44 protein-coding genes (2 of these 44 only partly in view) are annotated in these 57,671 nt (G+C 62.2%); 26 read left to right on the top strand and 18 right to left on the bottom strand.

Going from position 1 to position 57,671, the window contains the following annotated elements:
- On the top strand, positions 1-2,165 hold the 3' portion of the coding sequence (locus SALLO_RS17855; protein WP_051141362.1) for a TonB-dependent receptor. The gene continues 733 nt to the left of window position 1, outside the view; 2,165 of the gene's 2,898 nt are visible here — the last part of the coding sequence; the start codon falls outside the window, past its left edge; the stop codon is at positions 2,163-2,165.
- 90 nt (positions 2,166-2,255) lie between these two features.
- Here the strand turns inward: SALLO_RS17855 and SALLO_RS0110440 are convergent, their stop codons facing one another.
- Positions 2,256-3,824, bottom strand: a complete 1,569-nt coding sequence (locus SALLO_RS0110440) for a hypothetical protein (RefSeq protein WP_022836252.1) — start codon at positions 3,822-3,824, stop codon at positions 2,256-2,258.
- Between the two features lie 127 nt (positions 3,825-3,951).
- Here SALLO_RS0110440 and SALLO_RS16600 point away from each other — a divergent pair, with 127 nt between their 5' ends.
- Entirely contained in the window at positions 3,952-4,446 is a 495-nt protein-coding gene (locus tag SALLO_RS16600; RefSeq protein WP_022836251.1) for a hypothetical protein, read from the top strand.
- Positions 4,447-4,526: 80 nt separating this feature from the next.
- On the opposite strand, the gene SALLO_RS0110430 is transcribed toward SALLO_RS16600, so the two are convergent.
- Both SALLO_RS0110430 and recF read right to left on the bottom strand, forming a co-directional pair.
- On the bottom strand, positions 4,527-6,041 hold the full coding sequence (locus tag SALLO_RS0110430; protein ID WP_022836250.1) for a M48 family metalloprotease: 1,515 nt from the start codon (positions 6,039-6,041) through the stop codon (positions 4,527-4,529).
- A 78-nt stretch (positions 6,042-6,119) separates the two neighbouring features.
- The gene (gene recF / locus SALLO_RS16595) at positions 6,120-7,298 is read right to left on the bottom strand and encodes a DNA replication/repair protein RecF (protein ID WP_022836249.1); all 1,179 of its coding nucleotides are present in this window, start codon (positions 7,296-7,298) and stop codon (positions 6,120-6,122) included.
- Between the two features lie 162 nt (positions 7,299-7,460).
- Between recF and SALLO_RS16590 the strand changes: the two genes are divergently transcribed.
- The 4 genes from SALLO_RS16590 (at position 7,461) to SALLO_RS16580 (ending at position 14,464) form a co-directional block, all read left to right on the top strand.
- Positions 7,461-9,032 (top strand): lytic transglycosylase domain-containing protein, encoded by a 1,572-nt coding sequence (locus tag SALLO_RS16590; RefSeq protein WP_169577923.1) that lies wholly within the window; start codon positions 7,461-7,463, stop codon positions 9,030-9,032.
- Positions 9,033-9,064: 32 nt separating this feature from the next.
- Positions 9,065-9,787, top strand: coding sequence for an SDR family oxidoreductase (locus SALLO_RS16585; RefSeq protein ID WP_022836248.1), 723 nt, complete (start codon positions 9,065-9,067; stop codon positions 9,785-9,787).
- Between the two features lie 434 nt (positions 9,788-10,221).
- Positions 10,222-13,596 carry a transcription-repair coupling factor gene (gene mfd, locus SALLO_RS0110410; RefSeq protein WP_028567142.1) on the top strand — a complete coding sequence of 1,125 codons (3,375 nt, stop codon included), beginning with the start codon at positions 10,222-10,224 and terminating at the stop codon, positions 13,594-13,596.
- Between the two features lie 82 nt (positions 13,597-13,678).
- A complete protein-coding gene (locus SALLO_RS16580) occupies positions 13,679-14,464 on the top strand; it encodes a hypothetical protein (RefSeq protein WP_022836246.1) in 786 nt (261 codons plus the stop codon).
- Here SALLO_RS16580 and SALLO_RS16575 read toward each other — a convergent pair.
- The 3 genes from SALLO_RS16575 to SALLO_RS0110390 are packed head-to-tail and all read right to left on the bottom strand — an operon-like array spanning position 14,434 to position 17,499.
- Positions 14,434-15,132 carry an OmpA/MotB family protein gene (locus SALLO_RS16575; RefSeq protein WP_022836245.1) on the bottom strand — a complete coding sequence of 233 codons (699 nt, stop codon included), beginning with the start codon at positions 15,130-15,132 and terminating at the stop codon, positions 14,434-14,436. The two genes, SALLO_RS16580 and SALLO_RS16575, sit on opposite strands and share 31 nt — an antisense overlap.
- A gap of 4 nt (positions 15,133-15,136) precedes the next feature.
- A complete protein-coding gene (locus SALLO_RS0110395; protein ID WP_022836244.1) occupies positions 15,137-16,042 on the bottom strand; it encodes a DUF368 domain-containing protein in 906 nt (301 codons plus the stop codon).
- Between the two features lie 41 nt (positions 16,043-16,083).
- Complete coding sequence (locus SALLO_RS0110390; protein WP_022836243.1) at positions 16,084-17,499, bottom strand: tetratricopeptide repeat protein; 1,416 nt, start codon at positions 17,497-17,499, stop codon at positions 16,084-16,086.
- A 228-nt stretch (positions 17,500-17,727) separates the two neighbouring features.
- Here SALLO_RS0110390 and tmk point away from each other — a divergent pair, with 228 nt between their 5' ends.
- The 3 genes from tmk (at position 17,728) to murQ (ending at position 22,492) form a co-directional block, all read left to right on the top strand.
- Positions 17,728-18,336 carry a dTMP kinase gene (gene tmk / locus SALLO_RS0110385; protein WP_022836242.1) on the top strand — a complete coding sequence of 203 codons (609 nt, stop codon included), beginning with the start codon at positions 17,728-17,730 and terminating at the stop codon, positions 18,334-18,336.
- Between the two features lie 433 nt (positions 18,337-18,769).
- Positions 18,770-21,511, top strand: coding sequence for a CHAT domain-containing protein (locus SALLO_RS0110380; protein WP_022836240.1), 2,742 nt, complete (start codon positions 18,770-18,772; stop codon positions 21,509-21,511).
- Positions 21,512-21,568: 57 nt separating this feature from the next.
- The gene (gene murQ, locus SALLO_RS0110375) at positions 21,569-22,492 is read left to right on the top strand and encodes an N-acetylmuramic acid 6-phosphate etherase (RefSeq protein WP_022836239.1); all 924 of its coding nucleotides are present in this window, start codon (positions 21,569-21,571) and stop codon (positions 22,490-22,492) included.
- A 144-nt stretch (positions 22,493-22,636) separates the two neighbouring features.
- Here the strand turns inward: murQ and bshB1 are convergent, their stop codons facing one another.
- A complete protein-coding gene (bshB1, locus tag SALLO_RS0110370) occupies positions 22,637-23,422 on the bottom strand; it encodes a bacillithiol biosynthesis deacetylase BshB1 (protein WP_022836238.1) in 786 nt (261 codons plus the stop codon).
- A gap of 225 nt (positions 23,423-23,647) precedes the next feature.
- On the opposite strand from bshB1, the gene SALLO_RS16570 reads away from it, so the two are divergent.
- The 11 genes from SALLO_RS16570 (at position 23,648) to SALLO_RS0110315 (ending at position 34,624) form a co-directional block, all read left to right on the top strand.
- On the top strand, positions 23,648-23,881 hold the full coding sequence (locus SALLO_RS16570) for a hypothetical protein (protein WP_022836237.1): 234 nt from the start codon (positions 23,648-23,650) through the stop codon (positions 23,879-23,881).
- 252 nt (positions 23,882-24,133) lie between these two features.
- Positions 24,134-25,168, top strand: a complete 1,035-nt coding sequence (locus tag SALLO_RS0110360; RefSeq protein WP_040605762.1) for a beta-ketoacyl-ACP synthase III — start codon at positions 24,134-24,136, stop codon at positions 25,166-25,168.
- 51 nt (positions 25,169-25,219) lie between these two features.
- Entirely contained in the window at positions 25,220-26,164 is a 945-nt protein-coding gene (fabD, locus tag SALLO_RS0110355) for an ACP S-malonyltransferase (protein ID WP_022836235.1), read from the top strand.
- A 135-nt stretch (positions 26,165-26,299) separates the two neighbouring features.
- Positions 26,300-28,669, top strand: coding sequence for a heavy metal translocating P-type ATPase (locus SALLO_RS16565; protein WP_022836234.1), 2,370 nt, complete (start codon positions 26,300-26,302; stop codon positions 28,667-28,669).
- Positions 28,670-28,781: 112 nt separating this feature from the next.
- Positions 28,782-30,398 carry a hypothetical protein gene (locus SALLO_RS0110345; protein WP_022836233.1) on the top strand — a complete coding sequence of 539 codons (1,617 nt, stop codon included), beginning with the start codon at positions 28,782-28,784 and terminating at the stop codon, positions 30,396-30,398.
- A 139-nt stretch (positions 30,399-30,537) separates the two neighbouring features.
- A complete protein-coding gene (locus SALLO_RS0110340) occupies positions 30,538-30,999 on the top strand; it encodes a hypothetical protein (RefSeq protein WP_022836232.1) in 462 nt (153 codons plus the stop codon).
- A gap of 811 nt (positions 31,000-31,810) precedes the next feature.
- The gene (locus tag SALLO_RS0110335; RefSeq protein WP_157621401.1) at positions 31,811-32,233 is read left to right on the top strand and encodes a hypothetical protein; all 423 of its coding nucleotides are present in this window, start codon (positions 31,811-31,813) and stop codon (positions 32,231-32,233) included.
- Positions 32,234-32,472: 239 nt separating this feature from the next.
- Positions 32,473-32,904: a hypothetical protein gene (locus SALLO_RS0110330; RefSeq protein ID WP_022836230.1), complete on the top strand. Its 432-nt coding sequence runs from the start codon at positions 32,473-32,475 to the stop codon at positions 32,902-32,904.
- Positions 32,905-32,953: 49 nt separating this feature from the next.
- The gene (locus tag SALLO_RS16560) at positions 32,954-33,403 is read left to right on the top strand and encodes a hypothetical protein (RefSeq protein ID WP_040605760.1); all 450 of its coding nucleotides are present in this window, start codon (positions 32,954-32,956) and stop codon (positions 33,401-33,403) included.
- Between the two features lie 67 nt (positions 33,404-33,470).
- Positions 33,471-33,875 carry a hypothetical protein gene (locus SALLO_RS0110320; RefSeq protein WP_022836228.1) on the top strand — a complete coding sequence of 135 codons (405 nt, stop codon included), beginning with the start codon at positions 33,471-33,473 and terminating at the stop codon, positions 33,873-33,875.
- Between the two features lie 308 nt (positions 33,876-34,183).
- A complete protein-coding gene (locus SALLO_RS0110315) occupies positions 34,184-34,624 on the top strand; it encodes a hypothetical protein (protein ID WP_157621399.1) in 441 nt (146 codons plus the stop codon).
- 207 nt (positions 34,625-34,831) lie between these two features.
- Here the strand turns inward: SALLO_RS0110315 and SALLO_RS0110310 are convergent, their stop codons facing one another.
- The 4 genes from SALLO_RS0110310 to SALLO_RS0110295 form a co-directional block, all read right to left on the bottom strand.
- Positions 34,832-37,954 carry an efflux RND transporter permease subunit gene (locus SALLO_RS0110310; protein ID WP_022836227.1) on the bottom strand — a complete coding sequence of 1,041 codons (3,123 nt, stop codon included), beginning with the start codon at positions 37,952-37,954 and terminating at the stop codon, positions 34,832-34,834.
- A gap of 148 nt (positions 37,955-38,102) precedes the next feature.
- Positions 38,103-39,623 carry an efflux RND transporter periplasmic adaptor subunit gene (locus SALLO_RS0110305; RefSeq protein ID WP_084696258.1) on the bottom strand — a complete coding sequence of 507 codons (1,521 nt, stop codon included), beginning with the start codon at positions 39,621-39,623 and terminating at the stop codon, positions 38,103-38,105.
- A gap of 56 nt (positions 39,624-39,679) precedes the next feature.
- A complete protein-coding gene (locus SALLO_RS0110300) occupies positions 39,680-39,976 on the bottom strand; it encodes a hypothetical protein (protein ID WP_157621397.1) in 297 nt (98 codons plus the stop codon).
- Positions 39,977-40,045: 69 nt separating this feature from the next.
- A complete protein-coding gene (locus SALLO_RS0110295) occupies positions 40,046-41,281 on the bottom strand; it encodes a TolC family protein (RefSeq protein WP_022836224.1) in 1,236 nt (411 codons plus the stop codon).
- A 309-nt stretch (positions 41,282-41,590) separates the two neighbouring features.
- Between SALLO_RS0110295 and SALLO_RS0110290 the strand changes: the two genes are divergently transcribed.
- Together SALLO_RS0110290 and SALLO_RS0110285 are read left to right on the top strand one after the other, a co-directional pair.
- A complete protein-coding gene (locus SALLO_RS0110290; protein WP_022836223.1) occupies positions 41,591-42,343 on the top strand; it encodes a response regulator transcription factor in 753 nt (250 codons plus the stop codon).
- 117 nt (positions 42,344-42,460) lie between these two features.
- Positions 42,461-43,912 (top strand): sensor histidine kinase, encoded by a 1,452-nt coding sequence (locus tag SALLO_RS0110285; RefSeq protein WP_022836222.1) that lies wholly within the window; start codon positions 42,461-42,463, stop codon positions 43,910-43,912.
- Here SALLO_RS0110285 and SALLO_RS0110280 read toward each other — a convergent pair.
- From SALLO_RS0110280 to SALLO_RS16550, 4 genes are all read right to left on the bottom strand, one after another.
- Positions 43,892-45,967: a heavy metal translocating P-type ATPase gene (locus SALLO_RS0110280; protein ID WP_228702802.1), complete on the bottom strand. Its 2,076-nt coding sequence runs from the start codon at positions 45,965-45,967 to the stop codon at positions 43,892-43,894. The two genes, SALLO_RS0110285 and SALLO_RS0110280, sit on opposite strands and share 21 nt — an antisense overlap.
- A 149-nt stretch (positions 45,968-46,116) precedes the next feature.
- Positions 46,117-46,662 (bottom strand): c-type cytochrome, encoded by a 546-nt coding sequence (locus SALLO_RS18245; protein WP_228702827.1) that lies wholly within the window; start codon positions 46,660-46,662, stop codon positions 46,117-46,119.
- A 306-nt stretch (positions 46,663-46,968) separates the two neighbouring features.
- On the bottom strand, positions 46,969-47,586 hold the full coding sequence (locus tag SALLO_RS0110270; protein ID WP_022836219.1) for a cbb3-type cytochrome c oxidase subunit II: 618 nt from the start codon (positions 47,584-47,586) through the stop codon (positions 46,969-46,971).
- Between the two features lie 71 nt (positions 47,587-47,657).
- Complete coding sequence (locus tag SALLO_RS16550; RefSeq protein ID WP_022836218.1) at positions 47,658-49,163, bottom strand: cbb3-type cytochrome c oxidase subunit I; 1,506 nt, start codon at positions 49,161-49,163, stop codon at positions 47,658-47,660.
- A 1,188-nt stretch (positions 49,164-50,351) separates the two neighbouring features.
- On the opposite strand from SALLO_RS16550, the gene SALLO_RS0110260 reads away from it, so the two are divergent.
- Both SALLO_RS0110260 and SALLO_RS18945 read left to right on the top strand, forming a co-directional pair.
- Entirely contained in the window at positions 50,352-51,659 is a 1,308-nt protein-coding gene (locus tag SALLO_RS0110260) for an NAD(P)/FAD-dependent oxidoreductase (protein ID WP_084696253.1), read from the top strand.
- A gap of 559 nt (positions 51,660-52,218) precedes the next feature.
- Positions 52,219-52,428: a YgaP family membrane protein gene (locus SALLO_RS18945; RefSeq protein WP_022836216.1), complete on the top strand. Its 210-nt coding sequence runs from the start codon at positions 52,219-52,221 to the stop codon at positions 52,426-52,428.
- Between the two features lie 137 nt (positions 52,429-52,565).
- On the opposite strand, the gene SALLO_RS0110250 is transcribed toward SALLO_RS18945, so the two are convergent.
- The 3 genes from SALLO_RS0110250 to aspS form a co-directional block, all read right to left on the bottom strand.
- Positions 52,566-52,925, bottom strand: a complete 360-nt coding sequence (locus tag SALLO_RS0110250; RefSeq protein ID WP_022836215.1) for a hypothetical protein — start codon at positions 52,923-52,925, stop codon at positions 52,566-52,568.
- Between the two features lie 107 nt (positions 52,926-53,032).
- Positions 53,033-53,821, bottom strand: a complete 789-nt coding sequence (lipB, locus tag SALLO_RS0110245) for a lipoyl(octanoyl) transferase LipB (protein WP_022836214.1) — start codon at positions 53,819-53,821, stop codon at positions 53,033-53,035.
- Between the two features lie 85 nt (positions 53,822-53,906).
- Positions 53,907-55,784 carry an aspartate--tRNA ligase gene (gene aspS / locus SALLO_RS0110240; protein WP_028567137.1) on the bottom strand — a complete coding sequence of 626 codons (1,878 nt, stop codon included), beginning with the start codon at positions 55,782-55,784 and terminating at the stop codon, positions 53,907-53,909.
- Between the two features lie 221 nt (positions 55,785-56,005).
- Here aspS and SALLO_RS0110235 point away from each other — a divergent pair, with 221 nt between their 5' ends.
- On the top strand, positions 56,006-57,514 hold the full coding sequence (locus SALLO_RS0110235) for a peptide MFS transporter (RefSeq protein WP_022836212.1): 1,509 nt from the start codon (positions 56,006-56,008) through the stop codon (positions 57,512-57,514).
- Between the two features lie 84 nt (positions 57,515-57,598).
- Positions 57,599-57,671 carry the start of a dUTP diphosphatase gene (gene dut / locus SALLO_RS0110230; protein ID WP_022836211.1) on the top strand. The gene runs 398 nt beyond the window's last position, so 73 of the gene's 471 nt are visible here — the first part of the coding sequence; the start codon lies at positions 57,599-57,601; its stop codon lies off the right edge, out of view.

Here is a 57,671-nt window from a genome sequence, read left to right as displayed (position 1 = left end):
TCTTTACGAAGGATCCGTTCGACTATCCCGGCACCACCGTGGCCGTTTCGGGCGGACAGCGGAGCTACTTTGCCGGGCAATTCCGGCAGGCAGGCGTGATCTCTGAGCAATGGGGATACAAGTTCACCGGTCAGTACGCCCAGGGGCAAGACTGGCAGCTGAACCCCAACAATCCGGCCGATGCAGCGGAAATTAGCCGGTACGCTGTGTTTGAAGAACGCAGCCAGGTGGGCGATCGCCCGTTCGCCACTGTCGACGGAAAGTTTCAGCTGCGACGCGACGACGACTATTACAAGTACAACGTGAATGGTACGCTGCAGTACCGCCCCAACGACATCACCCGCATTACGGCCAAGGGCGGGTACGGCGAAACGCAGGGCGTCTTTCAATCGGGCGTGGGCACGCTGCAGGTGAACGGGTTTGGCTACACGTACGGGCAGTTGCGCGTGCGGTCGGGCGGTTTGTTCGGGCAGGTATTCGTGAACCGCAACCATAACACGGGCGATACCTACATCCTGGGCAGTGGGCGTTACACCACCGACGAGAGCCTGCAGTGGAGTTCGCAGCTGCGCTACAACTTTTTGCTGGAGCGCCTCGACACCGATGTAACAGTGGGGGGCGATATAAACTTGCTTCGTCCGCGCACAGCCGGCACGGTCACCGGTCGTTTTGAGGATCAAGATGCCATCGACCTGTACGGCGCATATGCGCAATCGACCTCTACGCTCGCCAACTGGCTCGACCTCACGGTGGCGGTGCGCGGCGACTACGACAACCTGCAAGAGGAAGTCAAGGTGTCGCCCCGCGCGGCGCTCGTCTTCCGCCTCAACGCAGACAACACCCTGCGTGCCACCTACAACCGGTCGTTTTCGGCACCGGGTACCAACTCCAACTTTCTGGATGTACGTGGCCAAACACGTGCGCTGGGTAAAGGCTTTAACCTCGCGTTTCAGGGGCTAGGCGCCGTAAATGGCTTCACGTTTGACAGCTTTCGCCAGAATGGTACGGTTCGCTTTTCCCTTCCGGGGCCCGCGTTTGGCGCACAGGTTGGCATTGGTGGGTTGCCCGTGGCTCCGATGTACGGTCTCGTGGCCAACCAGGCCATTACCGTGAACAGCCAGGGACAGGCGCAGTTTGTAGGCGGGTTGTTCTCAAACTTGTCGGACCAACAACGGGCCCTTCTGGCGAACATCTTCGGTTTCACCGCCACGAACGGCCTCGTCGGCGGCGCGACGGATGCGGCGGTGCTCGGCATTCCGGACGGCAGCGCGCGCGGCTACCGCACGGTGAACGCGCCGTCGGACATCCCGCCGCTGCAGCAGACGGAGACGCAGTCGATGGAGGTGGGCTACAAGGGGCTGCTGGGCGGAAAGCTGCTCGTGAGCCTTGACGGCTACTACGAGCAGAAGAAAAACTTCATCGGCCCGCTGCGCATTGAGTCGCCGCTGGCGTACCTTCAGGCCAATGGCCTCTCACAAGATGTGGGCGGCGTGCTGGGCACGCTCTTTACGCAAACGAGCAACACCACCCTCAACGGCCTGCTCGATCAGTTGGCGGCTACCGGCATCCCGCGGCAGCAGGCCGCACAGCTTCTGGCCGGACTCGTCGGACAGTCGCTCAACAACACGCCGGCCGCGGTTGTGCAACCCGATCAGCAGGTGCTCGCGGGTTCCGATCCGCAAACGGTGGGCGGCTTTCTCACCTATCGCAACTTCGGCGAGGTGCAGTACTGGGGCATCGACGCGGCGCTGCAATACACCGTGACACCGGAGCTGGATCTGTTTACGAACATCTCGTACGTGAGCGACGACTTCTTCACCAACGAAGAGCTTGAAGAAACCGACACCAGCCTCAACGTGGCCCTCAACGCCCCGTCGTTCAAGCTCAAAAGCGGATTTGACTACATGGGGCGCTCCGGTTTCTCCTTTGGACTGACCGGGCGCTACATCCAGGGCTTTCCGGTGGCTACCGGCCCGTACGTTGGGCGCGTTGACGACTACTTTGTCATGGACGCTTACGCGGGCTACGCCTTCCAGGAATCGGTGCCGGGCCTCAAGCTGAAGGTCACTGCAAACAACGTTTTTGACCATGACCACCGCGAGTTTGTGGGCGCGCCGGCGCTGGGCCGCTTCATCATTGGGCAGCTCACCTACACCTTGCCGTAGCACGTTGGTTGGCGCTGTTTCGTATTTCATCAGGTGAAGGCGCCCGCGGCGGTGCTGCTCGGCAGGCATCGTTCCCGCTTCAGGCAGCGCCTACAGAAAGCGCAGGAGCGTGAGCACGTATTCTGCAGACAGGCCGTAGTGCCACAGGACGGCGTACGCGGCGGCGCACCACAGCACCGGCGGGCTGAGCATACAGCAGGCGGCGACGAGTGTGCCCGGCGGCCGCGCCACCGCATGCACGTCGAGGGCCGCGCGTAGGCTGCCGCCGACGCCGGCCACCACGAAGCTGCCAGCCACGGCGCCAAACGCCAGTGGCGAAGCTGCGGGCGACTGCACCAACACGAGCACCGCGAGGAGCAAGAGCGCCGCCGGCCACAGGCTCCATGCCGTAGCCACCAGCGCCTGCCCGACGCCCAACCGCAGCGCGCCCCACCGCGTCACAAACGCGAGCAAGGCCGTCCAGCACACGATGCTAAGCGCGACGCCCCCTCCGGCCAGCAGGCCGACGAGGGCGGGGGCCTGCAACCACGCAACAAGCGACGACTGTAGGGGCTCGGCCACGCCACGCAGGACCCACGCGACGCCCCGATGCAGGTGCACCGCGTGGACGGTCCATGCCACGAAGGCGCCCGCGGCCAGCGCCATCCCTACCACCCACCATCCGTTGGCCGCACCTACTTGCACGCGACGATCTTGCAGGGCGTCCTGGAAGAAGCCGTGCGTCCAGAAGTAGCGCTCCAGCATGCGCGGCACCGACGCGTGGCGCGCGTAGAGCCAGCCGAAGCCGGCGATCCACACCCAGCCCAGCGCAATGATGACCCAGGCCAGCGCATCGGTGGTGGGCGCAGCGCGCGCGCCGAAGGCAAACGTGGTCTGCTGCCGGCGGGCCCATCCGCGAAGCACGCGGCCGCCGGGGTGGGGCACGCCCGACGCCGCATGGAGCCCGTAGCGGCGGAGCAGTCCGGGAAAGGCCGGATGCCGGTCGCTCCACCGGTACACAAACACCCACGTCTCGGCAGGCAGCGTCCCCGTCACGGCACGCAACGTGCGCTCCAGATACCGGGCTTGCCAGGCGCGCGTGTGCGGGACGCGCCAGCCCCCCGTCCGGTTGGGCGCGGCCCACGCGCCCACGGCCCCCAGCGCCACCGGCGTTTGTGCGGCGCGTTGCCAGGCCCGCCAGCGCGCCACTGGATCGGACAGGTCGCGCACGTCCAGCAGGTACCGGTCGATGCCTGACGCGGTGCAGCGCCGACCCGCCGGGCGAAGGGGCGTGACGAGGTACGCATCGCGCCCGGCGGCGTGTGCGCGGGCGGCCCATTGGCGCAGGGCCCGGCACGGCGCGGGCTGCGCGGCCACATCTGCGAGGGTAACGCCCACGGCCTGCACCGAGGCATGACGCGCCAGTCGACGCACCACGGCATCCGTCCACTGTGCCGGCGCAACGTCTACAAACAGCGCGAGCCCCAGTGTATCGGCCGCCTGCAGCACCGCCTCGGACGGCACATTGGTTAGGCGGAGGCCCGCGAGGCCGCTCCGATGTATCGCGCGCAGCGTGCGCTGGGCCGCTGCGGCATCGCGCGGCGGCGCCCATACCGTGCCCAGGCGCTGCCCAGCGACCGGCGACGCGATGGCCAATAGCACGAAAATACACGCCATCATGCGCCCCGCCTTGCAGGTCGGCCTTGACTTTCGCCGCTCCATCTTTATTTTAGCTGATGCGTATCACCGGGCGATTTCCCATGGAGGGCGATCGCGTATTTTTCCAAACGAACCACAATGCACCGCTATGAAACGACTGACACTTGTTACGTTTCTCGTTCTTCTGCTGGCTGGCACAGCCCCCACCGCTGATGCGCAGGTCACGCTCAAGGTAGGCCCCCGATTTGGGTACGATGTCGGTGACTTCGGCGAGCCCTTTATTGGCGCCGATGCCCGCTTTTCCTTCATTGCGCTCCCGTTTACCATCAACGCCACGTACGATTACTACTTCGTAGAAGACACCGGATCGATTGAAAACAACTTCTCGATGCTGTCGGCCAAAGCGCTCTTTTCGCTCCCTGGTGTTGTATTCAACCCGTACTTCGGCGCAGGGCCCACGGTCGCTTTTGCAAGCAGTAGAACTAGTGAATCGTATTTCGGCATCACCGCGGTAGGAGGCGCCGAGTTTAGCCTCGGGCTTATCACGCCGTTTGTGGAGTTTGGGTACACGGGACTGTTCGACACGCCGGCTGAAGCAAGCAACCCCGTGAATGTGAAGGGTGGCCTGCTGATTGGTTTCTAAACCGACGCACGCGCACGTGTCGATGCGTTAAGCAGCGGGCGGGCCGTTTTATCGGTACCGCCCGCTGCGCGTTTATGCGCTCAGCGCTGCGGGAGCTTCAACGGCTGGCTGGGCGCCACCACGGTCTCTAGCTGAATCTGGTTGATGATGGCCACATCATCTTCCGTCATGCCTTCCGGCAGCGAAAGATCACTCACGAATGTGCGAAACGGCGCCGAGCGGCCGGCCGGACGAATGGCCAACCGGTACGGCTGAATCGACAAGATGCGTTGGTCGGTGAGGCGATCAAACCCGCGCATGGTCTCCAAGAAAACCGGCTGGTACGTGTCGTACGTGGCGGCGGCCGTGATGCCCTTGAAGCCGAACACGGTGTCGTTGTACTCCAGAAAGTAGCCCAGCAGCCGGAGCATCTGGCCCTGTTGCGTTTGGCCTTCCAGCAGCACCTGCTGCGGATCGAAAGCGCCGTAGGGGTCGCGGTCGCGCCGCACCACCGTAACGCCCTGTTGCGCAGCGAACGAGTCGGCGGCGGCGGCCGTCGTGGGCGTGTTGTATCCGCCAAACAGGAGGTAAGCTTCCTGGCTGGGCGCTACCATGGCCACCTGCGCGGCCTGGTTAATCACCTGGTAGTTGGAGGGCACGGGAAAGCGGAACGCCATCTCCGGGTGGTAAAACGTGCCGTCGCGCACAAAGCCCTGCCGCGGATTCTTCCCCACCACGGTGCGCTCCAAGTTGTTGTAGTACTGGTCTTGGTCGACCGTCGTCATGGGCGTTTGGAGGCGTTGCTGCCAGGTATTGGCCAGCTGAACGATCTTATCTTCGCGGGCGCCGGGGTCGGGGTGGGTGGATTGCCAGGTGGGAATGGCCTGCGCGCTCTGCTGCTGAATGCGCTTCAGCGATTCGAAGAACTCGGCGCCTTCCGACGCCTTGTAACCGGCCATCGCGGCATACTCGACGCCCAGTTGATCGGCCTCCCGCTCGTTCTCGCGGCTGTAGCTGAGCGACAGAAGCTGCGCCGCCTGCCCGCCCAGCCCAAGGATCTGCTGTGCCGCCTGTCCGCCCAACACCTGTTGCCCCAGGATCGCCGTGCCCACCAGGCCAATCTGCATGAGCTGCTGGCGGGCGGCCTGCTCCGATGAGTGACGGGCCGCGACGTGCCCAATTTCGTGCCCCAGCACCACCGCGAGCTGTGCTTCGTTGTTGAGATGCGCCAGCAACCCACGGGTTACGTACACGTACCCGCCAGGCAGAGCAAAGGCATTGATGACTTCGCTGTCGAGGATGCGGAACGTAAACTCGGTGGTACGGAATTTTTGCGCGGTGCTTTCGCGGCGCATGTGGCTTACGGCCAGCACGTCGCGGGCCACCCTGTCGACGTAGGCTTGCAGCTCGTCGTCATCGTACACGCCGTACTGGCTCACAATCTGCTGATCGGCCTGCTGGCCCATTTGCAGCTCTTGCTGCCAGGTGTAGCCGTAGGCCCGGGTGTTGCCGGTTACGGGGTTGATGCCCGTGGTGCATCCGGTACTGCTTACGAGCCCGAGGCTCCCGATGAGCAGAATACAAAGCCAGCGTGCCGGGGGTGGTAGGTGGCGCATGATTACGTTGGGGTTTATGGACAAGCGTTGGAGACGCGACGGTCGTGAGTTGTAACCTGCACATCGCAGCGGCCACGGTCAAGCCGAATCGGGGGCCGTTGCAACAACATCAGAAGATACGCGGGCGCCGGACGAATCGCGGGCTACGTGAATGGCCTGGTGAGGGGGCGCGTCGAAGGAAAGGTGCGCGCGAAACGGGGCCACGTCGGTCGTTGTGATGAAGCTTTGCCCCACAACATCCGACTGCAGGAGCTCCAGAAACGCTGCCGTACGCGTGCTGTCGAGCTTTCCGAAGGCGTCGTCTAGCAACAAGAGCGGCGCGGTATCGAGCTGATCGCGCAGGTACAGGTACTGCGCCAGCTTTAACACCATGCCCACGGTGCGATGCTGCCCCTGCGAGCCGTAGCGCCGCACCTCTAGACCGTCCAGCCGAAACGTGATGTCGTCGCGTTGCGGCCCGGCCAACGTGGTGCCGCGCGACTGTTCGGCCTCCCACCGGCGGGCCAGCGTCTCGCGAAAGGCCGTCTCCACGTCATCGGTTGTGGGCGCATCGGGCAGGTCGCCTACGGTGTCGTAGGTGAAGCTGGGCCGCTCGGTGGCCTGCCCGATGTGGGCGTGGGCCTCGTCGAGATACGCGGCAAACGCATCGAGAAATTGTGCGCGCCGTTGGATGACCCGGCTGCCAAGCGTCACCACTTTGTCGGTCCACGGATCGAGCACGTCGGGCGGAGGCGATGAGGGGCGCTTTTTGTACTGCCGTAGCAGCTCGTTGCGCTGCCGGCGCGCGCGGTTGTACTGCATCACGTCGTTCATGTACACCGGGCGCGCCTGGCTCAGGATGTTGTTCAGAAAACGCCGCCGCTCGTCTGGCCCCCCGGCGGTCAGCTCGTAGTCATCGGGCGAGAACACAACCACCGGCAGCTGCCCCACGAGGTCGGCAAGCCGCTCGAGGGGCGCGCCATTCACAAACACCTGTTTCCCTTCGCTGGGCATGTAGACCAAGCGCACGGTCATGGGCTGCCGGCGCACGCCCGCAAACGTGCCCTCAACCTCAAAATGCGGAGCGTCTTTGCGGAGAGCATACCGGTCGTTGTGCACCAAAAAGCTCTGGGTGAGGCACACGTAGTGAATCGCCTCCAGCAGATTGGTTTTGCCTGCACCGTTAGGGCCCCAAATCACGTTGACGCCCGTTGCCCACGCCACCGACGTGTCGGTATGGGCGCGAAACGAACGGACACGAAGGGATTGAAGCAACATAAACAAGCGCTGTCGATCAGGGAAGCCCGGAGAGGACCCTACGAATCAGCCCTGCGGCGCGTTCGCCCGGCCCGTGCACCACAGGAACGGTTGCGCCCACCAAAAGGTACGGTAGCAGTGGTGTTCTTTTTTACACACTTCGTTAAGCCACGCCGTGGCTTTATGACTCGACGCTCGCTTGTCCTTTCAACGGCTTTGGTTGGATTGGGTGCGCTGGCGTTGTGGAATGCGGTGGCGCCGCCCGCGCAGCACCCCTCCTGGCACCACACCGGCGCAGCCGTAGCAGCCACCGCCGATACCCTCTCCGAGGCGCAAGCTCAGGCGGGCATCGAAGCGCTCTACACGGCCTACACGCGCATGCTGCGCGCCGAGCAGGACGCGCGCGTGCAAGCCAAACAGCACCACCTTCGCACGGCGCTCCAAGCCGTAGAGCGCCTCAAGCGCCACCCAGGCATGTTCGACCGGCCCCGCTTTCGCCAGATTGCCTACTTGCTCGCGCAGGAGTACACGCGGCAAACCGGTGCGCCCGACACGCTCTCTTTTCCGCACGGCACCATTTACGACCTGCGGCGCACGCTCTTTGCCTCCATGAACCAGGCGGCAACGCGGTACCCGCAGTTGAGCGAAACCCTCCCCTCAGGCATCATGGGCGAGCACACCACCATCCCCATGACCAAGCATCCGCTCGTGCAAGCCAGCATCGACTTTCTGCTCCGCTACGAGGAGCGCTACCTCCGCCCGTGGCAGCGACGTGCCGCCACCTACTTTCCGATGATTGAACATATCTTTGCGGCGGAGGGCGTCCCCGATGAACTGAAGTATTTAGCGGTGGTGGAGAGCGGGCTCGACCCGTTTGCACAAAGCCATGCCAAGGCTGCGGGCATGTGGCAGTTTATCGCCCCCACGGCGCGGTCGTACGGGCTGACGGTGACGCCCTGGGTGGATGAGCGGCGCGACCCCGAAAAGGCAACGCGCGCGGCGGCCCGCCACCTCAAAGACCTCTACCGCCTGTTTGGTGACTGGCACTTGGCCCTTGCGGGGTACAACTGCAGCCCGCGGGCCGTGCAGTATGCGCTGCGCAAGGCCCAAAAGCGCCTGGACCGCCCGCCTACGTTTTGGGACATCTACGACGACTTGCCCAAGGAGACGCGCAACTACGTGCCGTCGTTTATTGCGACGGCCCGCATCCTGTCGAACCCCGAGGCTTATGGCGTAACGCGCATCTCGGCAGGTCCGGCCTATGCTTTCGATTATGTCCCGCTGCGCACGTCGCTGCCCGTGCAGGTGCTTGCGCACTTGGCCAACATTCCCACCGAGCAGGTGCGCGCCCTGAACCCGGAGCTGCGCGGCGACTACCTGCCGCCCGTGCGCGAGGCGTACTATCTTCGCCTGCCGTATGGCACGTACGAACAGTTTGCCCAACACTACCAGCAGTTGCCGAAGGAAGTGCGTGATGCCCCAAGGACCCACACGTTAGACACGGGCGAAACGCTTGGGCACCTGGCCCGGCGGTATCAGGTGGAGCGGGCGGCGCTTCGGCCGGCATCGGACGCCGACACGTCGGTTACGCCCTTCGTGGGGCAGACGCTCACCCTGCCCGCGGCCCGCTACATTACTCCGCCGGGTGTTGACGGGCGCCACCGGCCCCTTCGCGTGCGGTACGGGCAGCGCAGCTCGCGCCTCTTGCAATCGTCCCACCAACTGGCGCATCTTTCACCGGCGACTGACGACTGACCGCTTGCTCTTTTCCCCTGGCTCCACGCTCCATGCCTGCTTCTTTCGCTACCGCTCTTATCACCGGCGCCAACCGCGGGGTTGGCTACGCGCTCGTGCATGCACTCGCACCACACGTCGACCATCTGTTTGCGGCGTGCCGATCGCCCGAGTCGGCGCACGACCTGCAGGCGGCGGTTGCTTCGCTTCCGGCGACCATCGACCTGCTCCCGCTGGACGTGACCGATCCGGCGCAGATCGACGCGGCCCGCGCGACGGTGGCGGCCACGGTAGATGGGCTGGACCTTCTGATTAACAACGCGGGCGTCGATGGGGGCGCTTCCGATGATGGATTTGGCGACGTTACGTTCGAGCGCATGACCCACACCCTGCAGGTGAACACCGTAGGCCCGCACCTGATGGCACAAGCGTTTGCCGACCTGCTGCGCCGCGCGCCGCATCCCCCGGCACGGCTCCTTAACATCACCTCGCAGCTAGGCTCCATTGCCAATACCAGCGGCGGCACGTGGCAGAGCTACAAGGTCAGCAAGGCGGGCCTCAACATGTGCACCCGGCTGCAGGCCGGTGCCTTTGACGCCGATGCCGTCATTGTCGCGTCGGTGCATCCCGGATGGGTCCAAACCGACATGGGCGGCCCCAACGCCCACCTCACGCCGGAGGCATCGGCCCAAGGTATCGTCGCCGTAGCGCAGGCCCTGACGCCTGATGATAGCGGGCGCTTCTTAACGCACGACGGCGAGACGTTGCCGTGGTAGCGCTCTCACCCTACGCGAAGCGCCACAGACGCCGCCTAGAACCCCGCTCCTAGCGCGCTAGCCCACTAGAGGCGTTTCACGTGAAACGAGCAGGGTTCTAGGCGCTGCCTGAACCCCACTTCGGAAGCGAAAATGACGAAGAACCATTGGTGGGGCAGAAGCTAGCCGGGGCCCGCTCCTCATCGGACGGCGGTCTAGGCTCCGCCCCGCCTCCGTCTAGGAAACCTCTAGGGAAAGGGGCCTTTGTTTCACGTGGAACGCTTTCCCTAGCACACGCGCGCTGTGTGCCGCCTTGGGCCTCGGCTTCCGGCGGCTAGCGCGCGCTGCGCGCTTTTTGCGAAACGGTCAGAATCTTGCAGCGACGCGTACCGTTCGGTACGGGGCAGCCGCAGCGCTGCCCTGCTTCCCGTACTTTCCGTTGATGCTATTTGCCTGTGTCTCTTTCCGACCTCCAGACGTCTGTTGCACAAACCCGCGGCGTGCAGCGTGCAATAGACTGGGCGAAAGCGCGCACCGATGCCTTGTGCCTTGACGTCACCAACGCCGCCGGCTCGCTGCCCGCGTTTGTCCTGAGCCGCCTGGGCCGCACCCGCCGCCCCGTCGTGTGCCTCATGCCCGACGAGGACGCTGCGGCCTACCTGCAAAGCGATTTGGAGCAGCTCGCCCCCGCAGCGGCTGCGGTGCGCCGCTTCCCCGCCACCCACCGCGCGCCCTACGACGACGAACGCATCGACGAGAGCACGCCGCTCATCGAGCGGGCCGACGTGCTGCAACAGCTCACCGAAGGCTTTACGGGGCTCTTGGTCACCAGCGCTCCTGCCCTGGCCGAGCGCGTGCCCCCCGCTTCGGCCGTCTCCACCGAAACGTTTGCGGTCTCCAAGGGCGAAACCTTCGACCCCGAGGCGCTCATCGAACGACTCGTCGATCAGGGCTTCCGGCGGGTCGAGTTTGTGGAGGCGCCCGGCGACCTCGCGCACCGCGGCGGCATCATCGACGTCTTTCCCTTTGCCGGCGAGTACCCGGTGCGCATCGAGTTTTTTGGAGACGAGATTGACGGCCTCCGCGAGTTCGATCCGGCCACGCAGCGCTCGGTGAGCCAGCTCAACACGGCGCGCTTGGTCCCCAACCTGGAGCGCGACGACGACCACACCACCGCCGTGCCGCTGTTCGACTACCTGCCAGACAACACCCTGCTTGCGGTGTTCGACGAGGCCCACCTGCTGGAAGCGAGCGCGTCGTTTTTTACGAAGGCCCTAAAGGCCCACAGCAAAGCAACAACCGCAGCCGACGACAAAGGCGAGGAGGCCCCTCCGCCCCCCGAGGCCCGCTATCTTTCGCGCAACGACCTTGCTGCGGCCCTGCAGCGCTTTCCGCGCCTGCGCTTTGGGCCGCTCAGCACCGCCCCGGCCGACGAAACGGTTGACCTGGACGCCGCTCCGCAGCCCTCGTTCAACAGTACCATGGACCTCCTGCGCGAGCGCCTGCAGGAGAACCGCGCACGCGACCTGCAAACGTTCATCCTGTGCGACAGCCACGGGCAGGCCGCGCGCCTGCGCGACTTGCTGGAAACCGACATCGACCACGGCCGCGCCCGCCTGCAGGTGGACACGCTCCACGAAGGCTTTGAGCTGCCCAGCGCCGGCCTCGCGGTGTACACCGACCATCAAATCTTTAACCGCTACCACCGCCCTTCCACCAAAAATCGGAAAAAGTACCAGGGCGGCCTCACCGTACGGGAGATCAAAAACCTGAACCCCGGCGACTTCGTCGTGCACGTCGATTACGGCATTGGCCGGTTCGCGGGCATGAAGAAGATTACCGTGCGCAACAAGACGCAAGAGGCCGTGCGCCTCAACTTTGCCGACGACGACGTACTGTACCTGAACGTCAACGCGCTGCACAAGCTCAACAAATACACCGGCAAGGAGGGCCACCACCCGCGCCTGACGAAGCTGGGCACCGGGCAGTGGGAGCGCACCAAGGCGCGCACCAAGAAAAAGGTGAAGAAGGTGGCGCGCGACCTCATCAAGCTCTACGCCAAACGGAAAGCAAGCGACGGGTTTGCGTTTTCGTCGGATACGGTGTGGCAGCGCGAGCTGGAGGCGAGCTTCGCGTTTGAGGATACGCCCGACCAGGCCGCGGCCGCCGAGGCGGTGAAGCGCGACATGGAAGAGCCCGTGCCGATGGACCGGCTGGTGTGTGGCGATGTGGGCTTCGGGAAGACGGAAGTGGCCGTGCGCGCTGCTTTCAAAGCCGCCCAAGACGGCAAGCAGGTGGCCGTACTGGTGCCCACTACCATCCTGGCGCAGCAGCACTACGAAACGTTCCGCGAGCGCATGGACCGCTACCCGGTAACGGTAGACGTCATCTCGCGCTTTCGCACCAAAAAGGAGCAGCGCGACATCCTGAAGCGGCTGGAGCAGGGCAGCCTCGACATCCTAATTGGCACGCACCGCCTGGCCTCCGACGACATCACCTTCAACGACCTGGGCCTGCTCGTCATTGACGAGGAGCAGCGCTTTGGCGTAAAGACGAAAGAAGCACTGCGCAAGGTGCGCGAGTCGGTGGATACGCTCACGCTCACGGCTACGCCCATCCCGCGCACGCTGCAGTTCTCGCTGCTCGGGGCGCGCGACCTGTCCATCATTAGCACGCCGCCCCCCAACCGGCAGCCCATCACCACCGAAATCCACACCTTTAACGAAGACCTTGTGCGCGACGCGCTGGTGTACGAGCTAAGCCGCGGCGGGCAGGTGTTCTTCATCCACAACCGCGTAAAAACCATCGACGAGATTGCTGCCATGGTGCGCGGCATGGTGCCCGGCGCCCGCGTGCGGGTGGGGCACGGCCAAATGAGCGGCCGCAAGCTGGAGCGCGTCATGACCGATTTTGTGGAGAAAAAGTACGATGTGCTGGTATCGACCTCGATTATCGAAAACGGGCTCGACATCTCCAACGCCAACACGATGATCATCAACCGGGCCGACCACTTCGGCCTCTCGGAGCTGCACCAGCTACGCGGCCGCGTGGGCCGCTCGCAGCGCAAGGCCTTCTGCTACCTGCTCGTGCCGTCCATCCACAGCCTCACCGACGACGCACGCAAGCGCCTGAAGGCCGTTGAGGAGTTCAGCGACCTGGGCAGCGGCTTTAGCTTGGCCATGCGCGACCTCGACATCCGCGGCGCGGGCTCGCTGCTGGGCGCCGAGCAAAGCGGCTTCATTGAAGATGTGGGCTACGAGACGTATCACAAAATTCTGGACGATGCCATCAAAGAGCTGCGGCAACAGGAGTTTGCCGACGTGTTTGACGGCGACACCGTGCCGCCCGGCCCCGAAACAGCGGTGGACGTGGAGGAGGATGCGTACATCCCAAACGACTACCTGTCGAACAACGTCGAGCGCCTCAACCTCTACCGGCGCATCAGCAATGCCGAGGACGCCGAAGCCCTCCAGGACCTACGCGCCGAAATGGTGGACCGCTTTGGCCCGATGCCATCCGCCGTTGAGCACCTCTTTACCGCCGCCCGCCTGCGCCTCGTGGGGCAAGCCCTGCGCCTGCCCAAGGTGCTGTACAAAAACGAGCGCCTCTTCCTCTACCTGCCCAGCGAGTCGGCCGATCCGTACTTTTACGAGCACCGCTTCAAAGATCTGCTGGAGCGCCTCACCGGCCTGGAGCGCCGCTTTGTGCTCAAGGACCAACAAGACAAGGGCCTCACGCGTGCCATCGTGCAGAACGTGCCCACGCTCGATGCCGCCCTGGACGTCCTTCGCACCCTGCACGAAGCCCCCGAAGCTGTGACGGCTACGTGACGCATCTGCACATTACGTGCAAATGACGGGCGCGCTTTGTACCATGCAATGCGCTGGCCCATCATCATGCACCGGGATCCTCATGACGTATAGCCTTCGTCTGTTTGCCTCGTTATCGTGTGCGCTCCTTCTGCTGGGGGGCTGTGGCTCGTCGAACAATGCGTTTCAGGTGGATCCGGGCGACATGGCCAGCCGGTTCATATCCACCGAAAGCGAGCACGACCATCACCCCGACTCGCTCACTGCGGTGCGGTTTATTCCGAAAGAGCAGCAACTCAAGGTGGAAATTGACCCCAGCTACAGCGCCTTGATGCGCTCGTGGTCAGCCGCGCCGCAAAATGTAGGCTCCGGACGATCGAACCTGCAGTACACCTACGCGACGTTCTGGAGCTTAGATCTCGTCATGGGATCGCTAGTCGCCAACATGGGCATCCAGAGCCTCACCAAGGACCGCGCCCGCCAGCTGATTGCCCGTCAACGCAAGCAGTACGTTCAAACGCTGCGCATCGACCTGTACCTGTTTGGCACAACCACCGTGCTTTCGAATGCGTCGTCGTTCATTCGGCTGGAAACCGGCGATGGCTCGTACCGGCCGGCCCGCGTTGAATACGGTCCGCTACGCGAGGCCTTCGTACCCGGCGCCAACACGGTGCTCTACCGGCAGCACACGTACTACTTTACGCGCGAGGTAAAAGGCCAAGACCTCTTGCAGGATACCGACGGGGTCGAGCTCGAAATTCGCCCCAGCGCGTCCACGGCCGAGCTTCGCTTTCAGTGGACGTGGCCGAACCCGGGCCCCGATGGCAGCGCGCAGCGTCGCCCGCGTGATCCGGTAGGCTACCACGCCAGTTCAAACGGCCGCGAATAGGTTTGCGGCTCAGGGAGCACCGCCACGCGAATGCGTCGGTTGCGCGCGCGGCCCCCGGCGGTCATGTTGCTGGCCCGGGGATGGGTAGCGCCAAAGGCCACCACGACGAAGCGATTTCGTGGCACGTTGCCCAGCGCCTGCAACGCCTGCACCACCTGCGTCGCGTGGGCGGCGGTTTGCATCCAGTGCGATCCGTAGCGGGTCGTATCGAACGGAGCATCGGCCGTGTAGCCCTCCACCCGAATCGTCTGCCCCGGATAGGTTTGGCGCAGCTGCAGCGCGATGTCTTGCAGGCGGGTGCGTGCCGCGGCCGTGAGCGCCAGCGAGTCTGCAAACAGCTCATCGGTGGGAAGCACCGCGACCGTCTGCCCGCCCTCGCGCAGGAGGTCGAGCTCGTACGCCATGCGGGTGGTCTGATCCCGCAGCACGCGCACCGTCCGAAACACCTTGCCCGACTCCGCCGCCCGGTAGGCCGCCAGCGAATCCTGCAGCATGCGCTGTTCGGCCCGTAGCGCCGCGATGTACGCGCGCATCGAGTCGGGCGTTGAGGGCACGGGCTGCGCCACCGGATCGTCCGATGGCACCGTGGCCGCCGGCGCACTTCCGCCACACCCCACAAGGCACAGCCCGATCAGTATTGCCCAGCACCCGGCGCGGACGAACGACATACGTTTACTTGGCGACCGTTGAGACAGGCGAGGAGGAGCGCTGGACGCTGTACCACGTGAGCGCCCCCACGAAGGCCGCGCCAGCAAGCGCGAGGAGCGCGACCGACGCCACGGGATCGCCGGGGCCGGGCCATTGCAGCGCGCGCTGCGGGGTGGTGTAGGGCCATAGCGCACGGAGCGCGCCAACCATGAGTCCGAGGAGCGCGGCCATCGTGCCGTCGTGGATCGTGCGCAGCAACCACTGCAGCAACGTGGCGAATGCGGAGAGGCCCAGCCCGGCGCCCGCAGCAAAAACCGCGAGGTACACCAGATCGAAGGTGTTGATGGCTCCGAGCGTCGCTTCGTACAACCCCAACACCTTCAGCAGAAAGGCCCCGCTGACGCCCGGCAGAATCATGGCGCAAATGGCACTGGCTGCGGAAACAAAGACGCGCACCATGCCCGGATCTTCGGCCATGCCCACGGCCGGAAGCCCCGTGAAGTAGAACGCAGCGATCGCAAAGACAAGTGCGATCAGGCCGTGCCGCCACGTGTGCTGCTCCATCCGCAAGGCCGGAATGGCAATCGACGCCCCAACCAGGCCCAGGAACAGGCCCTGCATTTGGGCCGGATACGCGTTCAGGAGCGGCGGGATGATTTGGGCGCCCAGCACGAGGGCCCCCCCGATGCCCGCGCCCAACGGAAGGATAAGCCGCCACTCGATGGCCTGCCACTGCGCCCGGCGCTCGGCCGGGGCCCCGCGGAGGAGCGCCAGCGCCCATCGTGCCGCATGACTGATGGCTGCTACGAGGCGTTCGTAAACGCCCACGATAAGGGCCATGGTGCCCCCGCTAACGCCCGGGATGATATCGGCCCCGCCCATTAAAAAGCCCTGGGCGACGTGGCGAAGGATGGTGCGAATTGGAGGCATGCGCGTGCGAATAGAAAACGGAAATGCGAACAGGCAAGCAGCTACGAAGGGTCAAGTCCCAACTCGCGGCGCGCCCAGTCATCGTAGTACAAATCGGGATACGTGCGGCGAATTTCTTCTTTTTGCGCCGGATCGAGGCGAATTGCCTTCTTGAGGCACCGAATGGTTTCGTGGGCGCGTCCCAGCGCCATCAGCGCGCGGGCCTGCCGTACGTACGTGCTCGCGCTCTCCGGGGCCAACGCCAGGGCCTGCTGGTAGGCTTTCAGGGCCTCCTCGGCGTGGCGCGTGGCAAGCAGCGCCTCGGCATAACCCACCCATGCGTTGTTATTTTCCGGCTCCAGCTGCACAGCATTATGATACGCCTCTACCGCGTCCTCCATGCGGCCCATCGTAAAGCAGCAATCGGCCTTGGCGTGCCAAAACTTGGCGCGCTCGGTATCGAGGCGCAGCGCGCGGTTGAAGCAGTCCAGCGCATCGGAAAGCTGCTCATCGCTCTCGTAGCAGCAGCCCAGCCCGTACCACGCCTGCGCGTACCCGGGCTCCTCATTCAGGGCCCGCTCGTAATAATCGCGGGCGATCTGCACGCTGCCCAGCTCCTCAAACGCGAGCGCGATGTTGTAGAACGTCGCCGCATCGGGCCCTTCCAGCTCCAGCACCTGCCGGTAGCTGTCGATGGCCGCCTCCAGCTGTCCGGCATTGGCTTGCGCGTTGCCGCAGTTGTAGTGGGCCGAAGCGAAATCGTCCTGAATGGCCAATGCCATTTCGTAGGACGCGATGGCATCCTCGTAGCGGCCCATCCGGTTCAAAACGATGCCGCGGTTGTACCAGGCATCCTGCGAGTACGGCTCAACGTCCAGATGTTTGTCGTAGGCCGCCACGCTGTCCGCATCGTTCGAGAGGCGGTCGTGGCAGTAGCCCAGCTCGTACCACACCTCCGGATGCTCCGGCTGCACCTCGGCACATGCCTCAAACGCCGCAATGGCCTGCGCCAGCTGCCCGTCGCGTTCCAACGTCACGCCCTTATTGAACAGCGCTTCGCTGTGGCGCGGATTGATGGCGAGGGCCGCGTCGTACGCCTCGATGGCGTCGGCCACGGCCCCCAGGCTGTCCAGCGTAATGCCACGGTTGATGAGCGTCTCCGGATCGGTCGGGTTCAGCGCGAGCGCCTCGTCGTAGGCTTCCAGCGCCTCCTGCGGGCGCCCCATCGTGCTCAGCAAGATGCCGCGGCGCATCCACGCATCCGACGCACACGGGTGCTCTTCAAGCAAACGATCGATGACCACGAGGGCATCGTGCAGGTGGCCATTCTCGAAGTAGTAGGTGGCGATATGCTCAAGCTGTACCGAATCGAAGTACCCCCCTCCATCTTCTGCTTCATACGCGTCCACAAGATCCCGCAGGTGCTGCTCGTGCTCGGAATCGTCGAAGTCGTTGAAGTCAAAGTCGAACGTGCTCATGGGCTCGTCGCGGGCTGTTCTCCAAGGTTCGCAGCGGTGCGTGGCCTGTGCAAACGCAACATCGACGCACGTTGCTCCTATGATAGCTCCTGTAAATTAAGAACGTAGACGCGGGATTTGCAAGTTTGTCAAGGGCCTCCGCGTTATGTTTTCTGCAACGATACCGTCCCACCGCGCCCTACAGCGCTTTTTCGCCGCTCGGCTCAGTCATTTGGCTTGCCCCTTTGCATGTTGATCTCGTTTGAAGGCATTGATGGAAGCGGAAAAAGCACACAGGTGCAGCGCCTTGTACAGCGCCTTCAGGCGGAAGGCCACGACCCGTTAGTTGTTCGGGAGCCGGGCGGAACGCCAATTTCGGAGCGCATTCGAACGCTTTTACTTGATGAATCTTCGGATATTGTTCCGAAAGCCGAGTTGCTTCTCTTCTCCGCCGCTCGCGCCCAGCTCGTAGAGCAGCGCATTCGTCCGGCCCTTGCCGCCGGACGCCTGGTCGTCTGCGATCGGTTTTACGACTCCTCGACGGCGTATCAGGGCGGCGGCCGCGCCTTGTTCGACGAGGACTGGCTGGAGGACTTTCACCGGCACGTTACCGGCGGACTCACGCCGCACCGTACGTACTGGCTGGCCCTTCCGCCCGACGCGGCCCGCGCGCGGCGCGCCCACACGCCCGACCGCATGGAGGCCGCCGCGAACGGCTTCCAAGCCCGCGTGGCCGCCGCCTACGAGCGCCTGGCCCAACGCCATCCGGCGCGCATCAAACGCCTCGATGCCACGCGCCCGCCGGAGGCCCTGCATAAGGCCATCTGGCGCGACGTGTGCGCCCTGCTTGCTCGTTAAGGTAGCTTCTTTCTGTAGCGGTACCCGGTAGCGAAGCCTCCGGGACGCGCACGGTGCTGCATAGGCCCTCCATACGCGGGCGGGCCTCGGTTGCATACAGGCGCTCGATACCGTACACTACGGCTGTATCCTACCGCGCCGCGTGTCCACTAGCGCGCAGCGCTTTGATCTTCTTCCCCCACCTGACTGTCGCCATCGTCTGGGTCTGGCTCAATCGGCATAGGGTCATCAGGATCCTCCGTGCAGCCGAGGCCCCCGGTATAGAGCGGGCCGGCGCAATGGCAGGCGCGAAGCGATGCGTATTGCTTGTCAATCAACATGGGTTAACGGTTGGCAGCTTGAAAAGAAGGGTGATGTGCAACCGAGCGGACACAACCGGAAAGACATCCGCTGCACCGTAGCATTGTAGTGCCCCAAACATCACGAAGTTTCAATGATTATCGCGCTTCTCGTTGCGCTCAGTAGTTTGGTGGGCCTTCCGCAAGAGGCCTGCACCCGGTTGCACCAGCACGCGGAGCAGATGGCCGATACGTCATTGGTTCCCTTTTCGGACATCGGGCGCCGGTTGACGACACCTGAGCGACGCGCGCACCAGCGCACCCTTCAGGCAATACGGAAGGCCCAGCGCTGTTATCGCGCGCGGCCCACACGGTCATGGAACGCGCTGGTCGAGCAAGTGCGGAACGAGCTGCATGCCCTCACGGCGTTGCACCAATACGATGCGGCGCAGCAGCGTCTCGACGCGTTCATTCAATCCGCCGGCGCATCGCTCGATTCCCTGACAATCGCCAACCAGTACCGGATGCTGGGGTACATCAACAACGTAGCCGGGCGCTACATGCAAGCGGCCTCAAATTACGCACAGGCGATTGACGTCCTTCCCCGTACGTCCCAGGGGCAGGTGCTACGCGCCGGACGGCTGTACGACCTGAGCACGTCGCTTCGGCAAATGGGAGACAACGAGACGGCGCTGCGCATGCTTCAACGAGCCCGCGCAGCGCTACAAGATGCGCCCCCAAGCGGCTTGCACAGGCGCACGCGGACGTACGTCGTGAGTGGCTATGCCCATACGCTGTTGGACCTTGAGCAACGAGCATCTTTGCTCGGGATGTCTGCTGATACGCTTTTGAACCGCGCGCAACGGGCCCTCGACACCCTCAAAGTGCTCTATGAAAAGCGCGGCGACACGCGAGGGCTGGTGCGCTACCATCAGCGCAGTGTCGACGCCGCGATGGCGCGCAGTCAATGGGATCTTGCCCGCCGGCACCTAACCCAGGCCGATGCGCTCTTGCCCGTGCCCGGGCACCCGGAGCTGCGCGTCCGTCAGCTGTACTGGTGGGGCACGTGGCACCGCGAGATGGGATACTACGACGGCGCCGCGCAGACCTACGCCGCTGCGCTTACCGCCGCCGATTCGTTGTACCCCGGCATGCGGCCCTACATTTTGCGCGGGCTTGGCGCGCTATATGCCAGTCAAGGCCGCTGGGCGCAGGCGGCAACGGCCTACCGCCGGGGCCTCTCCGTTTTGGAAGCAGAACGACAGCAGTGGGCCGCCTCGGAGTGGGGCAGCATCCGCACCACAACGGAGCAAGGACTGACGCGGGGGCTCTACCGGGCGCTCATCGCCCAGGACAGCACGTGGCGCGCCTTCCGTGTAATTGCTGAAAGCCGCGGGCGGCATCTCCAGAACCTCCAGACGAGCGCACGGCTTATCACGCAGTTCTCGGCCCGCAAGCGCATGCGCTACGACAGCCTTACGCGCCAGGTGACGGCCCTCCGCACGAAACAGGCCCATCAAGGCGCCACCGTTGCGCGACAAAGCGCCATCACGCAGGCGCTTGCCGAACGCGCACAACTGCTCCAACTGCCCAACCGAAACGCTACGCTGAGCCGGAAGGCGCTGCAAGCCTCGCTACCTGCTGATGGCGCGCTGCTCTCGTATGTGTTAGATGCCGACACCAGCCGGTGGTCGCGCGTGTTTGTGGTCACGCCGGATACGTTCCGGGCGCTTCCGGTGGCCGCCACCCGTTCGTCGGTCGATCGCCTGATACGGCGCGTGTCGCCGTTGTTTGAGCAGAAGCAGAGCGCTGCTGTGGGCCTCAACGACGTTCATTTCGATCTCCGCCCGCTGCACGCGCTGTACCAAACGCTCGCTGCCCCCGCCCTCCGCCACTTGCCCGTCGGCACCACGCTGACGGTGGTGCCCGATGGCCCGCTGCAGCGCATTCCCTTTGGCATCTTGGTAACCGAGCCCCCCACCAACCGGTTTGCCTACGCGGCGGCCACTTTTTTAACGGAGCGCCACCCCACCGCGCGGGCCGTGGGGGCATCGTTTGTGCAGCGCGACACCGCCACACAAACGCGTAGCACACGCCCCGACATCGCCGCCTTCGGACTCTCGACCTTCGGCCAGCGCATGCTGCCGCAGGTCCTTCGCATCGTCTACGCCGACTCAACCGAGCGCAGCATCCGGCTGGCCGCGCTCCCGGGCGTGCGACGCGAGATTGACATGCTCCGCACGCTGTTTTCCTCGGGCCCCGTGCAGCACGGGCCCGGCGTCACCGAGCAAACCGTACTAAACCAGTGGGGCCGCTCCGACATCCTGCACATTGCCACGCACACGCTGCTGCACCCCACACAGTCCATCTACAACACGTTTGTGCTAAGCGCATCGGCGCGCGATTCCAGCGACGGCTACCTCTTTTTGCACGAACTGAACCGCCGCGCGGCCACGCAGCCGCTGGTGTACCTGAGCGGCTGCGGAACGGCCCAGGGCCCCCAGCGCGTGGGCGCGTCTGCGCAGGGGCTGCAGTACGCGTTTCGTGCCATGGGCGCGGAGGCCACCGTGGCCACGCTCTGGTCGCTCGATGATCGTACGGCGCAGCGCATGAGCCAGCGATTTTACGAGGCGCTGCAGGACGGCGCCTCAAAACCCGAAGCGCTGCAACAAGCCCGCAGTGCCCTGCTGCAAAAGCACCCCGACCGCGCGAGCCCGTTTTATTGGGGCGCCACCGTACTGTACGGCAACCCGCGACCCCTCGCCCTCCGCGCGGCGCCCACGCGCTTTTCCCTGTGGCAACTCACCGGACTGCTTGCCCTGCTAAGCGTGGTGGGATGGGGGCTGTGGCAGGTGCGCGCCCACCGCCGGCGCCCGCGCCCGTCCGGAACGTCTTGAGCACGTCGCCCTTATGCGCGGCGCCCGCCCTCCCCCAAACCACTGCCTCGCCTCCGCATGGCCGCCTCGCCCGACCTTTTCGACCGCCTGCAGCAGCTCGCCACCGAACAGCGCAACCCGCACTCGGCCGCCATCGACACCGCATCGGTGGAGGAAATCTTGCACATCATCAACACCGAAGACCACCGCGTGCCCATCGCGGTGCGCCGCGAGATTCCGCACATTGCCGCCGCGGTGCGCCGCATCGTCGATGCGTTTGCGCAGGGCGGCCGCCTGCTCTATGTGGGCGCCGGCACCAGCGGACGCCTCGGCGTGGTGGATGCCTCCGAGTGCCCGCCCACCTTTGGCACCGATCCGGCGCTTGTGCAAGGCATCATTGCCGGGGGGCGGTCGGCCGTCTTTCAATCGCAAGAAGGCGCCGAAGACGAACCCGCAGGCGGCGCACAGGCCCTCGATAACCACGACATATCGGCGGCCGATGTGGTGTGCGGCATCGCCTCCAGCGGACGCACGCCTTTTGTGGTGGGCGCGCTCGATCATGCGCGGGCGCTGGGCGCCGACACCCTGCTCGTAACCACCGTTCCGCGCGCGAGCCTCGACGTAACGGTGGACGTGGCCATCTGCCCGGTGGTGGGGCCCGAGGTCATCATGGGCTCGACGCGGATGAAGAGCGGCACCGCCCAAAAGCTCGTGCTGAACATGCTCACGACGGCCGCGATGATTCGGCGCGGCAAGGTGTACCAAAACATGATGGTCGACCTGCAGCGCACCAGCGAAAAGCTCGTGCAGCGGGCGGTGCGCACGGTGGTAATGGTGACCGGCGCCGACCGCGCCACGGCCGAGGCCACCCTCGACGCCTGCGACGGCCACGTCAAAACGGCGCTCGTCATGCTCCTGGCCGGCGTCGATGCCGATGCGGCCCGCGCCCGGCTCGCCCGCGCCGATGGCTTTGTGCGCCACGCGCTTCAGGATGAGGCCTAACGGTTTGCCAGACCTCGTTCGTTGAAGAATGGCTCCAACGCCGCCGCAGAAATGACTCGCCGGTCGTCCCTTCACCAATCACGGAACGCCGGTGCTGGGCGGTCGATCTATGCCGTTTCCTCTTGATTTTAAGACCGTCGCCGCTCACCGAAACGGCTGATCCTTCGCAAGCACGGCTCCCAGGTCGTCTACGCCCAGCGGGCCGTGGCGGTACAAGAACGGCTCGCCGTACGTTGCGCCAATGTTGTAGCCGTAGGTGCGGGCGCGGCCCTCGATCCATTCAAAAAAGTCTGGATTGGAGATGAAGGTCTCCGGCTCGTCGGCATCCGGCGTGTAGTCCTCGTTGAAGAACTGCGAGCGGAAGGCCTGCAGCGCCTCGATGCGCCGCTCCCACACGGCGCTCACATCCACCACAAGCGTCGGCTCAAACGGAATGGCCTGCATGTAGTGCAGCACGTGCGCGGGCCGATGCGGCGCTTGGGGCGTTCCGTCGCGATCGGTGGTGTCTACCTTCCGCAGCCCGCTGTAATAGAGGGCGTCGGTAGCAAGCTGGGCCGCTGCACAGTGATCCGGGTGGCGGCACGTGGCGCTGTTTATCAGCACAATGCGCGGCTGATACCGCCGCACCGCCGCAATGACCGCCCGCTGATTTGCTTTGGTGTTGGCGATGTCGCCATCGGGCAGGCCCAGGTTTTCGCGCACGGCAAGCCCCATGATCTCGGCCGCCCGGGTTGCTTCTTCCATTCGGCCTTCGGGCGTTCCGCGCGACCCCAGCTCGCCCCGGGTGAAATCGACGATGCCCACCGCGTAGCCTTGCGCCACGAGGGTACAAATTGTACCACCCGCACACAATTCCACATCATCGGGATGCGCCGCGAGCGCCAGCACATCAAGCGTTTCCGTTTGCGCGCCGTGAAGAAGTGTTGCCATAAGCCCCTGAAAGCGTGGGAAAGTGTCGCTTGCGGGTGGGACGGGCAGCCGTCGGGCAGGTTCACGCCGGCCGCCCATACCGAACAAACGTTACGCATGTGGTGAAGCTGCCGAAGCAAACAACATTGGAATGGTTTTGGGAACGAAGGGATGTGACATTGGAAGGCGTCCGTTGCGGCTTTCCTTCTACAATACCTTCTATTTTAAACGATCACTTTTGCCCTTATGGCCTCGTACTCTTCTTTTCAACCGCTCGTCTTCGGTTCCAAGCCCCTCAGCCCCGACGTCTCGGACCTGCCGCCGGCGTTGCAGCGCTATGCGCGCAAGGTGTACAGCGACGCGTGGGATGCGTATACGGCCGCTGGCTGCCCCTTTGGCCCGACCGACAAGGCCATGCTGGTGTGGTACACGTTCAACATCGAGGCGCCCGCCCACGCTCGCACCTTTAGCGACAACTAGGGCGGCAGGAAAGCCCTTTGGGGCCCAGGTCAAGCATTGCATGCCTGTATCCTTCACAGCTGCATCGGCGCGCCGTGCGGTCTACGCAGGACCACGCCCGCCCCGTGCGCAGGGGGCCGCAAGGCTCCTTGGACGGTGAAACCCGCATGAATGACGGATGGGGCGGCCCAGCGGATGTAAATGCGCAGGCTGCTTTGTATGCTGTTAATCTACGTATTGCCTGTCCCACCGTCACCAGGATCCCGTACCATCATGGCCTCAGCTGATTCCCCCGCTGTGGGGACGTCCGATCGTCGCGCTGCCGTCACCGCCGTTGGGCACTTCTTGCCGGAGCACCGGCTAACCAACGCCGACCTCGAACAGATGGTGGATACCAACGATGAATGGATCCGGACGCGCACCGGTATTCGCGAGCGGCGCATTTTGAAAGACGATTCGAAGGCTTCGGCGTTCATGGCCACGGAGGCGGCGCGCGAGATCCTCGCGACGCGCGACATCGACCCCGCCACCATCGACGTCGTGATTGTGGCCACCGTCACGCCCGATATGCTGTTTCCGGCCACGGCGTGCCTGGTGCAAAACGAAATTGGCGCCACCAACGCTTGGGCGTTCGACTTTTCGGCGGCGTGCAGCGGCTTCTTGTTTGGCCTTACCACCGGCGCACAGCTCATTGAAAGCGGGCGCTACGAGCGCGTGCTCGTCATTGGCGCCGACAAAATGAGCGCCATCACCGACTACACCGACCGCTCCACCTGCATTCTCTTTGGGGATGCCGCCGCTGGGGTGCTCCTCGAACCGCACGACACGCACGGCCTTTCCGATGTCGTTCACTACGCTGATGGCGCGCACGGCGACCTGCTGTGCCAGCCGGGCGGCGGCAGCCTCAACCCGCCCTCGCACCGCACCGTAGATGCCAAGATGCACTACATCCAGCAGGAGGGCCGCCCGGTGTTTAAGTACGCCGTAACGCGCATGGCCGATGCGTGCAGCGAGATTATGGCGCGCAACAACCTGTCGGCCGACGACGTGCGCTACCTGGTGCCGCATCAGGCCAACAAGCGCATCATCGACGCGACGGCCAAGCGCATGGGCCTGCCCGACGACCAGGTGATGGTCAACATTGACCGGTACGGCAACACCACCGCGGCCACAATCCCCCTGTGCCTGCACGACTGGGAGGCGAAGCTGCGCACGGGCGACCAGCTGGTACTGACGAGCTTTGGCGGCGGATTTACGTGGGGCGCTTCGCTGCTTACCTGGGCCTATGACGGCGCCGATGCCGCGTAGCCCCTCGCACCGACCGTTCCCTTTTACCACGCATCAACGGCATACACAACCATGAGCACGGCTTTTCTCTTTCCGGGGCAAGGATCGCAAACCGTAGGCATGGGCTATACGCTCTTTGAGCGCTTCCCCGAAGCCCGCGAGCGATTTGAGCAGGCAGCCGCTATGATGGAGGACACGGTCGACCTGCTAGCGCTGATGTTTGGCACGCAGCACTCGGGCGCGGCCGCCGAGGAGGCCCTCAAGCAAACGGAGGTGACCCAACCGGCGCTCTACACGCACAGCCTTGCGGCCATGGCCGTGCTCGACGCGCACGGGCATACGCCCGATATGGTGGCCGGGCACAGCCTGGGCGAATACAGCGCGCTGGCCGCCGCCGGAGCCCTCTCGTTTGAAGACGGGCTGCGGGTGGTGCGCCGCCGCGGCGAGCTGATGGCCGAAGCCGGCACGCGGCGTCCCGGCGCGATGGCCGCTGTGCTTGGGGCCGACAACGACGCCATCGAAGCCGTGTGCACCGACGTCTCGTCGGACGGCGACGGCGTGGTGCAACCGGCCAACTACAACGCACCGGGGCAGGTGGTCATCTCTGGCGACGTAAAAGCCGTAGATCGCGCGAGCAACGAAATTGCCGGGCGCGTCATTCCGTTGCCCGTAAGCGGCGCCTTCCACTCGCCACTCATGGCCTACGCCCGCGAGGGCCTGGCCGAAACGCTGGACGCCGTGGCCCTCAACGAACCGCGCTGTCCGGTGTACCTGAACGTAACCGGCGCGCCCACCACCGACCCCGAGGCCATCCGCGAGGCCCTCATCGACCAGCTCCTCTCGCCGGTGCGCTGGGCCCAAACGCTCGAACGGATGCACGCCGACGGCGCCTCTCGCTTTGTGGAAGTGGGTGCGGGGAACGTGCTGCGAGGCCTCGTGAAGCGCACCCTGGGCCGCGATGTGGAGCGCGTGGCGGCCGGCACGGCCGACGACCTGGAGGCGCTAGCGGGCGCATAAACGCGCCGTACGCATGCCGGGCGGCCCACGCGTGTCGGGGAATGCTCCACACGCAGGCGCGGGCGCGGCCGGCGGATCTTTTGCTGCGGCGTGGCGATGCTTTACCACGGCCTGCTGTCTTTCCCGTGTGCGCCTATGCCCCGTTGTACGTACTGCGACCTCCCGACGCCCACGCCGCCCGTCACCGACGATGCCGTCGACGGCGCGTTCTGCTGTCAGGGCTGCTTGCTTGCGCATCAGCTGCAAGCGGACCTCGATGCGCCCGCTACCCCACAGGCGCTGCCCGATACCGCCGCAACGACCTTCGTGCATCTGCAGGGCATGCACTGCAGCAGCTGCGAGGATTTCATCGAGACGCTGGCTCACACTACGCCCGGCATCTACGCGGCCGAGGCGAGCTACGCGGCCGACATGGCCAAAATCAGCTACGACCCCGACGCGCTAACGCCCGAAGACCTCACGCACCGGCTGAGCCGCGCCGGATACACCGCCGCCCTCTCCCCTGACGCGGCCGACGATAGCGAAGGCGACACGGTGGTGCGGCTCATCTTTGGCGGATTCTTCGGCATGATGGTGATGGCGGCGTATATCGTGCTGCTGTATCCGGCGTACCTCACCGGCGACGGCCTCATCTCGCTACAGGACGAGGGCCTCACGTACGTCCTCACCAATCTATGGGCGTTCACCAGCTTTGTGCTCTTCATCACGGGCTGGCCCATCCTGCGCGGCGCCGCGGTGAGCGTGCGCGTGCTGCGGCCCAACATGGACCTGCTGGTGGCGCTGGCGGCCGTTAGCGCCTACCTGTACAGCGCCGGCGCGGTGCTCGCGGGCCAAACCGACGTATACTTCGACGTGACGGTCGTCATCATCCTGGCGGTGTCGCTGGGCGGCTACTACGAGCGGCGCATCAAATCGCGGGCCGCAGGGCTGCTGGCGGATCTGACGCGCGAACAGGTGGATACGGCCCGGCGCCATGCCGCCACAGGAGTGGAGACGGTGCCGGTTGAGGCGTTGCAGCCGGGCGACCGGGTGCTGGTGCGGGCCGGCGAGCGCATCCCGATCGACGGTACGGTGGTGGACGGGCGCGCCGCGGTTGATGAGTCGCTGCTTACGGGCGAGTCGGTGCCGGTGCAGCGCACGGTGGGCGACGCGGTGCTGGGCGGCGCGGTGGTCACCGACCATGCGCTCACGGTGCGTGTAGACGCGGGCGCCGCGAGTACGCTCGACCGCCTCGTGTCGCTCATGTGGAGCATCCAGTCGAGCCGCCCGGGGGCCCAGCGCCTGGCCGACCGCATCGCCGCGGTGTTTGTGCCGCTGGTCATTGGTATCGCCGCGGTGGCCTTCGGACTCCAGCTCTGGGCCGGCGCGTCGTGGTCGGCGGCCCTCCTGACCGGCTTGGCTGTGCTCATCGTGTCGTGCCCCTGCGCGCTGGGATTGGCCACGCCCCTCGCGGTGGCTGCAGGCGTGCGCGAGGCCATGCAGCACGGCATCGTCATCCGCGACGTATCGGTGTTTGAGAAGAGTCCGGCCCTCCGCACGCTGGCCCTAGACAAGACCGGCACGCTTACGACCGGTCAAATGGACGTTTTGGAGGCCCCTAGCGATGCCCGCGTATGCCAGCGCGCCGCGGCGGTGGAGGCCGCCTCGGCACATCCCATCGCCCGCGCCCTCGTCGCATCGGTGGGTGGCGACGTGGCACCCGCTTCCCAGGTGGAAAGCTTCCCGCGCGGCGTGGAGGGGTACGTAGACGGCCTGCGGGTGCGGGTGGGGCATCCCGACTGGCTCGCGCAGGACGGCTGGACCCTTTCCGACCGGCACCGGGCGCGCGCTCGTGCGGCACAGCAGCGGGGGCAGGTGCCCGTGGCCGTGGGCTGGGATGCGGCCGTGCGCGGACTGTTTGTGGTGGGCGATGCCCTGCGCGCCGATACGCCCGCGGTGCTCAAGGCGCTGCGGCAGATGAATGTACGCACGGTCGTGCTTACCGGCGACCGGATGGCCGCGGCCCGGCCGCTGCGCGATCGGGATCTCGTCGACGAGGTGGTGGCCGATGTGCGCCCCGAGACGAAATCGGCGGTGGTGAAGCGCCTGCAGGAGGACGGTCCGGTGGCCATGGTGGGCGACGGCAGCAACGACGCCCCGGCCCTCGCGGCCGCCGATGTGGGCATTGCCGTGGGCCCCACCGCGCTGGCCGCCGATGCTGCCGACGTTGTAATCATGCAGGGCGGCCTCGGACGCGTGCCGCAGGTGTTTGCTCTGGCGCGGGCCACGCAGCGGCGGATTCGGCAGAATCTGGTGTGGGCCTTTCTATACAACGCCGTCGCCATTCCAACCGCAGCGCTGGGGGTGCTCAACCCGCTGGTCGCCGCCCTCGCGATGGCCGCGAGCAGTCTGGGCGTTGTCGCCAACTCGGCCCGCTCGCTCCTCCCAGAGCAAGCGGCGCATGCCAAGCATGCACAAGGCAACAAGCGGCACACACCAAGCGGCACACACCAAGCGGCAGATTAAGACGCTGAGGCGGCCTCTTTCTTAAATCTTTTCGGAATACTTGACATTAATATTCGGGGGGGTATGCTGTGGGCTTGATGTACACCGGCCGCGTCTGTGCTTTTGCCATCCTATGCCCCACATTATTTCGTTTCTTATAGAGCGCCCGATCCGGCCGGCGGCCGTGTGTCTGCTTTTGCTTATTGGAGCCGGGCTGCTCGTAAGCTGCGACCCGTCGCTCGTCGAGCCACCTACCGCGCACTCCCCCTCGGACGTACCCACACGCGCGGGCGGCCTGGGGCTAACCGCCGACACCGCCGTGACGTTTGTGCCCATGCCACCGGGCGCCGATCTGTTGCCGCTGCCGGGGACTTCCTCGCTGCGCGCACGGCAGGCCGCCCTGCCTGAAGCGCCTCCCGCACTCGCCGGCTCGCCCTACGGCTGCCTCTACAGCACGCCCAACCTGCAGGCGCCTTCCACGGGCCCGGCCTACCGCTATCGCCGCGTCTATGCGTTCTTTCCGCTCGCGGCCGTGGCCGGGGCAAAGGGGGCTGCGCGCACGGTGGTCTTTCAGCTCAACAGCCGCACCCTCTATGCAGGCGGCGCCGAGCGGGCTGCGGCGCACGTGGTGCGGGTGGCGCGCTGCCGCCTGCCCGACACCGACGCTGCGCAGGCCCTGCTGCATGAACGGCTCCGGCGGTTTCCTGAGCCACCACACACGCACGCAAGACACGCGCAAGCGAAGCGCACAAGGCAACAGGCATGGGTAGGCGTCTCCGCTTCGGCTTTTAGCCCTTCAGGGCTGGTGACGCCATCTGCAACTTCAAAGCGCAAGGTGTGCGTCGACTATGAGTACGTTTGGGTCTACCCCGATGGCAATACCTGCTACTCAAATCCTGTCGATGGACTGGTATGTGATCAGCCGATACTTGTACGTGGTGAATGTCAGCGTTACATCACGGTCGATGGCGGCGGGGGCGGGGGCGGCTCGCCAGGTGGCGTGGGCAGTGACCCGTCGCCGTGTGCCCAGGAACCCACAACGCAGCTGTGTGACCTTGGCGGCGGACCGGTAGACCCTGCCCCGCCGGAGCCTGCAGACGATCCCCCGGTTACCAAGAGTGAAGTCGTCGATGAAATTCGAAGGGTGTGTGCCAATGCTCCTGGAGTAACTCTACCTGGCAGCGACGATATGCTATCAGGCTATTTCCAAGCAAGCGTGCGAAAAAGCCTTAATGCCACTCTTTCCGAGATGCGTCGGTATCGATGGGACGGCACCCAACAAGACCATCCGCAACTCACCAATTTAGTGGATGGGTACGCTATTGCAGTTACAAACGACGGTGTCCATCTTCCAGATGTGGTATCCTCCATTCTCGAAGTTAAATTCACTGAGAATCCGACATATAACCTGAGCAGTTCACAATGGAAGGCTCACATTGACGATTTAGCACGCTACTACGATCGGATTCCCGAAAATGACTATAACCTTGGAGCGCCTCTTTACCTACTTGTCACAAATTCGACCTACACGAGCATCGACAATCTCGGCGGGGATGAGAGCGTTCGTATTCCGGAGTACGCCTCGGTACATGGGGTCAACGTGATGCACCTGCGGGTGACGAAGGATTTCTCCGGAACCTACCATCTCGAGGGTGACCTGATCAGCTCGTCTGACGCCTTAAACTGGATCGCGGATCTGTTCAAAGACGTCAAGATTCCCTTGCAGGTGGCGTGCCATAGAGAAAACTAATATTTTTAAGATCCAATATTTGAAGCAAAAGACCATGGGAACGTATTTGTCTACGCCTCGACTTCCGCTTTCCTGGGGCGTTGACCTGCTGACAGGACGGCGGGATATCGTGGATTTAAAACGGGGACAATTCAAGCGCATGGAAGATGCGTACACGTTCTGGCTCAGCGCGCTTCCCGAGAGAGCACCTTACAGCTTAAACTTCAGTAAATTTTACAAACACTCCCTCGATGCAATCACTGGAAGACTTCATGACCACCGGTTTCTCCAGACATTCATAGATGAGGAACCAGAAGACCCTCGGTTCTGGGCCGTATATGGTGCCCGACGTATTGGGTGGAAGCCAAAACACGTATTTCCGTTTCGGTACAGTCTTCCCGAGGATATCCAGGCGATTGTTGATGAGCTTAGATTCATGACTGAAGTTGACCTCCGGCGGAATGTCGAGCACGTCCTAGAGGTGGGTGAGGACCGCTATGCTAGTGAGGTCTTGCAGCGGTGGATGCGCGAGCAGGCCGCTGCGAAGCTTCTCCCGGCGCTTCTTCAATTCTACAGAGCGGCCTTAGAAGACAGTGAAATCGTCGTATATTGGTTGGCATAAGCTTCCGTTTGTCCATTTGCCGGGAAATTTCTAAACCGCAGGGTGAACATACGCGACTGTACAACTGAGGAGCCCACACAACTGAGGAGCCCACACAACTGAGGGGGCTACGGTAACACCTCGGATAACGCAGGGCTGGACGGCGAGACAACCTGTACGGAGCTGCAGCCCGCCCCGGGATCTGAGTGCGCGCCGCCGGACACCACCATCCCGCCGTGTGAATCCGCCAACCCGCCCGATTACTGCGACGAAGCGGGCAGCTGCTTCCATGCGGATATCCCTAACGAAAAGCACAAGGCTATTCTTGAAGCATTGGAGGCACAAGGTGCGCTTAACCAGCCCTGGCAACGAAGTCAGGCTTTAGGAGGCAACATTGAGAGTGGGCGATGGATTGTAAAGAGGGATGGAGAGTATAGTACGCGTGAACTAGACCCAAGTACAGTAACCCAGACAACTTGTGCGATACTGTTCGCTCCAAATACCGAGCCTCCCGAGAATGCCGTTGGCTTCCTCCATACACATCCATCTGATATTAGTGACATGATAACTTGCCCTTCAAATCCACTTAACCCTACAGGCCCTCAAGTAACTTTTGAGTATGACGGCACAATATCTAAATTTGACATAAACACTCTTTTAGAATTTGAATTTAACATAGGGCTAATGATTGACGGTAATAACATTATTTTTTTGACCAAAATGATACAGTAGAATCATCGACTCAGTATTCTCGTTGCGGATATTAAAAATATTATATAAAAGTTTTTGTTTTTGCACTTTTATTGTAAAAATTATTTAAACTTTTAAAATCATGTTTATATCCAATAGTTTTATTACAAAAATAATTTTTGTTGCTTCAGCACTTATGTTGATCCTCGGTGGCGTTTCGACATATGCTCAGGACTGTCCAGCTAAAAATCCTTTCGCCAGATCGCTTGTCACAACCTTCCTAATAAAGGACCAGTTTTCTGACAATCGTCAGGAGACAGGAACCACCCATATCGATACGAGCAATGTCCAACGGGTTCAGGATCCATCTACCTGTCAGGCTCTCAATAACGCGTACGGGAAATTCGACGTTGAGCTTCGGGATGTCGTATATTATCGAGCAGCTGATCGTTACTTTGTTGCGATGCCTTTTGAAAAAACAAGCGACGGCACCATGGCACTTGGTGTAGAATTCTTGATTGTTCTGGACGATTCGCTTAACGAGCTAAAGAAGTACGGCTTGTAATCACTTAGGTGGATTTGAAAAACATGATTACTGTTCGCCAGAGCAGTGACCCGTCGCCTTGTGCCTAGGAACCCACAACGCAGCTGTGCAACCTTAGCGGCAGACCGGTAGACCCTGCCCCGCCGGACACCGCCATCCCGCCGTGTGAATCCGCCAACCCGCCCGATTACTGCGACGAAGCAGGCAGCTGCTTCAATGCGGATATCCTTAACGAAAAGCACAAGGCTATTCTTGAAGCATTGGAGGCACAAGGTGCGCTCAACCAGCTTTGGGAAGACTCCAACTTCAATCAACCGGAAAGAAACCGCGCCGAACAAGGCGGCTTTCTCGTGCCCAACGGCTACAACGACGGCTTTACCTTCCAGCGCCTGCAGCCGAGTCAGATCATCGATACGACGCCCTGCAAGCTTGAGTTCACAGCGTCCTCCGACCTTCCACGCGGGACAATCTACGTCCACACCCATCCATACACCAATGGCGAGCAGCAGGATTACTGTGAAACGCCAATCCCCGTTGGATACGAAAACGAAGTAGGTGTTGATGACCGACCCGCACTGGTCCAGATGAACCTCAACAAGGGCCTCATTATCGATGCTGATAAGATCATCCTCTACACCGCCGAGGGGAATAGCACGAACGGCTATGCCACCTACAACCGCTGCGGATATTGATCTTCAGCCTGCGATAGGTCTTTTACGCTCCATATAACGCTGAACTATTATGAAACGTACATCCTTGCTGTTTTTGGCTTTAACGCTCGGCTTGATCGCCTGCGCAACCAGTGGATCGACGCAGGCTCATACCAACCCCGGCGCCTCCAAGCCGTCATCTGAAGACGCCTGCCCCGCCGGGTCGCAACGTGCCTTCGCTATGGTCGAAAACTTCCTGACCAACCCAACCTTGTCGGATGCACGGCAGGAGACAGGAACGACCGGACTGAGGCCCGCGCAGACTCAACTGGTCCAGGATGAGAGTACGTGCCACCAGCTCGACGGCGAATTTGGCGATGTTACGGATGAGTATGCAGTGAGCTACTATAAAGTAGGCAGTTTTTACTTTGCTACCCAGATCCTCAAGCAGCCAGACGACCCAAACATTGTTGCATCAGGTCTCTCGTTCATATATGTTTTGGATAGTAACCTTAATTTTATTAAAGGCTATTCCGGATAGCCTCTTGCAACGGGCACCCGAATAGAGCACAATCAATGCTACGAGTGTATTTGAAGGCCGCCAAAACATGTTCTCGCTACTTTTGATGGGCCTGACCTTCCTGCTTTATCCAACGGCAGCAGCAGGCCAGCGTGGAGATTACCGTCCCTCCGCAAGTGCGTCCTCCCTTAACCGCGTTCAGTCCTTTTTAGGCGATTCGGCCTGGGCCGGCGAGCGCCAGGACTTAGGGATCACCGTGAGTGCGGTCCGTGCGTGCGTGCTGAGTGACGCCCAGGATCCCGAAGTATGCCAGTCTTTGTCAGATAAATTTCAGGATCCTAATGAGCAGAATCGGTCGTTTTACAAGGCGGGATCGTACTACTTTGTGGTCTACGAGTGGGAAACTCAGCCGGACGGAACCATCAATATCGGCGGGGCAGGCTTTATCGTTCTGGGGGAGAACCTAAACGCCCTGCGGTTCTACGTGAAGTAGCCCAAGGCCGGTGACCGGTACTTTGTTACGCTTCTCCTCAAACAGCCAGATGACCCACAGATAATCGTCAGTGGAATATCTATCGTAGTCGTCTTGAATAGTAATCTGGAAAAAATTGAATCTTACGGCGGATAGCCTCCAATCGGGAGCAAAAGTGTATGCCTAATATTCAGTTTCATTTTTACCCTAGAGCCGCCTCACTCATTGGTGATCACCCTCATGGCCACCTCTTGCATAATAAAAAGAAGCGATAAGTCTCTCGTCTAATCTTGGACAGCAACTTTGAATTGCTTTAGTTCTATGTTTGAATGCTTCCCATCAAGCCGAATGGTCATTCGAATTATTGGACTTATTGCTCTCTCCCTCCCTCTTTCTTAATGCCCTTTCTATCGCTTGCCCAACCACTCAACGGCGGCCCACCTAGCAGTGAAAGCGCCCGAGCGATTGTCGAGGCTTACCTGAGCGATTCGACGTGGACTGAGGAGCGGCAGGCGGCTGGCATTTCGGTAACGCCGAGCAAAATTCGTCTCCTGAGTGACGAACGTGATCCTGTAGTTTGTCAGAAATTGGCAGGGGGAACCAGCAATAACGCGTGGATCGAACACTTCTTCTACAAAGCAGGCCCGTACTACTTCAACTTAGCCTTGCTTCGCCCGCCCATCGAACGTCCCGACGAGTCTTTTGGTGGAAAACAAGGGCTTCTAATCTTTGATCATAATTTTGAGCTGGTCGGGATATACATGCTCTGAGGCGGTATGCCGTCATGGAATTTACGATGTGCACCGGGCGCACAGTCGCCGCAGCTCGCACGTGTGCGCGCTGATGTTGCCGCAAGACAACTGGCAGTCCTGCATTACCCGGTTGCCCTCGCGATGGCCGCGAGCAGTCTGGGCGTCGTAGCCAACTCGGCCCGCTCGCTCTTGTCGGAGTAACTCGGTCCTAAGCAGCCAACCGGCTCATGTCGCAGAGAACACGTCTGCAGCTTTCGCAGTGAGTGTCTCGGGACGCCCAAACTGCTCGAAGAGCACCGGAACGACAATCATGTTGAGCAGGGTCGACGTGATGAGCCCGCCGATGACGACAATAGCCAGCGGCGTCTGAATCTCCTTGCCCGGCTCGCCGCCCCCAAGGGCCAGCGGGATGAGCGCGAGCCCGGCCGTGAGCGCCGTCATGAGGATCGGGTTGAGCCGCTCCATCGACCCCTGCACCACGGCCTTCCGCAGCGATTGGCCTTCGCCCAGCAGCGTGATGTAATGGCTCACGAGCAGGATGCCGTTGCGCACGGCAATGCCGAAGAGCGTCACAAAGCCGACGAGCGCGGCAATGTCGAGTGTCCCGCCCAGGAAGAGCAGCAGCGCCGCCACGCCACCGGTGAGCGCCAGCGGCAGGTTCACCATGACGAGGAGCGCCGCCCGGCTGCTTCCAAACTCCTGATAGAGCAGAAGGAAGATGACGAGGATGGCCACGATCGATAGGATCAAAATGGTACGCGTAGCACGCCGGGCGCTCTCGAATTGCCCGCCGTATTCGATGTAGTAGCCCTCGGGCATCGTGACGCCCTCGTCGATGCGCTGGCGGATGTTGCCGATCACACGTCCCACGTCGCGCCCGCTGACGTTGGCCGAGACGACGATCTTGCGCTGCACATCCTCGCGGCTAATCGTGTTGGGGCCGCGTTCGTACTGGATGAGCGCCAGTCGCGACATGGGCACCTTGGCGCCCGTGGGCGCGTCGATGAGCGCCCGACGGATCGACGGGGCCCCGGCGCGCGCGGTAGAGTCGAGCCGAACGACGAGGTCGAACACTTGCTGGCCCTCGCGCACCTCGGAGACAACCGCCCCGCCCATGAGCGCCTCAATAGCGTGGCCGAGCCGTCCGGGCGTGACGCCGTACGTGGCCATCTGTTGGCGCCGGGCATAGATGCGAAGCTGCGGCACATCGGCCTGCTGCTCGACCGAGAGGTCCACGAGGCCGGGCGTGCCTTCTACGGCACCGCGCACCGATTCGGCCAGGTCCCGTAGCTCATAAAGGTCGGGACCGAAGATCTTGAGCGCGATGGCCGTTCGGGTGCCGGAAAGCATATGGTCGATCCGGTGGCCGATGGGTTGACCAATCGTGATGTTCGTCCCCGGAATGGACCCCAGCGACGCGCGCACGTCGGCCATAACCGCGCTCATCTCCATCTCGGAAAGGTCGAGCCGGACGTCGATCTCCGAGGCGTTCGAGCCCTGGGCGTGCTCGCTTAGTTCGGCGCGTCCGGTGCGCCGGGAGGTCGATAGCACGGCGGGGTGCTCCAACAGACGTTCTTCTATCTGATCGCCGATCTCGCTGGAGGTCTTAAGCCCCGTCCCCGGCGCGGTGACGGCGCTGATGACGAGCGTGCCCTCCTGAAAGTCCGGCAGGAAGCCGCGCCCAAGAAACGGGAAGACAGCCAGCGTCGCGACAAGTAAGATAGCTGCTGCCCCCATCACGATCCGCGATCGATCCAGTACGACGCGCAGGGTTTTTCGATAGGCGCTGTGCAGGCGGCCCACGATCCACGTGTCTTCGCCTTCTTGCACCGTAGCGGCGTTCGGGAGCAGGTAGTAGCACAGCACGGGCGTCACCGTCACGGCGACGACGAGCGAAGCCAGAATCGCGACGATGTACGCAAGGCCCAGGGGCTGCAAGAGCCGCCCCTCAACGCCGGAGAGAAAGAAGAGGGGAACGAAGACGACGCTGATGATGAGGGTCGCGTTCAGGATGGGGCCCCGCACCTCCTTCGACGCCTCGTAAACCACGCGGAGGGGGTGCTGTTGCTCGCTCTCCGGGCGTTGGGCGTTTTCCTTGAGCCTGCGGAAGACATTCTCAACATCGATGATCGCGTCGTCGACGAGCGCGCCGATGGCAATAGCCAGACCGCCAAGGGTCATCGTGTTGATCGTGATGCCAAGACCGTACATCACCAGCATCGCCACGGAAAGCGAAAGCGGAATCGCCAGGACAGAGATCGCCGTCGTGCGCACGTTCCACAGAAAGAGAAACAGCACGAGAACGACAAGAAGCGCCCCGTCCCGCAGCGCCTCAATGACGTTGTCGATCGCCAGCGAGATGAAGTCCGCCTGCTGAAAGATGGAGCGGTTGATCGTCATGCCAGCCGGAAGCTGCTGCTGGATCTGGTCCAGCTCAGCCGTAATCCGTTCGGTCAGTTCCAGCGTGTTGGCACCGGGCTGCTTCTGGATCGAGATGACGACGGCCGGCTCGCCGTTCACCGACGCCGCGCCCAACCGAGGCGTCTTCGGGCCAATCTGAACGTCGGCTACGTCGCGAAGCAGAATGGGGGCGCCGTCCCGCGTCGTAACGACGGTCTGGGCGATGTCCTGCACCTCACGTACCCGGCCCATGCCGCGGATGAGCACCTCGCGGCCGTCCTGCTGGTAGACGCCGCCCGCTGCGTTCTCGTTTGAACCGGCTGCCGCATCCATCACCTCCGACAGGGACACGTTCAGCGACTGCATCGCTTCGGGCTTTGCGAGCACCTGATACTCCTTCACTTCGCCGCCCAGCGGGATAACCTGAGCCACCCCGTCGATGGCGAGCAGGCGCCGCCGCAGGATGCCGTCGGCCGCGGCGCGCACCTGCATCATCGAGTGCGCATCGCTCGTGAGCCCGACGAGCAAGATCTCGCCCATGATTGAGGTGATGGGCGCCATCACCGGCGGGTCCACATCGTCGGGGAGCTGCGCGCTCACCAGTTGGAGCTTCTCGCTCACAATCTGCCGCGCCTGGTAGATGTCCGTGCCCCAGTCGAATTCGACCCAGACGATGGAATACCCCTGCGCTGAACTCGACCGCACCCGCCGCACCCCCGATGACCCATTTACGGCCGTTTCTACCGGGAACGTGACAAGCTTCTCGACCTCCTCAGGCGCCATACCGTGGGCTTCGGTAAGCACCGTGACCGTTGGGGCCGTAAGGTCTGGAAACACGTCCACGGGCATCGTGAGCGCTGCATAGCCGCCCCCGGCCACGAGCAGCACCGCCGCAAAGAGCGTCACGAGCCGGTTCGAAAGGGCCCATTGAATCGTTCGGTCAAGCATCGGTCAGAAAAGCTGCGGGAGAAAAAAAACGGGTGCGTAGGGGCGAGTGATCGGGGGCACGCGAAGCAGGGAAACGAGCGGTGTGCATTGTGAATCGATGGCCCCCTGCCTATTGTAGCCCCTGCTGGGGGCTCCCCCCTTTTCGAGGTCAGTGCGGGTGACCATGACCGGCCATCTCGCTCGCGTTCAGCGAGGCCAGATAAACTTGATAGGCACCATTGGTGACAACGTGTTCGCCGGCTTCAAGGCCGCGCTCGACAATCGTTGCATAGCCGTCGGTCGGGCCGAGCTGCAACGGACGACGCGCGAAAGACTCGCCGCCGGTTTGCACGTAGGCGACCGGCTGGCCATCCTCAATCTGAATCGCCGCATTGGGGATGGTCACGCCCTCGACGGACGTACCGGTAAGCAGGCGCCCGTCGACCATCATGCCGATCTTGAGGCGGCCTTCGGGGTTTGCCGCTGCAAGCAGAACCGGAAGCGTGCGCGTATCCGCATCGAGTGCGGCCCCCGTCGACACCACGCGGTCTGCCGTGTAGGGCGTCTCGCTGCCCGCTACGGTAAAGACGCCGCCCACCGCCGCATTGGCCCGCGCCGCCTGCTCGGCAGGAACGTGCAGGCGCACCCACACCCGGCGTGGGTCCACGATGGTGTAAAGCACAGTGCCCACCTCGACCCGGCTGCCGGGCGCGAGATGGCGCTCTTGCACCTGCCCCGTGATGGGTGCGCGCAGCCGGTAGTTGAAGCCCGCTCCCTCACCGCCCCCTATCGATTGAAGGGCGGCCTGCGCCACCTCCAGGTCGTGGCGGGCCTCGATGAGCTGCTTTTCGGGAATAGCTTCGATGGCATAGAGCCGCTTGGCCCGTGCCACCTCACGCTTCAGGCGCTCCACGCGGGCTTTTGTCTCGACATAGGAGCCGGTGCCGCCGGATGGTGCCAAAACGGCAAGCGTCTCGCCTTTCCGTACGCGATCGCCCGGGGCAGGCATCCCGAGATTGGCCTCAGCCGGCGTGAGTCCACTGACAGGTGCCGAGACGCGCGCATATTGCCCGGCGACCGGCACAATCTCGCCGGGGGCCTCTACCGAGGGCCGCACCGACCGGACACTGGTCGTTGCAACACCGAAATCAATCGCCCACTGCTGTTCTTTTAAGAACGTGATGTCTCCTTCAGGAGCCGGCGGGATCTCCGCTTCATCAGCAGACGCATACACGCGGATGTCCCCCACCTCGACGGTATCGCGCAGCTGCGGGCTGCCTACAATCATGAAGAGGCGAAACGTACCCGCCTCAGGAATGGTGGGCTGTGGCGTGAAGATGCCGGGCCGCGACGGGGCATTGGCCGTGTGTACGTAGGCCGCGCCGTCTGAGCGACGGAAGCGCAGGGTGAGCGTACCCTCACCGATGAGCTGGTACCCGCGGCGTTGGGTTACATGAATGGCCCACGGGCCGCTGCGCTGCCCTGCAACCAGCGGTGGGTGCTCAAAGAAGAGTTCTGTCTCGGCCGACCAGGCCGTCACGGCGATCGACGACGTGCCGCCGTTGTGTGCATGGCCGCTCTCGTTGGAGCTAGGCGTGCCATCGGCAGCCGGTCCTCCAGCACGGCCGCCCCCACATCCAGCGAGCAACAGAGCGAACGTGGTGAGAAGTAGTGAAAACCGCAGAGCCATGAGAGCGCAGGGATGGAGCGAGGGAGGAGCGCCAGTTATTGAAAAAGGGGGAGGGATTACTCGTGCGCATGCGATCCGCCGCCGTGGCTGTGCGTGGCGCCCTCCTGCGCAGGGGTGCTACCGTCCGTGGTAGGCGTGCTGGTCTCCATGCCCGACGTGTCGAGGCGCGTTGCCGAAGTGTCGGCATCATGCATGTGAGCGTCGCCGTCATGGGCATGGCTGGAGCCGTCATCGTGCGTATGGGTCCCGGGGGCCGCGTTCCCCTGGCCCTCGCCGCTGCCGCACGCAGCAAGTGCGCCTGTAAGAGCAAGGACGAGGGCAAGCGACAATGTGTGGCGTACAATGCGTTTCATGGTATGGGTCATGGTATGGGGTCGGTGCAATGGTAGAGTGTAAACGTATTAGGTACATGCGCGGCAGGGCTATGGCATCCGAAGGGGGTGCCCCATGGCGCGCAAAACATCGAAATACCGCGTCCACAAATCCGCCCGCATGTTCACCGTTCGAATCTGTGCATCGTGGTACGCCTCGGTGGCATCGAGGAGCTCAAGGAGGGACATCTCGCCCTCGGCGTAGCTTGTCTGAGCAATCTCCAGAAGGTCGCCAGCCCCGGATAGCAGGTGCTGGTTCATCGGCTGTATTTGCCGACGCAGCGAAGCGTACGCGCTGTGCGCCTGCCGAACATCATTTTTTATCTCGCGGCGCACAAGCATCTGTGTGGTTTGCGTGGCCGAGAGACGAGCCGACGCGGCAGCCGCCTGCCCGTGGTGGCGGTTAAATAGGGGCAGGGGAAGCGACACCCCCAAGAACACCCCTACAAATCCATCCGATTGATCTTTGTATCCAGCAGTAACGGTGGGGCTGGGCCCTACGGCATGGCGCGCCGCCTGAAGCGCCGCCCGCTGCGCATCGACCCGGGACTGCCAGCGCCGAAGTTCGGGGCGCTGGCGAAGCGCTACGCGGAGGGCTTCGTCTTCGGTGACAGGAGGCGGAAGGGCCTGCGGCAGGCGTTTGACGGCCACCGACGGGGCCCCCTCGGGCACGATCAGGAGGGCGAGGTGCCGCCGGGCGGTCAGGACGTTGCGCCGCGCGGTGGCCAGGCGCTGCTCGTACCGTGCTCGCTCCAGCCGGATGCGCCGCACGGCATATCCCGACGCCTCGCCTGCAGCCTCGCGGGCCGCGAAGCTCGAATCTGCGGATCGAAACACGCGGGCTACGCGGCTGAACTGCCGCACCCGTGCCTCGGCAGTGGCAGCCCGAACGTAAGCCGCGGCGACCTCGAAGGTAAGCCGCAGCCGATCGGCCTGCGTGCGGGCCTGCACAGCGCCTACACGGGCGCGGGCTGCGTCTATCCGGTAGCGTCGGCCGCTCCGTGCAATCCGCTGACTGAGGGTCACGTAGGCTTCCGACCGGCGGGTGCCGTTACGCCAGATCGGCTCGTAGCTGGCTTGTAGCTGAGGGTTCGGGTACGCCGCCGTTTGCCGGGCCTCCCCGCGCTGAGCCGTAACCTGCGCTTGCGCGCGCCGAAGCGATAGATTGTTGGATCGAAACAAGCGGAGCGCCTCACCCAGCGAGACGCGGCGCGTGGACGGGTCCATCCGTGGCTCGTTCGCCGGCTGGGCGTCGATGGGCTGCCCAATGGCCGGTGCAACCCACATCACGCAACTTGCTGCAGCTATGCAAAGCAACCAGAGATGCCATGCAGCGGAGCGTTCATTCATCAGACGTGCCGGGCGAATGCTTAGAAGATGGTGCTGGCGCGCGTAACGAGCGACCAATGAGCCCCCAGGCTCCCACAAGGCCCATAAGCCAGACGGCAAGCATGAGGAGAAACCACGGATCCATCGGTCGGCGGCCACGTTCGGCGATCAAATGCAAAGGCTGTTTGTACAACCAATCACTAGGTAACGAAGGCCGGCTGTTGTGAGCCCGTCGACAACCTTAGCATTCCAAAAGGTAGTGCCCTTATGCCCCAGCGCCCGCCCGCCACACAGCGTCTCCTCTTTGTGGAAGACGACGAGCGCGTTGCGGGCCCCATCAAACGAGGGCTGGAAGAGGAAGGATACCAGGTCGATTGGATGAAACGGGCCGAGGACGCGCTGGGGGAGGCCCTCGTGACCTCGTACGAAACGCTGATCGTTGACTGGCGCCTTCCGGGCATGGACGGCCGCACCCTGATTGAGCGGCTCCGCGATGCGGGGGGCCGGGTTCCGGTGCTCATGCTCACGGCCCTTCGCGACGTGGATCACCGCGTCGCGGGCCTCGATGCGGGCGCCGATGATTACCTGACGAAGCCCTTTTCGTTTGAAGAACTCCTTGCCCGGCTGCGCGCGCTGCACCGCCGGGCAAGCGAAGAAGATCCTGCAGTTGGCGTCCAGCCTATCCACCTGCAGGCCGGTGCCCTCTCGATGGACACAAGCCGGCGCAAGGTCCGCTACGGCCCCTCCGAGCTCGACCTCCGCCCCAAAGCTTTCCGGTTGCTGGAGCTCTTGCTTCGCCGGCAAGGCGAGGTCGTTACGCGAACCCGCATCGCAGAACGGGTGTGGGGATCGCCGTATGATGTAACCGCTAACGCCATTGACGTCACCGTATCAAACCTGCGCCGCGCTCTGAAGACCGTCGACCTGAATGCCCCCCACCTTGCCCCTGTAGCGCTGGAAACCGAGCGCGGCGTAGGGTACCGGCTCACCGTACTGGCAGCCCCTTCCGACACGTCCTAAGCGTACCGTGAGCCTGCTACGCTGGGTGGCCGCTGGGGCGAATGCTGGTGCCAGCAGGCGTGCAGCGCAATGCCGTGGAGCGACCATCCCCCACACAACCATCCGCTCAACCGTAATATGGGCCTGCGTTCACTCCTTTCGCGCCTGTCGCACCCGCGCCTGTCCATCTCTACGCGGCTGGCGCTGTGGTACGGCTTGAGCCTTCTGATCTTGCTTTCGCTCTTCGTCGTCTACCTCTACACAAGCGTTCACGTCGGCCTGCACCGCGACTTTGAGCGGCACCTCCGTGCCGAAGCCCACACGATCATGCAGCGCCTCGACGACCATCAACGTGCAATGGCCGCGCCTCCATCGCCGATTCAGCACCTGTACGGTTCATATGGCACGTTTGTGCGTGTGCTTCGCGCCAACGGGCAGGTGCTACGCGCCAGCAAGAACTTTGACCGTCGCTCGTCTTTTCCGCCGCATCTTCCGGAAGACCGCACACAGGCCCTCCGCGTCCACACCTGGGAGGGAGAACGGGTGCGATCGTTGTACCATCCCATCGCGGAGCAGAAATCAGCCGGGCCGGCCGCCCTGTGGCTGGAGGTCACCCGCCTCGAATCGTCGATCCATCGTGAGATGCACCGGCTGGGATGGCTGCTCGCCCTGGGCATTGCCATGAGCGTGGTGGTTGCGATTGGAACGGGCTACGGAATGGCCCATCGCGCGCTGCGCCCGGTGGCGGCACTCACGAAGGCCGCGCGTGACATTCAAGAGGAACCGACGGGCCAGTTGCCTACCGACTTTGGTGTGCGCGACGAGCTGACCGACCTCGCCGAGACGTTCAACGCCATGTTGCAACGCATTCGGCAGGCATTCAAACGCGAGCGGCACTTTCGCTCAGATGCTGCGCACAAGATGTTTACGCCGCTTACGGCGATCCAGAGTGAACTGGACGTTACCTTGCGCAAATCCCGATCGGAAGCGGATTATCGTGCGGCGCTCGAGGCCATTGGACGCCATACGGAGGCCCTAAGCGGCATGCTGGACGAGCTGATGACGCTCTCGGAGGTCGAATCCCTTGCGATGCAAGACCACCAGGTGGCCTCCTTGGATCTTGCCCAGCGGGTTCGGAAACGCGCCCAGCACTTTGAAGCCCGCGCCCGGCGGCGCGCCATTGATCTGCAGATTGCCTCTCTTGAGAGCGGGCCCGTCGCACTTCCCACGCGTTATGCAGATACGCTCATCGACAACCTGATTGACAACGCACTCAAATACACTCCCCGCGGCGGCTGCGTGCAAGTCGAAGTGCACAGGACCGATGCGGAGATGGCGCTTCGTGTTACAGACGACGGCATTGGGTTTGATCCCTCCGGGGCCCACCGGCTGTTCGACCGGTTTTACCGCTCCGCCCAAGCCGCCGAAGAAGCGCAGGGAAGCGGGCTGGGACTTTCTATCGTGCAGGCGATAGCCGAGCGGTACAACGGCGACGTGCAGGCGCAAAGCCGTGGAGCAGGCCATGGCAGCACGTTTACCGTACGCCTTCCGCGAGCAGATAAGAGGCCCTCACAGGTTGCGGAGACGTAGCGCATTCCACGTCACGAACAGGCTGCTGAGCGTCATAATAACAACCGCAGCTAGCGGGTGCAAAAGCCCGGAGGCCGCCAGCATAAGACCCGCAGCATTATACACGAATGTCCACGCCAAATTCTGTTGGATGGTGCGTCGCGTTCGTATCCCAAGCGCCCGGAGCCATGCAACATTACCAAGGTCTGTGTTGTACAGCGCCACATCAGCCGCCTGAAGTGCCTGGCCGGCTCCTCCTCTAGGGGCAATGCCCACGTCGGCCGCAGCAAGTGCAGCCGCGTCATTAATGCCATCGCCTACCATCACAACCGGTCCGTTATCAGCACGCATGCGCTGCACATACGCTATTTTGTCTTCAGGCGATTGTTGGTACTCGACAAGAACGTCCATCGATTGGGCCAACCGATGAGCAGCTTCAGGCCGGTCGCCCGTTAGCACTCGCACGTCAGCGCCATCGGCACGCAGTTGATGGAGAGCCGCGGAGGCCTCCGCACGCGGTTGTTCTGCCAAGCTTATAACAGCTACGACACTATCCTCAACAAATAGAAAGTGCGTGCTGTGCCCCGCTGATTCCTGTGTATCAGCTACCGTCCGCACCTCCGGGGGCACATCGACGTCTATCGCACCCGCAAGCTTTGCATTCCCGACCCCAACGCGCACAGAGGAATTCCTAGCATGCACAACGCCTACAACTCCTGCCCCCGGCAACGTCTGCACCTCATCTGCTTCCAACGGTGCAAGCCCCCGGGCAGCTGCAGCCTGCTCAATGGCTTTCGCGAGGGGATGCCGCGTACCAGCCTCAACGGCTGCTGCCAGTTGCAAACAATCGTCCTCCGCTAGCGAACGTGGCCCGGAGGGTTCGTACCCGTTGTATAACAGAGCAGGTGGTGCGTCCTCTGCCGCAGGCACCAGCGACGTCTGGGCCGTCCTGGAAGGCAGTACGGTGAAATGAAGACGCGACGCATCGGGCGTGCTTAGCGTGCCTGTCTTATCAAAGAGGACGGTCTGCGCTTGCCCCGTTGTTAGGAGCGAAGCGCCGGAATGCAGAACAATGCCCCGTTCGGCAGCTTGATTGAGGGCGACAATGAATGTAAGAGGCACCGCAAGGCTCAGGGCACACGGGCACGTAATGAGAACAACACTTAGTGCCGTGTAGAGGGCCTTTTGAAAGCCCACCGCCCAATACCATCCCCCAAATGTTACCAGCGCGAGCACCACAGCACCCGGGATAAGCCAGCGCATGACACGGTCGGTGGCCTGCTCCACATGGGTAGGCTGGCGCAACGCCTCGCGTACGGTCTTTTCAATACGGGCAAGCCGCCGCTCCTCAGCGACGGCGGTCACCCGAACCGCGAGCATCCCATCAACCACCTGCGTCCCTGCGTAAACGGCGTCGCCCGGTCCATACACCGTGGGCTGTGCCTCCCCCGTAAGCGATCGTTCATCAATGTAGCTGTTGCCCCTTTCTATTTGCCCATCAACAGGAACCGTATCGCCGGCGCGCAAGCGTATTTGATCATCCACCCGAAGCTCGTCCGGCGCAACCTCCGCCTCATCGGGCGAGAGCCGCTCGTACGTAGTTTCTGGAATACTGAGGAGACGATCTAAGACACGCGTCGCACGGTTTTTGGCGCGCGCCGTAAGGTAGCGCCCAAGGGTGTGAAGCGCCAAAAGCATCGTAGCGGTCTCCAGATAGATAGGGCCAGTGCCCCGAACGTACGAGACAATGCTTGCCGCCACAGCACTTCCGGTGCCGAGTGTAAACAATACATTGAGCGTGAGGCGACGCTGACGGACGTCGCGCCAGGCAGCACGCACCAGCGGGGGGGCCAAAAGCGCCAGTGCAGGAACCGCCGCAAAGAGTAGTGCCCAGTGTGCGGGATCAAAGCCTGTATCCAGCGATCGCAGGGCCCGAAACCCATACCCTACACTGATGGCCACGCTGATGGCCATCGTGAACGCTGCGAGCAGAGCGCCCAAGAATAGGCGATAGAGCAGCGCCTGCTGCACGTCGGTCGATTTTGAGGTTGCAGCGCCGGTTTGATCAGAAAGCACCTCATCAGCCATCCGACAACCGTAGCAGCAGTAGCACGCTGCATCGTGTACCGATGCCTCGTCTGCAGACGGGCCACGCACACCGTCTTCGGCAATGGGTAATTGGCAGTGCTCGCAGTACTTCATCGCGGAAGGATCTCGGGGTTACATCACTTTGATGTCGTGGCGGCTTGTCCGGCACCGGAAGCCTGCTGAGTGGCCTGCCCCTGTGAGGAAAGTACGTCTTGCAGGGGAGGCGCACTGTTTAGCTCATCTGCCGTCCATTGCTGGGTGCGGCCTTCGGCAAAGGCGCGAATGGCTGCCACCTCCTCAGCACTTATGGGTGAGGCATCGTTACCCCAGCTGGTCCGTTCATGTGTAATAACAGCCGCAATCTCTTTATCACTGAGTTGCTTCCACGCCGGCATGTTGCCATTATACGTCTCGCCCTTTACTTCTACCTCTCCTTTCATTCCATGCAATAGTATCCGAATCACCCGTGCTTTTTCGCCTGTAACCCAGCGCGATCCGCTAATCGGAGGAAAGACTCCTGCTATGCCTTCTCCATTGGCTTGGTGACAACTAGCGCACCGTGAGCTGTAAATCTGCGCACCGTCTACTTGAACGGCCGCAGCCGCACTTGCGGGCTCTGCAACCGTCAACTCGGGCTGCTGAAGCCATGGGTAGGGACTAAAATCTCCTATATACTGGCCCATATAGTACGTGCCAAAGAGCACGACACCGAAGATCGTGACCCATAGCCACACGGGAACAGCTTCCCCCCCTTCTGGCGGCAGGGGCTTCTCTCGGAAGAGCGCTGAGAGCTGGTCGACCGGCTCATCGCCTTCGCTCTCTCGGCGCTCAGAGGAAGCCGCTGATGTTTTTGGGGAACTTGGCGCGGCATCCTGTGGCCCACCGGCCGATGAGCGCCCTCGCGATGATGCGTCTGAAGACGATTGGGGATGATCTTCCATTGGATATAGGAGCCGTAGCGTGGTAGAGGTAAGACGGTGCGGACTGCATTAGGGCATCGCACCCTGCGCGGCGTTCTGTGCGCCGTTGTCGCGCGGCGGAATTTTCAGCGTCATGAGGTACTCGTACAAGGCCAGCGCTTCCTCTGTCGCAACAACAACTCGTCCATCGGTTGGGGCATAAGGGCCGCTTATATTCACAGTAGTCTCCGAGGGCAAAACATTGGTTTTTTGCTTGACCTCAAAAAGGTACGGGTAGGCCGGCATTACAGAGCCAGGACTCACAGAACGGGGCTGGTACAAATGCGCCAAATGCCATGCCTGACTTGGCTGTCGGCTGGCAATGTCGGCCAAGTCGGGCCCTGTACGCATCGTACCCAGGAGGTGCGTTTTGTCGTATACGTAGTCGCCGGGCAGCGACCCCCGCGGGCCCCAACCACGTGCTATGTCACTCCCAAACCCTTCGGGCCGCACTTGCTGAGTGTGGCAGTATATGCAGCCTTCCCGCATGTATATGGCACGGCCCCTTGCTTCCATGTAGTTGTAATTGGTTGCAGCTTTCGTCGGCTCTACCGAGGCAATCTGAGCCGATGGAAGCAGGGCCAATGCCGTGTAACTCATGAGCACGGTAGCGAGAGCGCCAAGAAAGATGATGAGGAATCGAGTCATGGAGCGTCAAGGAATCAAGCAATAGACATTGGGCCCGATGCAGCGCCAAAAGGTACGTGCTGCATCGCGTGTCACGACGTAGGCGTTGGCTCTTTCTCCTCTGCTGCCCGTGAGGTGCTGAAAAGGCCGTCAGGGACGGGACGGAAGTAGGCGGGACCACTACGCGGAGCGCCCTTGTGTAGCACAATGCGGTACAGCAAGTAGGCAAAGGCGAAGTGGCCAACGGTCATCAACGTACCGGCTACCGACCGCACGACCAGCCAGGGCTTTGTGTCATTAACAATGTCCATAAATGGGATATTCGGGTCGAGGAGCTGGTACCCTTGAATTACGCCTCCTATGGTGAGACCAACGAAGTACATGCCGACACCGAGCCCTGTCGTCCAAAAATGGAGACTGATGAGGCGCGGACTTTCCCATTCCCATTCGGTTACCCGAGGCATGATGTAATAGGTTGCCCCAAAAGCAATCATGGTGACGAAAGCATAGACGCCGAGGTGTGAGTGGGCAATCGTGTAGTGCGTAAAATGCGTAACTTCCTGCCAAAAACGCAGCGCCTGCAGGGAGCCTTGTAAACTGACTACTGTGTAGCTCATGGCACCAAACACGATAAAGCGCAGCGTGGGGCTATATATAACCTTCCGAAAATGCCCAACAACTGTTAGGTGATGGTTGACGGCCACAACAACTACCGGTATAATCATCATCACGCTAAACACAATAGAGACGGTTACAACCCACTGCGGTGCTGGCCCTCCGACCAAGTGATGCACACCGGCCCAGTTATAGAACAGCGCAAGTGTCCAAAACCCGAGATACGAGAGATGATAACTGTAAACGGGACGCCCGATAACTTTGGGAATCAAGTAGTATGCAGCACCCAAACCAATGGGAGTTAACCATAGACCGAGAATATTATGCGCAAACCACCAGTTTGCTGTAGCATGAGGAACGCCCTCATAAATAGGAAGCACTAGCGCGATTAGTAGTGCCGGAGCCCAGAGCACAGCAGCCCCAAGGTACCACACAGAAATAAAGAGATGCTCTACTTTCCGCTCCCGCAGCGTGAGATACATGGCAGCTGATACCAAAAGAAGCGCCGGAATGATAAGGCCATACGCTACAAGAGGCATCTCAAGCCACTCAACGCTACGCGAATAGCCCGCTAGAATACCAATCGTGCCTATTAAAACTCCTACGTTCCACATCAGGTTGCTCAACATGAGAAGCGGAACGCCGCGCAGTGGAGTTTTGAGGAGGCGAGCCCATAACCATACCGCGATCCCGACACCAGCCATGGAGATCCATCCATAGATCATGGTGTTTAGATGCGCGGGCCGCACCCGTCCAAACGTGAGCCAGCGCGTCTGCAGGGCATCAGGAAACTGAAAGTGAAAGCTTGCAGCAAGGGCTAGAACGGAACCGATAATTAGCCAAAATGCACCGCTCAGTATAAATGCAATTACGGGGAGGCGGGTGGACCGATCTACGCGACGACGCCAGCCAATCGCCTCCGTATCTTCAGGAGTGCCCGGCGACTCAAGGTTGAAGGCGTATGCAAGCGTTTCGCGAATCATAAGAGCAATGGAGCAAATGCGATGGTAGTTGCAGGCGTGACACCGGTCTACACGAGCTATCAGGGCGATTCAGGCTGTGCGCTTGTAGAAGACCCAGGCTTTGATGAGACCCTGGAAGGATTGGTGTTCGCCGGATCGTGCCTTGATGACTCTTCTGGAGGCATGGGCCCTGAAGACGGTTGCAAGAGCTGGTCTTGCGGTTTTCCAACCGGCTCATTCTCGTCGAAAATTACGTAAGCCCCTGCCTTCAAGTTATTGAAGTGCCCTGTACGCTCAGCACGAAACAGCACGGTGAGCGTCGCTGCTGCTCCGAAAACCAAAAGGAGCATGATTACGATGAGCGGTGTGTACGTCATGCCTTATTCCCCTCTTGTGGAAAGGAGTGAACCAAGTCTTGAATGGGTCGCGATAAGCGGGTGCGCACAGCCGGTTGTACACTTGGACGCGGCCTTTGCCACGATGTCTTCCCTTCCGTCGGCTGCGCACTCGGCGAGGCCGTGCGTGCATTGATGTCTGTCACGACACGAAAGGTCAGGATAGCAAGAAAGATCAGTGCCGCAAGCATGAGCGCCAGCACCAGGCCGTTTGTAGCGTGCTCTATGCTAGACAAGTTCTGCCCCATAGTCAGTAAGGTATACTTGAGAAAAGCTCAGGGTAAAGCTAAATATACTGATACCAAGCCTAAATAGTAAGGTATTGTCTCTGGCTATAGCACTTTACTAAGCCGTTTATGTTTGCTTACTACTTGTAAATACATGACAATATGAGTAAGTGCTTGTTTCATAAGCTCCTTCCATTCGACTCAAATTCATACTGCTTCGGGGCGCACAGCGCGCTGCCCTATGCTTGAGGGTTCTAGCTACCTTCTCCAAAGTGGCGCATCTCTAGAATAGATTAAAATGTTTTATAAATTTGCTTTTCTAGCTTTCACAAGGTCTGGCGGTACACTGCAAATGCTCTTTAACCGTCTTCGTTTTACCAATTGCAAGGAAGGGGACACCCGCACCGATGCGCCTACGCACGCCTCGTCAGATCTGTAATGCGAGCTACCAGCAGCACGAACTGTCACCTTCCGTTAACCGCCCGATGAAAAAGAATCGAAACAATATCGCGAAGATGTATTAACATGAATAACCTGTTATGTGCAGTATATCACACGGAGCCCCTTGCAACTGAGTCTATCCAACGATGAGCACGCAACCTTCACCCGCAGAAGAAGCCGTCACAAGCAGTAATGTGCCCACTAACCGCGCCGCTAATGCCGTACAGGCTGGTCTTAACGCCGGTACTGCGCCGGCCCACCACAATATCGTGATTGTAGGTGCCGGCAGTGCAGGGATCACTGTAGCTGCCCAACTTGCGCGCAAGCTTTCGCACCCGGACATCGCTGTCATCGACCCATCTGATACCCATTACTATCAGCCCCTTTGGACGCTTGTAGGCGGAGGCGTCTGCCCAAAGGAGGAGTCCCAGCGTCCCATGCAAGAGGTCATTCCGCCACACGTAAAGTGGATCAAAGATGCAGCCGTTAGCTTTGAGCCTGAGGAAAATCGCCTGGGACTGCGGTCTGGCGAGAAGCTCTCGTACGACTACCTTGTGGTCTGCCCTGGCATACAGGTCGACTGGGATGCAATTCCCGGTCTTCCTGACACGCTCGGTAGCAATGGCGTCTGCTCTAACTACTCGTATCAACACTGCGAGTACACTTGGCACACCGTTAAAAACCTGCCGCGTGGTGGTCGCGCACTTTTCACGCAGCCAGATACGCCCATTAAGTGTGGCGGCGCCCCCCAAAAAATTATGTATCTCACGGCCGACTACCAGCGCAACCAAGGCCGCCTAGCTAACGCAGACATCGAATTCTTCTCTCCCGGATCGGTTATCTTTGGCGTAGAGGAGTTTGCTGAAACGCTAAAGGATGTTATCCGCCGCTACGGCATTACGACCAACTTTCACCACAACCTCATCGAGATACGTGGGGAAAAGCAGGAAGCCGTTTTTCAAGTCACCGGTGGCGATGGGCAACCAGTAGAGCGCGTTGAACCCTTTGACATGTTGCATGTTGTTCCTCCCATGAGCGCCCCCGACTTCCTAAAGGATAGCCCGGTCGCGAATGAAGACGGATGGGTAGATGTAGACAAGCACACTACACAACATGTGCACTACGAGAACATCTTCAGTCTTGGAGATGCGTCCGGCCTTCCAAATGCAAAAACCGGCGCTGCGATCCGTAAGCAAGCCCCCGTGCTGGTCGAAAATCTCTTGCAGCATCGGCAGACAGGCCACATCAACCGTCCGAAAACGTACAACGGATACGCGTCCTGCCCCCTCGTTACGGGTTATGGAAAGCTCATATTGGCTGAATTTGACTATGACAATAACCCTGACCCGTCGTTTCCCATTGATACAACGAAAGAACGCTACTCGATGTATCAGTTCAAACGCTACGGTTTACCTTCCATGTACTGGAACCTAATGCTTAAGGGCTTGGCGTAAGCACGTACTACGCATAAATCGTTCTTCTTACGCACTAACCACCTGTTTCTATGCATCCTCAACAGAATCGCTCGTCCCCCCTATCGCCAGCTGAACAGCGAAAAATGGAGGGGCACGGCCTGCTGGGCCGACTGGTGCGCTTCGTATTCGAACGCCCTCTGGCCGCCGTTCTCTCCGTTGTTACGTTGGGTACACTTATCCTCTGGCCTTCTAAGGATGACGGTAATCCAAGTGAAAACTAAGGCCTGCAGCTGAACCGGCCTGCATTCCTCGTATCATGGAACGGCTATCTAAGGTACAAAAGCTACTGATCGTTTGCCTGATCTGCTTAGCCACTGTTGCCGTGGCAGGGTGGATTCTAGATGCTGCGCTGTAGCTGCATCACGCGTACTGCAACTTCATGCTGTAGCCGCATTGAGTGCTAACAACCTCTTTGAGGCCTGCGCCGAGCCGGGCCGTCTGTACCGTGCGGCATTCGAAGCATTATTTTCTGGCAGGGCGCTTTTCAGACAGAACACAAGCATCGACCTATTTTTCGCACAAGAGCTGGTGAGTTGAGATGAAAAAAAATATGGGTACTCTTGACAAAGTCGTTCGCACGCTCGTCGCCCTGACGGTGGCCGTGCTCTACGTTACTGATGTCATTGGAGGAACGGTAGCTATTATCCTTTCCATCCTTGCGGGCGTCTTCCTGCTAACCAGTTTGGTAGGCACCTGCCCACTCTACCTGCCATTTGGTTTATCAACACGGCGAGATCAGGGCGCGTAATTGCGGGGGCTGTTGTGAGAGAAGCCCCCGTGGTTGCTTTGACCGGTGCATGGCAACACGACGGCTGTAGCGGCCTCGCTGGCATGTACGCTGTTCAATTGGTTTCTTTCAGCGAATGCCATTTGAGGCTTTTATATCTACAGCTCGTCGTCCTCAAACAAGAGCGTAAAGCTCGGCATGAGGTCGTACGCCTCGGCCAGCTCCAGCAGGGCGTGGGCGGCCTCTTCGGGGAGGTCATGCGTGCTCTCAACCGTGCTGTCGGTGGCGAGGCGGTAGGCGACGTCTTCGGGGTCGTCCAGCTCCACGGGGTCTTCCCAGGCGGTCGCTCGTTCGATGAGGAACGTGCCGTCATCGGGCATAAACGATGCCAGGTAGCGCTCCTTCTCGCCGGCCGCGTCCACCAGACTCACGGCGCCGGCCAGGCCGTATTCTTCGTCATACAGCAGCGTTTCGGCCAGGAGGTGCTTGGTAAACAACGAAAGGCTAAAGTCTGGCATGTGGCATAGGCGGTTGATGAATGAAGAGCTAGGCTGTGTTTGAATCCCCCCACGGGCGCGCGCTCACGCTAATTTTTCAAATATAGCCTAAAGCGTGCACAGCAGGGCTACGCGGCAACCGAGGCCGCGCGGAGGGTGCGTACGGCCTCGGCCTGCGTAAACGCGTGCAAAAAGTCGAACGCATCGGCGCCCGCGAGATACAGCGGCGCGGCATCGAAAAGATCCACCAGATGATGCACCACGCGCCGGCGCACCGCGTCAGCGTCCACCGAGGCCTGCAGCTCGTGCGCCAGCGAGGTAACGCCCCGATCGCGAATGCCACACGGCACGATGTGGCCGAAGTAGTCGAGGTCGGTGGTCACGTTAAACGCAAAGCCGTGCATGGTCACCCAGCGGCTGCAGCGCACCCCCATCGCGCAGATCTTCCGCTCCGGCCCGCGCGCGTCCGGCCCCACCCAGGTGCCGGTGCGCCCCTCCACCCGCGTACCGGTCACGCCGAAGTCGGCACAGGTGCGAATGATGACTTCCTCCAGCGTGCGCAGGTAGCGCCCCAGGTCGGTAAAAAAGCGGTCGAGGTCGAAGAGCGGGTAGCCCACCAGCTGCCCGGGGCCGTGGTACGTGATGTCGCCGCCGCGCCCAATGGGCACAAACGTAGCGCCAATATCTGCCAGCCGATCGTCGGAGAGCAAGAGATTGGTGGGGTCGCCGCTCTTGCCCAGCGTGTACACGTGCGGATGCTCCAGCAGCAACAGCACGTGGGGCACCGACGCGTCGCCGGCCTGCTGCGCTTGCACGAGACGCTGCTGCACGGCCTGCTGCAGGCGCCACGCCTCGCGGTAGGGCACACGCCCCAGGTGACAGACGACAAGCGGTTCGCGCGATGATGACGTAGACATAGCAGCCTCCGGTAGACACGTGCAGCAGGGCATGCGTCAACTTTGGGGCCACAGCAGAAGTTCGGTGCAGGGCCCACGGCGCGGGCTACGAGGCCAGTTGCGAGCGCGTGCGGTCGGCGGGCGGCTCCACGTCGGCGGGCAGGTCGAGCGTCAGGAAGAGGTCGCGGAGCTGCTGCGGATCGACCCAGTCGGGCGAGCCGGCCATGAGCTCCTGGCCGCTTTGCGTTTTGGGGAACGCAATCACATCGCGCAGCGAGCTGACGCCGGCCAGCAGCATCACGAGGCGATCGACGCCAAAGGCAATGCCGCCGTGGGGCGGCGCGCCGTAGCGAAGGGCGTCCAGCAGAAATCCGAAGCGGTCTTCGGCCTCGGCCCGGTCGATGCCGAGGGCGTCAAACACGCGCTGCTGCACCGCGCGGTTATGAATACGGATGGAGCCGCCCCCAATTTCGTTGCCGTTCAGTACGAGGTCGTAGGCCCGAGCGGTCACGGCCGTCGGGTCGTCGGCAATTTGGTCCACCTCGTCCGCCCGCGGCGCCGTGAAGGGGTGATGCAGCGACACGTAGCGTTCGGCGTCTTCGTTGTACTCCATCAGCGGGAAGTCGGTCACCCACACGAAGGCGTCGTCGCCGGTGCCCGCCTCCGGAATGAGACCTTCTTGCGCGGCCATATGCAAACGCAGCTGCCCGGCCTGTTGGTACACGGTGGGCACGTCGCCCGCGAGCGTCAGCACCAGGTCGCCGGGTTCGGCGCCCGTAGCCGCCAGCGCCTCGCGCACGTACTCGGCCGGCAGCGCGTTCGTGCTGATGTTCTGATCGATGCCTTCGCCGGTGTGCTTAAAGTAGATGAGCCCGGCCGCGCCGATCTCTTGCGTCACGTGGTCCTCCAAGCGATCCATTGCGCCGCGCCCGCGCTCGGCTCCGCCGGGCACACACAGGGCCACCACCGCCCCGCCATCGGCGATGATGCCTTCAAAGACGCGAAAGCCACAGTTGGCAAACGCATCGCTTACGTCGTGGAGCTTCAGGTCGAAGCGCAGGTCGGGCTTGTCGGTGCCGTAGGTGCGCAGCGCTTCGTCGTACGTCATGCGCGGGAACGGCGTCTCAAGGGCTGTCTCCTTCAGGTCGCGCCACAGCGCCGCCATAAGCCCTTCGGTGAGGGCGTACACCTGCTCCTCGGTGGCAAAGCTCATCTCCACGTCGATCTGCGTAAACTCCGGCTGCCGGTCGGCGCGGAAGTCCTCGTCGCGAAAGCACTTCACGATTTGCACGTAGCGGTCGAGTCCGCCCACCATGAGGAGCTGCTTGTAGGTTTGCGGACTTTGCGGCAGCGCGTAAAAGCGCCCCGGGTGCAGGCGGCTGGGCACCAGGAAGTCGCGCGCGCCCTCGGGCGTCGATTTCATGAGGACGGGCGTTTCGACCTCCAGAAACTCGTTTTGGTCGAAGTAGCGCCGCGTGGTCTGGTAGAAGCGGTGCCGCAGCGCCAGCGTGCGTTGCAACTGCGGGCGCCGGAGGTCGAGGTAGCGGTGCTTCAGGCGCAGGGCCTCGTTGGCATCTTTGCCGCGCTCCTCGTGGGCGCTCACCACAAACGGCGGCGTCTCGCTGGTATTCAGCACGCACAGGTCGCTCGCCAGCACCTCTACGGCGCCGGTGGCCAGCTCCTCGTTGATGCCGCCCGAGCGCTCCTGCACCGACCCGCGCACCGAGATGACGTCTTCGCTGCGCAGCTGCTGCGCCGCCGCGTAGGCCTCCTCGTTGGCCTGTGGCGAAAAGACGACCTGCGTAAGGCCGTAGCGGTCGCGCACGTCGACAAACATCAGACCGCCCAGGTCGCGGCGCGTGTCCACCCATCCCTTCACGACGACCGAGGCATCGACGTCGTCGGGGCGAAGGGCGCCGCAGGTATGCGTGCGGGGGCCGTGCGTGTCGGGGCTGATGAGGTCGGCGCGCGGCTGGTTGGACATGAAGAGCGGGGGCGTCGTGAGCAATTATCGGGGGATGTTTACCGCGGGCGGCGGGCCGGGTTCAGCCCAGACGGCACTTTCGCGCAGCTTTTGCACCGGGCTATTGAACATCCGGTGTACAATTCGTTACTTTTGGGTAGCGATTATGAAACCATGACGGCGCACCATCGCCGTTTTGCGGCGCTGCCGCCTCGCGTTCGTTCCATTACTTGCAACTGTTCATGGCTCAGGCATCTTCTTCTGGCGCATCGGCCGTCACCGACCGCTCGTTCTTTGGCCACCCGCGCGGCCTCTCCACCCTCTTTTTTACGGAGCTCTGGGAGCGCTTCAGCTACTACGGCATGCGGGCGCTGCTCGTGCTTTTTATGACCGCTGCCGCCACCGGCGCCAATCCGGGCCTGGGCTTTAGCGTGGGCAAGGCCACGGCCATCTACGGGCTGTACACCTTCTTTGTGTACGTGCTGTCGCTCCCGGGCGGCTGGGTGGCCGATAACTTGTGGGGACAGCGCAAGGCGGTGTTTGTGGGCGGCTGTATCATTGCCGCCGGGCACTTTAGCATGGCCGTGCCCACGGTCACGTTCTTCTACATTGGGCTGGCCCTTATCGTGATTGGGACGGGCTTCCTGAAGCCCAACGTGAGCTCAATGGTGGGCGACCTGTACCCCGAGGGCGGCGCGCGGCGCGATGCGGGCTTTTCCATCTTTTACATGGGCATCAACCTGGGTGCCATCTTGGGGCCGCTGCTGTGCGGCCTGCTGGGCGAAGGCTACAACTGGCACTGGGGCTTTTCGCTGGCGGGCTTCGGCATGCTCGTGGGACTGCTGTGGTACAAGTTCACGGCCGATTACCTGGGCGATGCGGGCCTTCTAACAACTGATGCCGATGAGGCCACGCTGGCCAAACGCTCGCGCACGTTCTACGCCCTGGCCTCGGCGGCGGCCGCGATCTTTCTTACGGTCACGTGGCTCATGCAGAGCGGTATCCTTGCCATTACGCTAGAAGCGCTGGCGGGCTACCTGGGCTACGGCGCCGTGGCCATTACGCTGGGCTTCTTTGGCTACATCATCTTCTTTGGCGGCCACACCAAAACCGAACGGCAACGCCTGTGGGTCATCCTGTGGCTCTTTGTGCTGGCGGCGCTCTTTTGGGCGGGCTTCGAGCAGGCCGGTTCGTCGATGAACCTGTTTGCCAAAAACCTGACGGACCGTACGATCTTTGACCTTACGATTCCGGCGAGCACGCTGCAGCTCATCAACCCCACGTTCATTGTGATTATGGCACCGGTGTTTGGCTGGCTGTGGACGTGGCTGGCCAACCGCAACGCGAATCCCTCGATTCCGGTGAAGTTTGGTCTGGGCCTGCTCGGCCTTTCGGCGGGTTTCTTTGTCCTTTCGTGGGGCGCGGCCAACGCCTCGGCGGCCAACCCCGTGACGCCGGCCTGGCTTATCGTCACGTACTTCTTGCACACGTGCGGCGAGCTTGCGCTGTCGCCGGTGGGCCTCTCGTCGATGACGAAGCTCGCGCCTGAAAACCGCGTCAGCCAGATGATGGGCGTGTGGTTTGTAGCTGCGGCGCTGGGCAACCTGTTTGCGGGCCTCGTGGCCGGACAGCTGGAGACGATGGCGCCCAGCCCGCTCTTCTGGACGGTGGCCATGATTGTGGGCGGCGGCGGTATTGTGGCGCTCCTCATGTCGCCGTTCGTGCAGAAGCTCATGGGCGACGTAGAGTAGATCTGCTGGCCCATTGCCACCCACCGCGCAGGCACGACCCCGCCTGTGCGGTGGACGCTATTTGTCCCCAACCTCTTGCTTCTGATGTCTTCTTCCTCCACGGCCGCTGTTATCCCGCTGCGCCGGCTGCCCCATGCCGAGGGGCTTGCGTTGCCTC

The sequence above is a fragment of the Salisaeta longa DSM 21114 genome, from assembly GCF_000419585.1.
Taxonomy (GTDB): Bacteria; Bacteroidota; Rhodothermia; order Rhodothermales; family Salinibacteraceae; genus Salisaeta; species Salisaeta longa.
The sequence above is the reverse complement of the archived record's forward strand: the minus strand, read 5'-3'. Positions and strand labels throughout refer to the sequence as shown.

Excerpts from the sequence above, each read along its gene's own strand:
- SALLO_RS0110440 (WP_022836252.1), bottom strand. The coding sequence starts at position 3,824 with ATGATGGCGTGTATTTTCGTGCTATTGGCCATCGCGTCGCCGGTCGCT.
- SALLO_RS16600 (WP_022836251.1), top strand. The coding sequence starts at position 3,952 with ATGAAACGACTGACACTTGTTACGTTTCTCGTTCTTCTGCTGGCTGGC.
- SALLO_RS0110430 (WP_022836250.1), bottom strand. The coding sequence starts at position 6,041 with ATGCGCCACCTACCACCCCCGGCACGCTGGCTTTGTATTCTGCTCATC.
- recF (WP_022836249.1), bottom strand. The coding sequence starts at position 7,298 with ATGTTGCTTCAATCCCTTCGTGTCCGTTCGTTTCGCGCCCATACCGAC.
- SALLO_RS16590 (WP_169577923.1), top strand. The coding sequence starts at position 7,461 with ATGACTCGACGCTCGCTTGTCCTTTCAACGGCTTTGGTTGGATTGGGT.
- SALLO_RS16585 (WP_022836248.1), top strand. The coding sequence starts at position 9,065 with ATGCCTGCTTCTTTCGCTACCGCTCTTATCACCGGCGCCAACCGCGGG.
- SALLO_RS16580 (WP_022836246.1), top strand. The coding sequence starts at position 13,679 with ATGACGTATAGCCTTCGTCTGTTTGCCTCGTTATCGTGTGCGCTCCTT.
- SALLO_RS16575 (WP_022836245.1), bottom strand. The coding sequence starts at position 15,132 with ATGTCGTTCGTCCGCGCCGGGTGCTGGGCAATACTGATCGGGCTGTGC.
- SALLO_RS0110395 (WP_022836244.1), bottom strand. The coding sequence starts at position 16,042 with ATGCCTCCAATTCGCACCATCCTTCGCCACGTCGCCCAGGGCTTTTTA.
- SALLO_RS0110390 (WP_022836243.1), bottom strand. The coding sequence starts at position 17,499 with ATGAGCACGTTCGACTTTGACTTCAACGACTTCGACGATTCCGAGCAC.
- tmk (WP_022836242.1), top strand. The coding sequence starts at position 17,728 with ATGTTGATCTCGTTTGAAGGCATTGATGGAAGCGGAAAAAGCACACAG.
- SALLO_RS0110380 (WP_022836240.1), top strand. The coding sequence starts at position 18,770 with ATGATTATCGCGCTTCTCGTTGCGCTCAGTAGTTTGGTGGGCCTTCCG.
- murQ (WP_022836239.1), top strand. The coding sequence starts at position 21,569 with ATGGCCGCCTCGCCCGACCTTTTCGACCGCCTGCAGCAGCTCGCCACC.
- bshB1 (WP_022836238.1), bottom strand. The coding sequence starts at position 23,422 with ATGGCAACACTTCTTCACGGCGCGCAAACGGAAACGCTTGATGTGCTG.
- SALLO_RS16570 (WP_022836237.1), top strand. The coding sequence starts at position 23,648 with ATGGCCTCGTACTCTTCTTTTCAACCGCTCGTCTTCGGTTCCAAGCCC.
- SALLO_RS0110360 (WP_040605762.1), top strand. The coding sequence starts at position 24,134 with ATGGCCTCAGCTGATTCCCCCGCTGTGGGGACGTCCGATCGTCGCGCT.
- fabD (WP_022836235.1), top strand. The coding sequence starts at position 25,220 with ATGAGCACGGCTTTTCTCTTTCCGGGGCAAGGATCGCAAACCGTAGGC.
- SALLO_RS16565 (WP_022836234.1), top strand. The coding sequence starts at position 26,300 with ATGCCCCGTTGTACGTACTGCGACCTCCCGACGCCCACGCCGCCCGTC.
- SALLO_RS0110345 (WP_022836233.1), top strand. The coding sequence starts at position 28,782 with ATGCCCCACATTATTTCGTTTCTTATAGAGCGCCCGATCCGGCCGGCG.
- SALLO_RS0110340 (WP_022836232.1), top strand. The coding sequence starts at position 30,538 with ATGGAAGATGCGTACACGTTCTGGCTCAGCGCGCTTCCCGAGAGAGCA.
- SALLO_RS0110335 (WP_157621401.1), top strand. The coding sequence starts at position 31,811 with ATGTTTATATCCAATAGTTTTATTACAAAAATAATTTTTGTTGCTTCA.
- SALLO_RS16560 (WP_040605760.1), top strand. The coding sequence starts at position 32,954 with ATGAAACGTACATCCTTGCTGTTTTTGGCTTTAACGCTCGGCTTGATC.
- SALLO_RS0110320 (WP_022836228.1), top strand. The coding sequence starts at position 33,471 with ATGTTCTCGCTACTTTTGATGGGCCTGACCTTCCTGCTTTATCCAACG.
- SALLO_RS0110315 (WP_157621399.1), top strand. The coding sequence starts at position 34,184 with ATGCTTCCCATCAAGCCGAATGGTCATTCGAATTATTGGACTTATTGC.
- SALLO_RS0110310 (WP_022836227.1), bottom strand. The coding sequence starts at position 37,954 with ATGCTTGACCGAACGATTCAATGGGCCCTTTCGAACCGGCTCGTGACG.
- SALLO_RS0110305 (WP_084696258.1), bottom strand. The coding sequence starts at position 39,623 with ATGGCTCTGCGGTTTTCACTACTTCTCACCACGTTCGCTCTGTTGCTC.
- SALLO_RS0110300 (WP_157621397.1), bottom strand. The coding sequence starts at position 39,976 with ATGAAACGCATTGTACGCCACACATTGTCGCTTGCCCTCGTCCTTGCT.
- SALLO_RS0110295 (WP_022836224.1), bottom strand. The coding sequence starts at position 41,281 with ATGTGGGTTGCACCGGCCATTGGGCAGCCCATCGACGCCCAGCCGGCG.
- SALLO_RS0110290 (WP_022836223.1), top strand. The coding sequence starts at position 41,591 with ATGCCCCAGCGCCCGCCCGCCACACAGCGTCTCCTCTTTGTGGAAGAC.
- SALLO_RS0110285 (WP_022836222.1), top strand. The coding sequence starts at position 42,461 with ATGGGCCTGCGTTCACTCCTTTCGCGCCTGTCGCACCCGCGCCTGTCC.
- SALLO_RS18245 (WP_228702827.1), bottom strand. The coding sequence starts at position 46,662 with ATGGGCCAGTATATAGGAGATTTTAGTCCCTACCCATGGCTTCAGCAG.
- SALLO_RS0110270 (WP_022836219.1), bottom strand. The coding sequence starts at position 47,586 with ATGACTCGATTCCTCATCATCTTTCTTGGCGCTCTCGCTACCGTGCTC.
- SALLO_RS16550 (WP_022836218.1), bottom strand. The coding sequence starts at position 49,163 with ATGATTCGCGAAACGCTTGCATACGCCTTCAACCTTGAGTCGCCGGGC.
- SALLO_RS0110260 (WP_084696253.1), top strand. The coding sequence starts at position 50,352 with ATGAGCACGCAACCTTCACCCGCAGAAGAAGCCGTCACAAGCAGTAAT.
- SALLO_RS18945 (WP_022836216.1), top strand. The coding sequence starts at position 52,219 with ATGAAAAAAAATATGGGTACTCTTGACAAAGTCGTTCGCACGCTCGTC.
- SALLO_RS0110250 (WP_022836215.1), bottom strand. The coding sequence starts at position 52,925 with ATGCCAGACTTTAGCCTTTCGTTGTTTACCAAGCACCTCCTGGCCGAA.
- lipB (WP_022836214.1), bottom strand. The coding sequence starts at position 53,821 with ATGTCTACGTCATCATCGCGCGAACCGCTTGTCGTCTGTCACCTGGGG.
- aspS (WP_028567137.1), bottom strand. The coding sequence starts at position 55,784 with ATGTCCAACCAGCCGCGCGCCGACCTCATCAGCCCCGACACGCACGGC.
- SALLO_RS0110235 (WP_022836212.1), top strand. The coding sequence starts at position 56,006 with ATGGCTCAGGCATCTTCTTCTGGCGCATCGGCCGTCACCGACCGCTCG.